Genomic DNA, 57,671 nt, shown 5'->3' with positions numbered 1-57,671 from the left:
AGCTCGAGATCGTCACGCCGAAGGGCAAGGCCCTCAGCGAGAGCGTGGACGAGGTCACCGCGCCGAGCGTCCAGGGCGAGTTCGGCGTCCTGCCGGGCCACCTCCCGATGGTCGCCGCGATCCGCGCCGGCCTCGTCTCGTACCGCGTCGGCAACGAGACCAAGAAGGTCGCCGTCGGCGCCGGCTTCGCGGAGGCGGGGCCGAACAAGTGCCTCATCCTCGCGGACGAGTTCGCCGCGCGCGAAGGCATGGATCCGGTCCCGGTCCGCAAGGAGCTCGCCGAGATCCAGCCGAAGCTCGAGAAGATCCTCAGCGCGACGGAGATGACGCCGAAGCTCGAGGCCGAGAAGAAGGCGCTCGTCGACCAGGAGAACTGGCTCGCCGCGCAGCTCGAGCTCTACGGCGATCCGCCCGCCGCGACGATGCGCCCGTTCGAAGAGTGGGGCCCGCCTCCGTCTCCGATCACGGAGGAGCAGGAGGGGACCCCCGGCGACGAGAAGGCGCACTGAACGTGGCGCCGCTCGATCACGGACATAGCCGCCCCGCCGACGGGCCGCAGAAGTGGGCGTCCGTGCTCGCGGCGCTCGCCGCGATCGGCGTCGCCGGCATGCTCACGTACGAGTCGATGGACGCGAAGCCCGCGGCCGCGGTCCTCGACGCCGGCGCCGCGCCGACGAGCTCGGCCGAGCCCGACGCCGGGACCGGCCCCACCATCGTCACGTCCACGACCGAGCTCGACGCCGGCCTCGCGCTCGCGCTGCCGCTCCTCGGCGACGGCGGGCTCACCCTGCCGGTCGGCGCGCCGCGCGCGGTGAAGATGGGCGTCGTGCTCGTCACGTTCGCCGGCGCGGAGGGCGCGCCCAACAACGCGCGGCCGAAGGCGCAGGCGAAGGAGCTCGCCGACGGCCTGCTCCCGATGGCGCAGGCCGACTTCCACGGCGCGGTCGGCAAGGGCGACTCCGGCTCCGCCGACGACATCGGTCGCATCCCGCGCGGCGTCCTCGACCCGGCGGTGGAGGCGGTCGTGTTCAGCCTCGCCGCGAACGGGGTCTCCGACGTGATCGAGACGCCGAAGGGCTACTGGATCGTGAAACGGCTCGACTAACGTTTTCGGCCTCGGTAGCTTCGCCCGCATGGCCACGATCGACATCAACAAGTCCCACTCCCTCCCCCTCGACGACGCCAAGAAGAAGGCGGAAGAGCTCGCCAACGGCATGGCGCAGAAGTTCGGCATCGAGTGGAAGTGGGACGGGAACACGATCAAGTTCGACGCGAAGAGCGGCGCCGCCAAGGGCACGAAGGGCGAGGTCGCGGTGACCGAGAAGGACGTCCGCGTCGCGATCGACCTCCCGTTCATGCTCAAGATGATGAAGGGCACGATCGAAGAGAAGGTCAACGAGAAGCTCGCTGCCATTCTCTGAGGATCCGCGTATCGTTGTCGCGGCTGAATGCCCGAGGATCCGACGGAGAACCCCGAGGAGACGCCGTCGCCTGAAGAAGGCGAAGACGACTCGCCCGAGGTCGTGACGATGGAGGTCACGGAGGAGGACGAGAGTCCCTCTCCGCGCGTCTCCGTGCCTCCGCCGCTCCCGCCGCCGCGCCGTCCTTCGTTCGTCGACGGCGCCGAGATCAACAAACCGCCGCCGCCACCGCCGCTCCCGCCGCGGCGGGCGTCGGTGGTCGATCCCGCCGAGCTCGCGCCCACCGTCTTCCACGAAGACCCGCACCCGACCATCGTCGACAAGCAGCCGCTGCCGCTCCCGGAGCCGGCGAAGCTCGTCCCGATCATCGCGAAGCCGAAGCCGAAGGACGAGCCGGAGGAGCTCGCGAGCGCGGGCGCCTCGCAGCTCCCGCCCGCGCCGGTGGAGAAGATCGAGGCGATCGCATCCGCGGTGGCGCGCCTCCGCGCCGAGGTCGACGCGACGATCGACAAGGCGCGCAAGGCGCGGCTCCTCGTCGAGGCGGCCGAGATCCAGGAAGGCGGCGGCGACGAGTCGGGCGCGGCGCGCGACTACCTCGCCTCGTACAACTCGGACACGAGCTTCCGCGAGCCGCTCGAGGGCCTCGTTCGTTTGCTCGAACGACGGCGCTCGCTCTCCAACGTCGGGAAGCTGATCGAGGCGCTCGTCGCGGCGGCGTCGACGCCGGAGGAGCGCGCGCGGGCGCTCACCCAGCGCGCGGTGTTCTTCGAGGACGTGCAGAAGGACCTCGAGGGCGCGCGCGGCCTCGCGCGCGAGGCGACCGAGACCGGCGCGATCCCGGCCGAGCTCGGGCCCGCGTGGCTCGCGCTCGAGATGGTGGCGGCGAAGCTCGGCGACGTGGCGCAGCGCGAGGAGGCGCTGACCGGCCGCGCCGAGCTGAGCGAGAACCCGACCTGGCACGGGCTCCTCCTCATCGACGTCGCGCGCATCGTGGCCGCGAGCGGCGACGTCGATCGCGCGGTCGAGATCCTGAAGCGGGCGCGCGAAGAGGGAGGGCGCGCCGCCTTCCTCGCCGCGGCGACGAGCGCGCGCGTCCTCCGCGCCGACCCCGGGCTGCCGGGCACGCCCGACGCGCACGCGCGGAGCCGCCTCCTCGCCGACGCGCTCGAGACGCTCGCCGAGATGATCCACGAGACGATGGGTCGCCCCGCGGAGCGCCCGTCGCTCGAAGGTGTCCCGCTCTGGTGCCGGACGACGCCGCACGTCGTCGACCTGCTCCTCGCCGCCGCCGACGCGCGGACCTCGGCGAACGAGCTCAATCGCGCGGCCCAGCTCCTCGATCGCGCGCTCGCGGTCCTCGCCGAGGCCGCGCCGCGCCACGAAGAGAACACCGCGAGCAGCGAGGTGAGCCGCGAGACCTCCGCCGCGATCGAGCGCATCGTGCTCGCCGAGCGCATGCGCCTCGCCGAGCGCGCGGGCAACACCCAGCTCGCGGCCGAGCTCGCGGAGCGACGCATGGTCGGCGAGACCGACGGCGGGTTCGCGGCCGCGCTCTCGATGCGCATCGCCGAGCACGCCGCGAGCGAGGGCGACGTGCCGCGCGCGCTCGCGGCGCTCACCCGCGCGACCGAGCGCGACCCCGCGTCGGCGCCGGCGCGCGCGCTCGCGATCGACCTCCTCGAGGCGAGCGAGGACGGCGCCGGCTTCGCTGAGGAGCTCGAGGCGCTCTCGCGACACTGCGCGGCGGGCGAGGCGCAGGGCCGCGCGCTCCTCCTCGCCGCCTACGCCTGGGCGACGCGCGCGGAGGACGGGGCGCGCGCGCGCGAGGCGCTCGGCCAGGCGGCGGCGTGCGGCGTCGCGAAGGAGACGATCGCGCGCATGGGGCGGAGCCTCGCGAGCCTCCGCGGCGATCGCGCGTGGTACGCGGACGCGACGCAGGCGCTGCTCGATCACCTCGCGAGCGATCCGACGAGCCCGGAGCTGCCGCCGCTCTGGATCGAGCTCGCGCGCATGCGCCTCGCGCAGGGCGACGAGGCCGGCGCGGCGAAGGCGACCGCCGCGCTCCGCGATCTGCCGGAGGGCGCCTGGATCGGACGCGCGCTCGACGCGCTCGGCTCCTCCGATCTCGATCCCGCCCGCGCGCGCGCCGCGCTCGAGGAGCTCACCGCGGAGATCGAGGACCCCGCCCAGCGCCGCAGCCTCACGCTCGTGTGCGCGCTCCGCGCGCGCGCGGCGGGAGACGAGGCCGCCGCGATCGCGCACCTCGAGAGCCTCGCGAAGGACGACGCGACCGATCCGCTCGTCGGCGCCTACCTCGCCGACATCTTCCGGCTCGCCGGCGATCGCGCCGCGGCTGCGCGTGTCGCGGCCGCGGCCGCGGAGGCGACGGCGGAGGACCCCGAGGCGTCGGCCGCGCGCCACCTCGAGGCCGGCCTCGAGAAGTGGCGCCTCGGCGATCGCGCCGCCGCCGCGCAGCACTTCGAGTCCGCCGCCGCGCTCGAGCCCGACGCGGCGAAGGCGCCGCTCGCGTGGGCCGCGCGCGGCGTCGAGATCGACACGGTGGAGGGGCGGCGCCGCGCGATCGAGCTCGCAGGGAGCGACGGCGGCGCGGCGCTCGAGCGCTTCGGCCTCGAGGCGTGCCTCGGCGATCCGGACGAGGCCGGGACCGCCCTCGCCGCCGCGTTCGGCGAGACGCACGCGCCGATCCGGCTCGCCGCCGCGCTCGGGTGGATCGCGTGGCCGAAGGGGAGCACCGATCCGGAGGCGGTCGGCGCCGCGCTCGATCTCGTCGCCGCCGCGAGCGACAAGACGAAGGCCGCCGCCGCGGCGGAGCGGCTCCGCATCGCGCGCGAGAGCGGGGGCGACGCGCTCGCGGCCGCGCAGGGATGGCTCGAGGCCGGCGGCGGCGCGACGGCGGCGATCGAGTGGCTCGCCGCCGCGATGGCGAGCGGCGAGCTCGCGAGCGAGGTCCCCGCGCGCCGCGCGCTCGCGGAGGTCTCGAGCGACGAGGCGAAGGAGGCGCTCCACGCGAGCGCGGCGCTCCTCGCGTGGGCGATCGCGCCGGACGATCACCACGCGCTCGTGGCGGGCTCGTCGCCGGCGGTGCTGCTCGCGAACCTCGAGCTCTCGCCGCCGGGCTCCGATCCGCGCCGGCGCGCGGCCGCGCTCTCCGATCTCGACGGCGCGCTCGGCGACGAGACCGAGACCGACGCGATGGGCCTCGCGGGCTGGTCCGCCCTCGCCGCGGGCGAGCCCGCCGCCGCGCTCGACGTGTTCCGCGCCGTCACCTCGGTGCGCCCCGACGAGCTGCACGCGTGGGAGGGCGTCCGCGCGGCGGCGGAGGAGCTCGGCGACAAGGAGTCGTACGCGAGCGCCTCGGAGGAGCTCGGCAAGCGCTGCCTCGATCCCGGGCGCGGCGCCGCGTTCTGGGAGCAGGCCGCGATCGCGTGGAGCGATCTCGGCGCGGCGTACGACGCGAAGGTCGAGCCCGCGCTCGACGCGAGCTTCCTCCGCGATCCGACGCGCCCGATCGCGTTCGATCGGTTGTTCCGCCGCGTGCGCGATCGCAAGGACAGCGAGAAGCTCCTCGAGCTCATCGAGCGGCGCCTCGCGGTGACGGACGACCCGCAGGAGATCGCGAAGCTCTACTGGGAGCAAGCGCGCGCGCTCCGCGAGAAGGGCGATCCCGACGCCGCGCTCGACGCGCTCGAGCACGTCACGACCCTCGACGAGAGTCACGTCGGCGCGCTCGCGCTCACGGGCGAGATCTTCATCAAGCGCGGCATGTTCGCGGAGGCGGCAGAGAAGCTGGCGAAGCTCGCGACGGTCGAGGCCGCGCCGGCGAAGAACCGCGTCACCGCCGGCGTCGCCGCGGTCGACCTCTACGAGAACAAGCTCGCGCGCCACGAGGACGCGCTCGAGGTGCTGGTCGAGCTGCATCGCGCGGGGCTCACCACCCTCCCCGTCCGCGAGCGCCTCGCGCGCTCCGCGGCCCGCACTGGCGCGTGGGCGAAGGCGACCGGCATCCTCGAGGAGCTGATGATGGAGCGGCCGGAGAAGGAGGGCCGCGTCGAGGCCGCGCGCCTCGCGATGGCGATCCACCGCGACCGCTTGATGACGCCGGCGAGCGCGATCAAGGCCGCGGCGAAGATCCTCGAGGAGTCGCCGGCCGACACCGAGGCGCTCGACCTCGTCATCGGCCTCGACGCGAGCGTCCGCGAGCGGCGCGCGCTGCTCGAGCGGAGCCGCGACGCGATCCTGCTCTCGCTCCACACCCAGCCCGCCGTCGCCGACTCCGAGAAGCGCCTCGCGCGCATCGCCCGCGCGCTCGGCGACAACGCGCTCGAGCAAGCCGCGCTCTCGAGCGCGATCGCGATCGCGGGGCCCGACGGCTCGAGCGAGCAGCTCGTCGCCAACTACTCGAGCCGCAAGCCGCGCCTCCCGCAGGTGTCGCTCTCGGAGCCGATGATCCGCCAGGTCCTCGCCCCCGGCGACGAAGGCGCGATCTCGGAGCTGTTCGTCGCGCTCGGCCCCACGATCGGCGAGGCGCTCGGGCCTTCGCGCGAGTCGGTCGGGGTGACGAAGAAGGACCGCGTCGATCCGCGCTCCGGCCTCTCGCTCCGCACCGAGATCGCGCAGTGGGCGGGCGCGTTCGGGATCAGCCAGTTCGATCTCTACATCGGCGGCAAGGACGCGAGCGGGGTGCAGGGGATCGCGGGAGACCCTCCCGCGATCGTGATCGGCCCTTCCGTGAGCGCGCCGCTCTCGACCACGACGCGCGCGCGCCTCGCCCGCGAGCTGATGGGGCTCGCGCGCGGGACCACGATCACGCGCTGGCGCGACGACGCGACGGTGGGCGCGATCGTCACCGCGGCGTGCAACATCACGAAGGTCCGCTACGACGGTCCGCCGTACGCGATGCAGGCGGACGTCGAGCGCGCGATCGGCAAGGCGATCGCGCGGCGGACGCGGAACCAGATCGAGCCGATCTGCCGCTCGTTCGTGGCCTCCGGCGCGGATCCGCGGCAGTGGGCGGCCCGCGCGCGGAGCTCGCAGGCGCGCTCGGCGACGCTCGCCTCCGGCGACATCGTGCTCGTCCTCGTCGACCTGTTCAACGAGGGCGTCGATCGCCTCCCCGCGCTCGTCCGCGACGACGCGCGCGCGCACGAGCTCCTCCGCTTCATTCACTCGCGCCCGTACTTCGAGCTGCGACGCGCCCTCGGGCTGGAGGCGCAAGGATGAGCGGCGAAGACCCCAAGGACGTGCTCGGCGGGCTCGGCGACGACGACTGGGACAGCGCGCTCGACGACTGGGAGAAGAACTCGTTCACGCCCTCGATCGCGCCGGCGGTGGAGTCGACCTCGGCCGAAGTGGCGCCCGACGCGGCGATCCCGCCGCCGCCGAAGAGCATCCCGCCGCCGCCGCAGAGCGCGCCGAAGAGCCTGCCGCCTCCGCCGAAGAGCGTGCGGCCCGTCGCGTTCGGCGCCGAGCCCGCGACGCGGCCGCGGCACGAGACCGGCTCGCTGCCGCCCGATCTCCCGCTCCCGCCGGAGGGCGAGGACGAGACGCTGCTCTTTCAGCGCCGGGACCCCGCTCCCGTCGGAGCCCCGTCCGAGAGCGTCGACGTGCCAGTCGACGTGCCGGGGACGTCGACGCCGGATGCGATCGCGACGCCGCCGCCTCCTCCGTCTCCGCCGTCCTCGGCGCGCGGTGGCCTCGAGCAGCTCTTCTCGCGCCAGGCGTCGAGCCCGCGCCTCGACGTGCCGCCCGCGGCGTCGACCGAGCTCGGCCCCTTCCTCGACGACAGCGACGAGACGCTCATCCGCCCGTCGGCGGCTCCCCCCGCCGCGCCGCCGCCGGTGGCGGAGGCGGCGCCGCTGCCGATCCCGGAGCCCGACGAAGACGCGACGATCGCGCTCGACGACGTGCCCGACGACGACACGAACGAGCTGCCCGCGATGCGCGCGCTCCCGCGCGCGGAGACCGAGGTCGCCGCGCCGACGCTGCTCGCCGGCCCCGCGGCGGTGGACCACGGCGACACCGGCGAGAGCCCGTCGTTCCGGATCGAGCCGGAGTCCGAGGGCGCGACGCTCGTCCGGACGTCGCTCGCGCCGCTCGCGCCGGAGACCACGCCCGACGCGCCGATCGTCGGCTCGTCGTCGCCTTGGCTCGACGCCGCGCGCCTCGACAAGTGGAACGCGCGGATCCTCTGGCTCGAGGAGGAGGCGCGCTCGCTCGAAGACGACGCCGCGCGCGGCCGCGCGCTCCTCGCCGTGAGCGAGCTCGCCGCGATCGCGGGCGATCGCGAGCGCGCGCTCGCCTACGCGAACGAGGCGAAGGCGGTCGCGCCGAACCTCCCGCTCGCGAGCCGCCAGGCGCGCCAGCTCCTCCCGCGCGATCCGGACCTCCTCGTCGACGCGCTCGACGCCGAGGCGAGCGAGTCGCCCACCTCCGCCTCGCGCGCGCACGCGACGCTGCTCGCGGCGGACATACTCCGCGCGAACGGCGACGGCGACGCCGCGATCGAGCGCTGGGACAGCGCGTGCAAGCTCGAGCCCGCCGATCCGCGCGCCCCCGTCGCGCGGGCCGCGATCGCGCTCGCGCAGGAGAGCCACGCCTCGGGCGCGCTGAACCTCGCCGACAACTCGGAGCTCGTCGCGTTCGACAAGGCGGTCGCGACCGCGCTGCGCCTCCGCGGCGTCGTGCGCCCCGGAGCGGAGGTCGAGGAGCTGCCGATCAACGACGGCCTCCGCACCGCGCGGAACGCGCTCACCGACGGCGACGTCGTCGGCGCGGCGGCGGCGATCGGCGAGATCGCGGCGATCCCCGAGCTCGCGCACGGCGCGCTCTGGCTCTCGGCCGCGATCGGCTCGGTGCACATCGCGGCGCGGCGCGCGGCGGCGCGCTCGCTCAAGACGCTCGCGGCCGACGACGATCCGCGCGCGCGGCGGCAGCTCGCGGCGCGCGGGATCGAGCTCGGCGATCCGGAGCTCGTGACGGCGGCGCTCGGCGGGACCGCGGAGGCGTTCTCGCCCGCGGAGCACGCGACGGTGGCGCTCCTCGCGGCGTCGAAGAGCGAGCCGAAGGTCGACGTGGACACGGTCGCGAAGCTCGCCGCCGAGCCCTCGCTCACGGCGCTCGCCGACGCGGTCACCGCGCTCGCGCCGATGCTCACGGAGGACACCGGACGCGAGGCGATCGGGCGCTCGCGGCGCGTGTCCGGCAAGCAGGAGACGCGCGCGCTCGCCGCGCTCGGCCGCCTCCTCGCGGCGAAGGAGCCCGACCTCGGCATCGACGAGGCGCTCGAGTCGATCGCGACGCCGAACGCGTCGGCGACGGGTGTGATGCTCGAGTCGGCGGTGCACGGCAAGCGCTGGAGCGAGGTCTCGGAGACGCTCTCCGAGCTCGGGAGCGACGCGAGCGGGATCGCCGCCGCGATCGTCGCGGAGCGCGCCGGCGATCGCGATCGCGCGCGCGCCGCGTGGCGAGCGGCGGCGAAGGGCGAGCGGCCCGGCGAGGGCGTCGTCCGCATCGCGGCGGAGCTGGATCCGGAGGTCGACCTCGGCGCCGAGCTGCTCCGCATCGCGGACGATCAGCCCGACGGGCTCGGACCGGCCGTCCTCCGCCTCGAGGCGCTCGCGCGCGGAGCGGTCGCCGACGACGCGCGCGCGCCGTTGCTCGAGCGCGTGCACCGCGCCGCGCCGCAGCTCGGCATCGGCGCGTTCCTCGCGGAGCGCGTCGCGCGGCGGAAGGGCGACCTCGACGAGGTCCTCCGCTGGATCCAGGAGCGCCGCGCGATCGCGACCGATCCGTTCGAGAACGCGCTCGACGCCGTGCGCGAGGCGCTCCTCGTCGCCGATCGCGATCCCGAGATCGCGAGCCGCCGCCTCGAGGAGGCGCAGCGCGATCGCCCCGACGACGTCGCGTTGCGCGAGCTCCACGAGCGCCTCGCGATCGAGGAGCTCGACGACCGCGGCGCCTGGCGCGAGCGCCGCGCGGCGAAGGCGGCGGCGACCCCGGCCGCGGCCGCGCAGCTCTGGGTCGAGGCCGCGCGCGAGCACGGGCGCGCCGGCAAGTTCGAGGAGATGCGGACGGCGGCGAAGAACGCGATCGAGGCCGGAGACCGCGGTCTCGGCGGACCGCTCCTCGAGCGCGCGGAGCTCGAGACCGGCGACACGACGCGGCAGACCGAGGAGCTCATCGAGGTCACGAAGACGTCCGAGAGCGAGGACGTCCGGCGCGAGGCGTTCGAGCGCCTCGCCGACCTCGACGCGTTCGCGAAGAAGGACGCCGCCGCGGCGCTGCTCTGGCACCAGTCGATCCTCGAGACGTCGCCGCGTCACCTCCCGAGCCTCCGCTGGGTCGAGCAGACGCTGATGACGGAGGGCCGCGACGACGAGCTCGCGCCCGTCTTCGAGCAGATCGCGCTCGCGCTCGACGGCACCGCCGGCGGCGAGGTCACCGGCCACGCGCAGCACTGCGCGCGGCTCCGCGCCCGCGAAGGCGCGGGCCAGCCCACCGCCTACGGCGAGCCGACGCCGTGGGAGAAGACGCACGACATGGCGCGCCTCGCCGCGACGCAGCCGGAGGCCTCGCTCTGGTCGCTCCGCGCGCTCAACGCGCACGCGCGCCTCCGCCAGGACCACGACGCCCTCCTGATGACGACGAACGCGCTCCTCGAGCGCACGCAGCGTCCGGCCGAGCGCGGCACCCTCCTCCTCCGCGCGAGCGAGGCGGCGGCGCGGCTCGGTCGCGTGCAAGATGCACGCAATTACCTCGAGCAGGCCGCGTCGGAGGACCCCGGCGACGTCGTGACGTGGGGCTTCCTCGCCGAGGTCCGCGCGACGGCGGGCGAGCCGCGCGAAGCGGCGGAGGCGTGCGAGAGCCTCGCGCGCACGAGCGTGGTCCGCGAGCACCAGCTCCTCGCCTGGCACGACGCGGCGAAGCTGTGGGGCGACGAGGTGAAGGACGCGGAGCGCGCGATGAGCGCGCTCGAGGCGGCGGCGGAGATCGATCCCACCTACGCCGACGTCTTCCCGCGCCTCACCGCGCTCTACGCCGAGCGCCGGCTCGACGCCGAGCTCGCGCACCTCCTCGAGCGCCGCCTCGAGGGCGCGAACGACGACGACGAGCGGGTCGCGCTCGAGGTCGAGCTCGCGCGCGCGTTCGCGGAGATGGGCGAGCTCGGCAAGGCGAAGTCGGCGCTCGAGAGCGCGCTCGAGAAGCGGCCCGATCACACGACCGCCCTCTCGGCGATGGCGGAGGTCGCCGGCCGCGAGGGCGACTGGGCCGCGGCCGAGTCCGCGTACGTGCGGCTCGCGCGGCTCTTGCCCGACGCCGACGAGCAGCGCCAGATCTACGAGCGCCTCGGCGAGATCTACGCCGTGCACGCGCCGAACCTCTCGCGCGCGGAGGTCGCGTACAAGGAGGTGCGCAAGCGCGCGCCCGACGACCAGGGAGTGATCGCGAAGCTCGTCGACGTCTACAAGCGGATGGGCGACGTGACGAAGGCGGTCGAGGCACAACAGGAGATCATCTCCGCCGCGACCGACCCCGACGCGCGGCTCGCGGCGCTGGTGGAGCTCGCGAAGATCCACGAGCAGGTCGGGCGCGATCCGCGCAAGAGCGAGCAGGTCCTCGACTCCGCGCGCAAGGAGTTCCCGACCTCCGTCGTCGCCCTCCGCGCGATGGCGGAGTTCTACGCGCGGCAGCGGCAGATGCCGGCGATGCAGATCCTGCTCGACCGCGCCGCCGGCGACGCGCGCCGCTCCTTCGCCCAGGGCCGCTTCGTCCCGTCCCTCTTCCAGGTGCTCCACGCCGCCTTCGAGCTCCGCGGCAAGCGCGACGCGGCGAAGGTCGTCGCCGCCACCCTCGCCGCGGTGGAGGGCAACCCCTCCGAGCTCCTCGGCGCGGAGGCGCGCGCGGTCGATCCGCGCCTCGACGACCTCCTCGCGCCGGAGCTCATGAGCCCCGCGCTGCGCGTGCTCTTCCAGCGCGCCGGGAGCGCGGTCGACGCGGTCGCGGCGGTGGACCTGAAGGCGCTCAAGGCCGCCCCGCTCCAGCCGGGCACGCCGATCGGCGCCACCGTCGGCTCGGTCGCGACCGTGGTCGGCCTCGGCGCTTTGCAAATTCTGGTCTCGCCGAACCTCGGCAAGGTCGCGGTCCCGCTCGCGACGAACCCGCCGACGCTCCTCGTCGGCGAGCCGCTCGCGCGCGCGCGGAACGAGGCGGCGCGCATGTTCGTCGTCGTCCGCGCGCTCAAGATGATCCTGAGCCACGCGTCCGCGCTCGTGCGCGCGAACGAGCAGGACATCCCGGTCCTCGTCGCGGCCCTCTTCACCGCGTTCAACCCCACCTACGTGCCGCAGGGGCTCGACCCGAAGCGCCACGCCGAGCTGGCGCGCCGCATCGGCGCCGCGCTGCCGCGCAACGTCGATCCCACCGTCGGCGTCATCGCGCTCGAGGCGGCGGGCATGGTCGGCGCGCAGTGGCAGGCGCTCGCGACGGCGGGCTCGTCGTGGGCGAACCGCGCCGCGCTCCTCGCGATCGGCGATCCGAACGGCGCGCTGGAGGGGATCGCGTGGACGCTGGGCCAGGAGGGCGCCCCCACCGCGCCGGAGGAGCGCGCGGCGTGGATCGCGCGCCACGTCGAGGCGCGCGACCTCATGACCTTCAGCGTCACCGACGCCTACTCCGAAGCGCGCGCCCAGCTCGGCGTCGACCGCTGACGCACATCGTCACCTGCGCGAAGCGTGACGGCTTCTGCAGCTTTTCGCGCGCGGTCTCGCTATCCTCGAGCGCATGAAGCGCTTCGGTGTCGGCGTGGGGCTTTTCCTGTTTGCGATCGCGGCCTGCGGTCATGACCTCCGCGGGAGCGAGCGCGAGGAGACGATCGGGAGCGCGGCGCAGCCGCTCATCGCGGAGCCGGAGGCGATCACGGGCGCCGATCTGAAGGAGAAGGAGATCGTCCTCACCTTCGACGACGGGCCCGGACCGCTCGACGTCACCGGCGAGCTCGCGGAGTGGCTCTCGAAGCGGCCGAAGCCGATCGTCGCGACGTTCTTCGTCAACGGCGCGTGCATCAAGGCGACGACGCTCGAGAACCACAGCTGCTCGCAGCCCGTCGCGGACGCGGAGAAGTCGCTCGAGAAGATCCGCGCGACGGGGCACTGGGTCGCGAACCACTCCACGACCCACCGCGCGATGCCGAGCATCGGCGCCGAGATCACGAAGGACATCGAGGAGACGGACACCTCGATCGCGAAGTACACCGTCTACAACCGCCTCTTCTTCCGCGCCCCCTACGGCGCGTGGAACGACGCCGCGTTCAACGCGGTGAAGGACTCGCCGATGAACAAGTACGCGGGTCCCGTGTACTGGACGGCCGGCGGCGGCCCGACCGACACCAACCGCGCCGCGGACTGGGAGTGCTGGCAGAAGAACATGACGACGAAGGCGTGCGGCGATCTCTACATCAAGGAGATCCTGGCGCTGAAGAACGGCATCGTCCTCTTCCACGACGCAGTCGGCAACACCGGCAATCACAACGAAACCAGCGGTACCGGCAATACCGTCGACATGGTGAAATACATCGTGCCGAAGCTCGAGGCGGAGGGCTTCACGTTCAAGACGCTGGGCGACGTGCCTTCGCTCGCGAACGTGCTACCGAAGTGCGACGCGTCGTGCGGCTCCGAGTGCAAGGGCCCAGGCGCGAGCGACTGCATCACGTGCCCCGACGGCAAGGCGGCGACGGACGGCAAGTGCGCGAGCGGCAACGCGTCGTCGACGTCGGGCGACAGCAGCAACGGCGGCAGCAGCAACACGTCGTCGACGTCGGGCGACACGAGCAACGGCGGCATCCGGCAGACGCCGAACGAGGCCGCGCCGGCGGACGAAGGCTGCAACGCCTCCCCCGCCTCGAGCGGCTCGCGCGGCGGCTGGCTCGCGGCCGCGCTCGCGCTCGGCCTCGCGCTCTCCCTCCGCCGCCGCCGCGCCTGACGCGCGCTCGCGGCTACGGCTGCGCGAGCCGCTGCGACGACACCGCGTAGCCGTGCACCTGCGTGCAGAACTCGTGGTAGACGAGCGCGCTCACGTAGGTCTGGCGCTCTTCGTAGCGGAGGAGCGTGTCGGTGCCGGGGGCTTGCGCGAGGGCGTCCTCGACCGCGCTGTTCACGGTCGCGACGCCGATCGGGATGATGAAGAGGATCGAGCGCGAGCAGCTCTCGCCGGTGACCTCTTTGCCTTCCGCGGCGACGGCCGGGCGCGCCGCCTCCGGCAGCGGCTTGGTCGTCACGGTGACGGGCGCGTCGATCGTGCTGATCGTGCAGCCGGAGAGCGCGAGCGCGGCGGCGAGCAAGCGGAGCGTCGTCTTCACGCGCCACCTGCTCTCCGCACGACGGTGCCGCGAACGCGGGCGCAGCGCTGGTTGTAGACGAGGGCGGGGATGGAGAAGAAGGTCAGCTCCGCGTTGGCGATCGCGTCGCCCTTGTGCTGCTGGAGGAGATCGGTGACGAGCGCTTCGTGGTTCGCGTCGTCGCCCCAGCCGACGAAGAGGACGACGTGCGAGCAGCGCTTCTCGTCGACGTCGGCGACCTTCTCGTACCCCGCGAGCGGCGCCTTCGAGAGGACGGGAAAGCTCGCGAGCCCCCCGACATGCGGCGAGCACGCGCCCAACGCGAGCGCGCCCACGCAGACCAGCATTTGCGTCGTTCGCATCGCAGCCGCTACTTGCCCGCGATCGAGGTGCCGTCGAACATCAGGGACGGGGACCGCCACGAGGACCAGCGGTACGGGTCGTCGCCGGCAGCGACGAGCTTGGACCAGAAGTCGACGTGCTTCCCCGAGAGGTTCATCTCCGAGACCGCCTCCTTCTTCTCGCCGTTCGCGACGCGGTAGCCCGCGAGGCCGAGGGAGAATACGCCCGTCGTCGAGTTCGAGTTGCCGCCGAGGAAGGACGTCACGAGGATGCCGTTCTTCATGTCCTTGAGCAGCGTCGCGAGCGACTTCGTGCCCGGCGCCACGACCAGGTTCGAGACGCGGCCGGTGGTGGGCGAGAGGCCGAGCTTCGACGCGTAGTACGTGTCGAGGAGGTACGACTTCAGCACGCCCTTCTCGATGAGCGCGCGCGGCTTCGCCGTGATGCCCTCGGAGTCGAAGGCGCGCGAGGCGAGGCCGCGCTTGACGAGCGGCTCGTCCGTGAGCGTGAAGGCCTTGCTCGCCACCTGCTTGCCGATCCGGCCCTCGTAGAACGACTGCTTCTGCTGCAGCGCGCCGCCGCTCATCGGGCCCATCAGGTGCCCGAGGAGGCCGCGCGCCGCGCGCGCCTCGACGATGATCGGCATCGTGCCCGAGCCCATCTTCTTCGCGCCGAGCTTCGCGAGCGCGCGCAGCGTCGCGTCCTTGCCGATCTCCGCGTCCGACGGCAGGTCCTTCGCGAACCGCACCGCCGCCGCGGAGTAGTCCTCGGGCCGGCGGCCGTCGTCGTCCTTCACCGCCGTCTCCGCGTCGACCCAGATCGACGTCGCGCGATAGCCCCCCTCGAAGCCGTTCGTCGTGACGCGGAACGAGTGGTAGGTCGAGTCGCCGACGTTCGTGGTGACGGAGACGATCTTGTCGCTCCCCGGCACCGAGCGCGCCGCCTCCTCGAGCGAGCGGGCGCGCGCGACCCGCATCTCCGACGTCAGGCCCGCGACGTCGGGATCGAAGATCTCGAGGTCGCCCTCGTGCCGGCCCGCGTAGAGCGACGGATCCGGCAGCTTGCGGTGCGGGTCCTTCGCGAGCGCGCGCACGAGCGACACCGCGTCGGCGACGAACTTGTCGAGCGCGGCGGGGCGGAGGTCGTTCGTAGTCATCGAGCCGTACTTGCCGTCGACGTAGACGCCGAGCGACACCGACTTGCTCGTGGCGTCGGAGACCTTCTCGATCTTGCCGTCGCGCCACTGCGTGTTCACCTCGCGCTCCATCGACGCGTTCGCCGACGCGTCGGAGCAGCCGTGCTTCTTCGCGAGCTGGAGCGCGGTCTTCGCCGACTCCGCGAGCGCCTTCGTCTCTGCGCTCATCTCAGGCCTTCCTTCCGCCGACGGTGATGCTCGCGACGCGCACGGCGGGCATGCCGAGCGAGACCGGGACCGACTGCCCCGCCTTCCCGCACGTCCAGCCGCCCTCGTCGAACTCGAGCTTGTTCGCGACCATGTCGACCTGCTCGAGGACCTTGGGCCCGTTGCCGATCAGGTTCACGTCGGTGACGGGTTTGGTGAGCTTCCCGTCTTCGATGAGGAAGCCGTTCTTCACGTAAAAGGTGAAATCGCCGGCGCCGATCTGGACCTGGCCGTTCGTGAACTTCGAGCAGTAGACGCCCTTCTTCACGGACTTGATGATCTCCTCCTCGGTGTGGGGCCCCGGGAGCATGTAGGTCGCGCGCATGCGCGGCAGCGGCGCGTGGCGGAAGCTCTCCCGCCGCCCCGACCCCGTCGACTTCACGCCGTAGTGCTTCGCCGAGATCGAGTCGTGGAGGTACGTCGCGAGCGTGCCCTTGTCGACGAGCACCGTCTTCTCGGCGGGGTTGCCCTCGTCGTCGACGTTGATCGCGCCGCGCGCGAAGTCGATCGTGCCGTCGTCGACGATGCTGACGATCGGCTTCGCGATCGGCTTGTTGATCCGGTCGGCGTAGATCGACGCGTTCTTGCGGTTGAAGTCGGCCTCCATGCCGTGGCCGATCGCCTCGTGGAGGAGGATGCCGGACGCGCCCGGCGCGAGGACGACCTGCATCTCGCCGAGCGGCGCCGGGGTCGAGTCGAAGAGGACGATCGTCGATCGTGCCGCCTCCTTGATGAGGCGCGCCATCCGATCGTCGGTGTAGAACTCGAGCCCCGCTCGCGCGGCGACGTTGTGTCCGTTCGTCTCGCGGCGGCCCTTGTCCTCCGCCGTGCAGTTCACGTAGAGCGACGTGTTGGGGATGACGTCCTCGAACACGCGGCCCTCGTGGTCGACCACCAGGATCGCGCCGTAGTCGTCCGCCATCGAGGCGCGGACCTTCTTGATCCGCGCGTCCGCCGCGCGCGTCTCGGCGTCGATGCGCGCGAGGAGCGGCAGCCGCTGGTCGGCCTTCACCGTGTCCCACGGCACCTTCGCGGTGTAGCGCTTCGGGAGCGGCCCGACGTCGAACGCCGCCGGCGCCGAGCGCGCGGGGCCGCTCGCGACCGACGCCGCGGTCTGACCGGCGCGCCGGATCGCGTCGACCGTGAGCTCCTCGGTGTAGCCATAACCGGTCTGGTCGCCCTTCACCGCGCGCACCCCGACGCCGAGATCGACCGCCGTATAGGCGCGGTTCACCTCCCCGTCCTCGAGCGTGAGGTACGTCGTCACCTTGTGCTCGAAGTAGAGGTCCGCGCGATCGGCGCCCTTCGCGAGCGCGGCGGCGAGGCCTTCGCGCATCAGGTTCTCGTCGACCCCGAACTGCCCGAAGTACGCCAGCACGAGCCCCGGCTTCACCGCGGGCGGAGGCGTGACGGTCGCGGCGTTCTTCGCCGTCGCCGGCGTGTCGGCCGGCTTGCCGGCGCAGCCTACGAGCTGCGCGAGCGTGAAGCCGCCTGCTCCAAGAAGGACGTCGCGACGGCGCACGTGAAGAAGACTCATGGAAACCTCGAAAAAGGCGAGCGGGTTGGGACAGCGGTATGGATCGCGGGCATCTGACACGCAAGGTCGCGCTCTTCTTCCACGGCGATCCGAGGTTAATCCCAACAGCTCCGCTTGCTTCGGCTCGGCCCTGCGACTACGAACCACGGCCCATCATGCAGCTTCGTAACGTGGCGATCGTCGCTCACGTCGACCACGGCAAGACCACGCTCGTCGACCATATGCTCAAACAAGCCGGCACGTTCCGCGAGAACGAGGCCGTCGCCGACCGCGTGATGGACTCGAACGACCTCGAGCGCGAACGCGGCATCACGATCCTCGCGAAGAACACGAGCGTCCGCTGGAAGGCGCCGTCCGGCGAGGTCGTGAAGATCAACGTCGTCGACACGCCAGGCCACTCCGACTTCGGCGGCGAGGTCGAGCGCACGCTGATGATGGCCGACGCCGCCATCCTCCTCGTCGACGCGGCGGAGGGGCCGCTCCCCCAGACGCGCTTCGTCCTCACGAAGGCGCTCGCGCTGGGCTTCCCCGTCATCGTCGTCATCAACAAGATCGACCGCGGCGACGCGCGCCCCGACGACGTGTTGAACGAGGTCTTCGATCTCTTCGTCGACCTCGAGGCCTCCGACGCCCAGACCGACTTCCCCGTCCTCTACGCGGTCGGCCGTGACGGCCACGCGATGCGCAAGCTCGACGACCCGAAGGTCAACCTCCAGCCGCTCTTCGAGACGATCCTCGAGAAGGTGCCGGCACCGAAGGGCGACGCGAGCGCGCCGCTCCAGATCGTCATCAACAACATCGATCACGACGACTACATCGGTCGCCTCGCGATCGGCCGCGTCTCGCAGGGCACGATCAAGGCGAACCAGCAGGTCGGCGTCCTCAAGGAGAACGCGAAGAACCGGGCCGCGATCAAGGTCCTGAACACGTTCGAGGGGCTGAAGCGCACCGTCACGCAGGAGGCGCAGGCGGGCGAGATCATCGCCATCGCCGGGATCGAGGACATCGACGTCGGCGACACGATCACGGACCTCTCCGAAGGCTGGGAGGGCCGCGCGCTCCCGCGCATCACGGTCGAGCAGCCCACGATCAAGATGCGCGTCGGCGTCAACACGTCGCCGTTCGCCGGCAAGTGCAAGGCGTCGAAGTTCCTCACGAGCCGGCAGCTCCGCGAGCGCCTCGTCCGCGAGACGCGCAAGAACCTCGCGATCAAGTTCGAGGACACGGAGTCGCCCGACACGTTCACCGTCCTCGGCCGCGGCGAGCTCCAGCTCGGCGTCCTCGTCGAGACGATGCGCCGTGAAGGCTACGAGGTGCAGCTCGGCAACCCCGAGGTCGTCACGAAGGAGATCGACGGCCAGCCGCACGAGCCCTACGAGATGGCCGTCATCGACGTGCCGGACCAGTACATCGGCACCGTCACCGAGCGCCTCTCGAACCGGCGCGGCCGCATGATGAAGATGAACGGCCACGGCCACGGCCGCACGCGCCTCGAGTTCCGCATCCCGTCGCGCGGTCTCATCGGCTTCCGCGGCGAGTTCCTGACCTCCACGCGCGGCACCGGCCTCCTCACGACGTTCTTCGACGGCTGGGAGCCGTGGGGCGGCATGATGGCGAAGCGCCAGCTCGGCGCGCTCGTCTCCGACGGACAGGGCGTCGCGACCCCGTACGCGATGAACCACCTCCAGGCGCGCGGCGAGTTCTTCCTCCACCCCGGCGCCGAGGTCTACGAGGGCATGATCGTGGGCGAGCACAACCGCCCCGCCGACGCCGACGTGAACTTCCGCAAAGAGAAGAAGCAGACCAACGTCAGAAACCACGGCAAGGACGAGAACGTCATGCTCGCGGTCCCGCGCATCCTCACGATCGAGACCGCGATGGAGTGGATCGACGCCGACGAGCTCGTCGAGGTCACGCCCGACGCGGTCCGCGTCCGCAAGCAGATCCTCCAGTGCAGCCGCCGCCCGCGCCGCTCCGAGGCGATCGAGGAGGCCGGCTCCCGCACCCTCCAGTCGAACGCCCCGCCGCCGATGGCCGACTAGAACGTGAAGCGACCCGGGGCCCAGCCCGCCTTCTTGGACTGCCACTCGGGAGAGAAGACGTAGAGGCCGATCCCCGCGCCGAGGAACGCGACCGCGGCGATGAAGGCGACGGTGGAGGCCGTCGCCGCGCTCGACGCTTGGTCGTACTTCTCGTCGATCTGAGCTTTGCGCGCCGGGGCGCAGCCGGTGGGGTAGCTCGCGCAGAGGCCTTCGAGGTCGTCCTGGCGGCTCGACGCGACGATCCCCATCGCGACGCCGATGCCGAGCGACAAGACCGCGGCGCCTCCCATCACGTACGAGAAGAACCGCGGCCTGCTCATCCCCTCCCGCGACGGAGGCTGGCTCGCGCACGAAGGATCGGGGTCGAGCGTCGCCGGATCGATCGCGACGGTCTGGGTGTCCGACTTCATCGCGACGGTGACCGGGATGTCCTTCGGCCGCTTGCAGCTCAGCTCGACGTGCACGACGTGGAGGCCGCCGTCGACCGAGAACGCCTGCCCGAGCGTCGCGGGCGCGCCGTCGACCGTCACCTTCGCGTCCTTCACCGCCGACGTCACGGTGATGCTCGAGACCATCGGCTGGAGCTTGCCCGCGCGGTCGGACGCCTCCTTCTCGCGATCGGGCTGGTTGTTGTCCGCCGCGAGCTCGAGCGCCTTCTCGAACGCCTCCATCGCGGACGCGTAGCGACCGAGGTGCTCGTAGCAGTCGCCGAGGTTCAAGTACGTGCCCGACGCGGGCTTCAGCGCGACGCTCTCCTTGAACTTGTCGACCGCCTCCGCGTAGTTGTTCGCCTTCACGAGCGCGCGGCCTTCGTTGAACTTCGCGATGTAGGGCTCGGCGGGCGGCGGCTCCTGCGCGGCGGCGACGGACGTCCAGAGGAGCGCGGCGAGCGCGACGCTAAGGCGTTTCATAGAGGACCTTCTTCTTCGGCGGCGGCTTCTTCGGCTGAACGGGAGCGGCCTCGGTCGCCGGCACCGGATCGACCGCGGGCGGAGGAGGCGGCGGCTCCGGAGGCGGCGGCTCCGGGGGCGGCGGCTCCGGGGGCGGGGCGACCGCGACGCTCTCGGCCGGCGGAGGCTCGGGCTCCGGCGGCGCGGTGACCGTCTCGACCGGCGCCGGCGGAGGCGGAGGCGGAGGAGGTGGTGGAGGCGCGGGCGCCGGCAAAGGCGGCGGCGTCTGCGCGGCGAGGTCGTTCTCGCGATGGGCCTCCGTCGCGCTTCGCCGCCACCAGACCGCGGTGATGAGGAAGAGCACCGCCGAGGTCAGCGCGATCCCGCTCCACAAGAGCATCAAGCGCGAACGACGATCGAGCCGGCCGAGGCCTTGCTCCGACGTCGTGAACGCCGCCGTCGTGTCGACGGACTGGGCCGCGAGCCGGCTCGGGTTCACGACGATCGTGGCCGTCTCGTCGTCGCGCCGCACGAACGCCGCGGCCGAGCGCGGCGCCCCGCGCGTGAGCGACGCGGACGACCGGCTCTCGGGCACCGGATCGACGCCGAACGCGGCGAGGAGCGCGTCGCCGAGCGCGCGCGCGTCCGGGTAGCGCTCCTCCGGCATCTTCCGGAGGCACCGCGCGATCACGGCCTCGATCGCCGGCGGGACGTCGGGGCGGAAGAGCGAGGTCGGGCGGAAGTCGGCGGTGAGCGCGGCGACCGAGAGCTCGACCGCGTTCTTCCCCGCGAAGGGGTGCTTGCCGGTGAGCAGGCGGTAGAGCGTCACGCCGAGCGCCCACACGTCCGAGCGCGGCGTCGCCTCCCCGTTCATCTGCTCCGGCGCCATGTAGCCGCCGGTCCCGACGATCTCCCCCTGCAGCGTCGCCTTCGCGTAGAGGCCGTGGCCGTTGCCCTGGGTGATGCTCTTCGCGAGCCCGAAATCCACGACTTTGACGATCGCGTCGCCGGCGGTCGACTTCCGCGCGAGGAAGAGGTTCTGCGGCTTCAGGTCTCGATGCACGATCCCGAGCGCGTGCGCCTCCGCGAGCCCCTCGCACGCCTCGAGGATCGCGCCGACCGCCTCGTCGATCGCGAGCGGGCCGCGCGCCGCGAGGAGCGCGCCGAGGTCCTGCCCGTCGAGGTGCTCCATCACGATGTACGGCAGCCCGTTGGCCATCTGCCCCACGTCGTGCACGCGGACGACATGGTCGTTCCTCAGATGCGCGACCGCCTGGGCCTCGCGCATGAAGCGGACCGCGACGGCGTGGTCCTCGGACGGGCGGAGGACCTTGATCGCGAACAGGTTCCCGAGCTCGACGTGGCGCGCCGCGACGACCTGACCCATCCCACCCGCGCCGATCACGCGCTCGACCCGATAGCGACCCGCGACGAGGTCCCCTTTCGAGAGCAGCGGCTGGTGCAACTCGGGCTGCATTCAGGCCTTTGGAAACGATATCGACCACGCGCGGGTTCGGGTAGTCTTTGAGGACATGCGGCGGAGGGCCTTCGGCTTTCTGGGGATCCTGGTCCTCGCGGGTTGCAGCGTGGTCCTGGGCCTCGATCCGCCCGGCTACGACGAGCCCGCGCCGAGCAGCGACAGCGGGCCGGAGGCCGAGGCGCCCGACGCCGCGGAGCCGAACCTGCCCGGCCGCCTCGACGACCCCACGCGCTGGTCGACCTACGCCGGCAACGGCGGCAGCTACCTCGCCGGCCCCTTCGACGGGCGCTTCGTCTATTTCCTCCGCGCCGCCGACTTCGACGGCCCCGACGCCGGGCTGACGGGCTCCCGCATCCTCCGCTACGACACGACCGCCGCGACGTTCGACGAGCCGAGCGCGTGGCTCGCGTTCGATCCCGAGACCGCGATCGGCGGCACCGCCGGCCCGCACCTCGCCGCGATCATGGACGGGCCCTGGCTCGTCGTCGCGGGGTACCAGGACGGCGTCTTCCTCCGCTACGACACGCGCCTCAACCCGAACGACTTCAGCTTCGGGAGCTCGTGGCAGACCTTCAACGCGACCACGCTCAACGCCGGCGCGGTCAACTACAACACCGCGCTCCCACTCAACGGCGGCGGCACCGTCTACACGAACAGCACCGCCCTCGTCCCGCTCACGCACAAGGACGAGTCGTTCGACGCCGGCTGGACGGTGGGGACGCCCGACGCCGCCGCCTTCGAGTGCGCGGCGACGGCCGAGGGCGCCTGCATCGGCACGCAGACGTACCTCGGCCCGTCCGCGAGCGCGGCGACGGCGTGCCTCGCGCGCTGGGATCAGACGAAGCCGATCGGGGCGGAGACCTCGTGGGAGGCCTTCGACGTCGCGGCGCTCGGCGAGGAGTTCGCGTACGTCCACGGGACGATCGCGACCGCGCAGCACCTCTACTTCACGCAGTACAACACCAAGGACGCGTCCGCGCCGGTGAAGCTCCTCCGCCGCCCGCACACGGGCGCGCTCGACGCGGGGTGGGAGTCGCAGCCGACGAACGTGAAGAACCCGCTCACGCGCGGCTTCATCGGCGGCGCCTACGACGGCCGCTTCCTCTACCTCGCGCCGTACCCGGTCGGCACCCAGAACACGATCTTCACGCGCTTCGACACGCAGGGCGGCCTCGCCGACCCCGCGTCGTGGGACATCGTCGTCGGCGCCGCGCTCGCGATCCCCTCGACCCGCTACTGGGGCGCGGTGTTCGACGGGCAATACGTCTACTACCCGGCCTACGCCGCGCTCGGCGCCGAGCAGCAGCCCACGTTCGTCCGCTTCAAGGCCTACGACCAGAAGATCCCGGTCCCGCCCGCCGGCTGCCGTTAGGCCCGCGCGCGCGCGCGCCACACGTGGAGGATGCTCGGCAGCACGAAGAGCGCCGCGCCGATCGCGAGGACCTCGCCGCTCATCGCGAGGTGACCGAACGACTGGAGCGCCTGGTTGTCGGCGAAGACGAGCGAGCCGTAGCCGATCGTCGTCGTGAAGCTGCAGAGCGCGACCGCGCCGCCGCTCCGCTTCAGCGCGAGCGTGATGTCGCCCTTCAGGAGGCGCGATCGATCGAAGATGTTGAACGGGTACTCGCAGCCGATGCCGAAGGTGATCGGCAGCGCGATGAAGTTCAGGAAGTTGAGCCGCCACCCCAACCACGCCGCGAGGCCGACCATCCACACGACCGCGAGGACGAGCGAGATCATGACGGAGGCGAAGCCGCGGAGGCTCGAGGTCGCGAGGAGGACGACGATCGACACCGCGATGAGCGACGCGCCGGTCGCGAGCGGGCCGTCGCGCTCCATCGAGCGGATCATCTCCGCGAACACGGTCGAGCGGCTCGCGGTGTGCACGATCGTGCCGTCCGGGAGCTGCACGTTGTCCGTCGTCTTCGCGAGGCGGAGCATGTTCTTGCCGTTCGAGCGCGAGACGTCGCTCCCCGTCTTCACGTAGAGGACGGTGCCGAGCGTGCCGTCGCGCTCCTCGAAGCGGCGCCGGATGAGGGAGGGGAGGTCCTTCGCCTCCAGCACCTTCAGGTCCTCCGGCGGCTTCAGCTCGTCGAGCGTCTTCCGCTCGTCCTCCTTCATCTCGTGCATCACGCGCGGGGTGAGGCGGTCGCGGATGCGCTCGAGCACCTCGAGCTTCTTCTGCTGCTCCTCCGGCGGTCCGGGGAGCAGATCGTACACCGTCGCGATGTCGGCGATGAGCCTGCCTTCCTCGTCGGCGGCGTCGTTCGCGAGCATCTGCTTCTTCACCGCCGGCGTCTGCTCGGGCTTGTCGGCGAGCATCAGCGCGCCGGCGACGTTCATCTTGCCGCCGAAGACGCTCTCCGCCTTCACCGACCACTCCCCCGCCCCGCCCGTCTTCGACGCCTTCGAGCCGAGGTGCGCGAAGTTGTACTCCCACGGATCGGCGAGGAAGCCCGGGATCTTCACGAGCGCCGCGAGCGTGACGAGCGCGGCCCCGGCGAGGATGACGCGCGGGTAGCGCTCCGTGATCCGCGCGATGGTGTTGACGACCTCTCCGCGCGAGCCGTCGCTCTTCACCTCCGGGAAGAGGTGCCGGATGACGGGGGCGCCGAAGATCGCCTCGCGGAGGCGCGCGACGGGCCGGTACCACGGCTTCGCGCGGAGGCGCTCGAAGACCGTCACCGTCGCGGGGACGAGCGGGATGATCGAGAGCCAGACGAGGAGCATCCCGACGAAGCCGATCATGCCGAACTGGCTGAAGCCGCGGAACCGCGTGATGACGAGCGAGCCGTAGGCGATGCCGGCGACGCTCGCGCCGACGAGCTCCGCGCGGAACGCGTTCCACACCGCCGCCTTCTTCGCGACGTCGGGCGTCATCCCGCGCGCGGTGAACTCGCGGTAGCGGTTCAAGAGGACGATCGGGTAGTTGATGCCGTTGCCGAAGATGATCGCGCCGAGGAACGCGCCCGACGTGTTCACGTAGCCGAACGTCGCGGTCGCGAACGAATACGCGCACGCGACGCCGAGCGCGGCGGGCAGGAGCATCACGAACACCGCCGAGAACGAGCGGAAGAACGTGAAGATGCCGATCAGGATCACGATCGTCGCGATCGCGGTCGCGGTCGCGGCCTCCGTCACGATCGACTGCTTCTCCGCGATCGCGTTCGGGATGTCGCCGGCGTAGCCGACCTTCATCTCGGGATGCCGCGCGGGGAGGTCGAGGTCCTCGACGATCGCCTTCACCCGCTCGAGGAGCACGTCGCCGCCGCGATCGCCGGTGCCGGTCGACGGCGAGACGATGCGGATGCCGAGCATGCGGCCGTCCTTCGTCGCGAAGTAGCCGGTCGGGAAGTCGTCGTGTTTGTTCGCCTGCTGGTCCCAGCGCGCCTTGTAGTCGTCCATCCCGAGCGCGCGCTCGGCGCCCGCGTCGGACGCCTTCGGTTGGATTTCATCGCCTTCGAGATTTTCAACCATTCCGCTCTTTATGGCGATCTGGTTGTCGAGCTTCTGGTCGGCCTTCTCGAGGTCGGCGAGATCGGCGTAGAGCCACTTGTTGGCCTGGAAATAGGCGCGGACCTCCTTCGAGCCGTCCTCGACGTAGGAGACCAGGTCGGGCTCGATCTTCTTCACCTCGGCGGCGAGGTCGTCGATGAATTTTTCGTTCGCCGCGCGGTCGGGCGACTCCACGATGACGTAGAGCGTGGCCGCGCCGCCGACGCGGTGGAGCTGCTGCTCGAACGAGACGAAGCCGGGAGAGTCGCGCGGCAAGAGCTCGAGGAAGTCGGACCTGAGCTCGAGGCGGGAGCGGATGTAGAGCTGCGCGCAGCCGATCGCGACGAGGGAGAGGACGATCACGAGCCACGGCCGCGCGACGGCCAACGCGACGAGGGCCTCGACCGCGCGACGGAGCGGGCCGCGCGGGCCCGAGACCTCCGGGTGCTCGCTCATGCCATCGCTCCCGCCGCCTCCAGGATCTGCGCCTGGATGCGCTTCGCCTGCTTCGCCCCGTCGAAGTGCTCTTCGACGCGCGCCCGCGCGGCGCGACCTTGCGCGAGGCGGAGGTCCGGATCGCGGAGGTAGCGGAGCATCTGCTCCGCGAGCGCGCGCACGTCGCCGGGCGGGACGAGCGCGCCGGTGACGCCGTCCGCGAGCATCTCCGACACGCCGCCGACGTCGAACGCGACGACGGGCTTGCCGAGCGCGCTCGCCTCGATGACGGCGCGCGGCAGCGGATCGGCGTAGACGCTCGGGACGACGGCGACGTCGAAGTCCGCGGCGATGGGCTTCACGTTCGCGACGAAGCCGAGGAACTTGAACTTGTGCTCGAGCCTGAGCTCGCGGACGAGCGCGCGGCACTCCGCGAGGTGGTCGGGACGGATGTCCTCCGGCGTGTCGCCGAGCACGGTGAAGAACGCGCGCCGCTCTTCGTCCTCGTTCATCGCGTCGAGCGCCGTCCGCGCCGCGCGGATCATCTCCACGTAGCCCTTCCGCGGGAGGATGCGGCCCACGCTCCCGAAGATCACGGCGTCGGGCGGGAGGCCGAGCTCGCGCCGCAGCGTCGGCGTGATGCCGCGGACGTCGAACTCCTCGGTGTCGAGCGCGTTGTGGATGACCCGCACCTTCTCCGCGCAGTGCGGGAAGAGCTGCGCCGACGCGTTGGACACGCAGACGATGCGGCGCACGCCGCGGCTCACCGCGAGGCGATCGTGGAGCCCGCGCACCGCGCCGGGGAGCGACGTGTACCGGACGTGCCAGAGCGCGGGGACGCCGCTCGCCTTGGCGAGGAGGCCGCCCGCGAAGTCGGCGTTCGTCCCGTTGCAGTAGACGAGGTCGTAGCGGCCCTCGCCGCGCGGCCCCTGCCGGAGGAGCTTGGTCAGCCGCGCGAGCGCGCGTCCGGCGCGGACGACGTTGACCCCCGCCCGCATCGCGCGCGTCGCGACCGGCGCGTCGAAGTCGTCGCGCGCCATCGGCCGATCGGCGGGCTCGATCGGGTTCTCGACCAGGTCCGGCTCGAAGAGCAGCTCCTCCGTGACGCGGTGGGTCTCGTAGAGCTCGCTGATGACGCCGGCGCGCGGGAGCACCACCGAGCGGTGGACGACCTCCGGGTCGAGGAAGCGAAGGATGTAGAAGAGGCTGCGCCCCGGCCCGCCGTTCCGCGCGGTGTCGTTGATGAACAGGACGCGCACCTTGCGGGGCATGGGACAACGCGACCCGTTACAGCACCTGGCCGCGGGCCGCAAACACGCCAAATCGCACCGGGTCTCGCGGACCCCGTGCTAAAGACGGCCGGATGAGCCGGGCCTACCTCTGCGTGTCGATCGACACGGAGTGTGACAAGGGCCCGCAATGGCGGTCGCAACGACCGATGGCCTTCGAGGGCGTGCACGTCGGCATCGTCGAGCGCCTGCAGCCGCTGTTCGCGTCGTACGGCGCGAAGCCGACGTACCTCGTGTCGCCGGAGGTCATCCGCGACGCGCGCTCGGCGGAGGAGCTCACGAACATCGGCGCGGGCTGCGAGCTCGGCGCGCACCTCCACGGCGAGTACGCGGAGCCGGGCGCGTGGGAGCCGGAGGTCACGCGCGACTTCCAGCGCGACTACGAAGGCGACATCGAGAAGCGGAAGCTCACCTACCTCACCGATCAGTTCATCCGCACGTTCCAGCACCAGCCGGTGTCGTTCCGCGCGGGCCGCTTCGGCATCGGGCCGCGCACGATCCGCATCCTCGAGGACCTCGGCTACAGCGTCGAGTCGAGCGTCACGCCCAACGTCGACTGGTCGAAGGCCGGCTCCCCCGGCCTCACCTTCGCCGACGCGCCGACGCAGCCGTACCGTCCCGATCCCGACGATCCGACGCGCCCCGGCTCGTCGACCATCCTCGAGATCCCGATCACGATCCGGCCGCGCTTCCTCAACTTGCTCCCCGGCATCGGCAAGAAGCTCGGACCGCGCTGGCTCCGCCCGACGTGGACGAGCGGCGAGGCGCTCGTCCGCCTCGCGGAGGACGAGATCGGCGAGGCGCGCCGGGCGACGCCGGGCCGGCCGGTCGTGCTCAACGCGATGCTCCACAACACGGAGGTCATCCCGGACGCCAGCCCGTACGCGGACGCGGAGCACGACGCCCGCGCGATCCTCGATCGGCTCCGTGTCCTCCTCGCTTTCGCGCAGCGTGAGTCGATCTCGGTCATCGGCCTCGGCGATGTGCCGGAGATCCTGGGGGCGTGAGCGGCGCAGGTACGAAGCGGCCCTCGATCGCGAAGACGGCGCTCCTCGTCCTGCCGGCGCAGGTCATCTTCCGCGCGCTCGAGGCGAGCCTGCCGCTCCTCTACGCGTTCTGGTTCGGGCGCAACGACGCGAGCGACGTCTACTACTTCGCCTGGGCGGTGTTCGGCTTCGCGGGCTCGCTCATCTTCTCGCTCCACCAGGACTCCGCGCTCGTCCCGATCCTCGCGGAGGAGAAGGTCACGCGCCCGGAGGGGCTCCCCCGCCTCCGCGGCTCGCTCCTCGCGCACACCTGGCTCTTCGGCGGCGCGCTCGCGCTCGTCATCGGCGGCGCGGCGCTCACGTGGTTCCGCGTCCGCTACGAGGACGCGTCGTTCGCGATCGCGGCGCGGATGGTCGGGCCGTTCTGCCTCTACCTCGTGACGATGAGCACGCGCACGTTCTTCAGCACCCTCGCGGTGGTGGAGCGGCAGTTCTTCGTCCAGCCGATCGCGAGCTTCGTCGGGATGCTCCTCAACGTCGGCATCCTCGCCGCCACCCACGGGACGATGGGGATCGCGTTCGTGCCGGTCGCGTCGCTCGCGGGCGAGCTCGTGTGCGCGACCTTGCTCGCGTGGTTCGCGATCCGCGCGCTCGGCCTCAAGGTCGAGCTCTGCTTCGAGCGGCCGCCCGCGTTCCGGACGTTCATGAAGCTCGCGTCCTCGGAGGTCGGCGGCGGCGCGGTCACGCGCGTGAACCCGGTCGTCGACCAGCTCATGGCCGGCATCACCGGCGTCATCGGCGGCGGCACGATGCTCCGCTACTCCGGCGACGTCGCGCTCCTCCCGACCTCGCTCCTCCAGGCCGCGCTGCTCCCGGTGCTGATGAGCCACCTCGCGGAGGACTTCGCGCGCAAGGACCTCACCACGATCCGGCGCACGGTGGTGCGGGCGCTCGTGAGCGTCTGCGCGATCCTGCTCAGCGCCGCGGCGCTCCTCTATTTCGTGCGCGAGCCGCTCCTCCGCGCCATCTTCCTGCACGGCCGCATGGATGAGGCCGGCGTCTTACGGATGGCGCACATCCTCCCGTACCACCTCGTCGGGCTCGCGTCGTTCGGCGCGCTCCTCGTCCTGGCGCGCGCGCACGTCGCGACGAAGAACGGGTCGATCATGATCTCGATGGGCATCTTCAACGCGACCACGAACGCGCTGTGCAACGTCGTGCTCTCGCGCTTCCTCGGCCTCGAGGGCCTCGCGCTCTCGACGTCGTGCGTGCACACCGCGGTCGCGATCGTCTTCTGGTTCCGCTTCGAGGCGCGGCTGGCGGAGCTCCGCGCTGCGCCGGAGGCCACGGTGAGCGAGGCGGCGTGAGCGCGCACGTCGTCCACGTCGTCGCGGCGGGGGAGGTCGGCGGCGCGGAGCGGATGCTCGTGGACCTGATGACGGGTCCGTCGCGACGGACGAGCTCGATCGCGCTCTTCACGCCGAACGACGAGCTGCGGCGGCTCTTCCGCGAGGCGGACCTCGTCGTCGACGACCGCGGGCCGGTGCGCGAGGACCCGCTCTCCTTCTTGAAGCGCGCGCTCGGTCCCGGCGACGTCGACTGGCTCACGAACGTGATCGAGCGCCGGAACGCGGGCGTCGTGCACCTCCACACGTTCGCGTCGCAGGTCCTCGGGACGCGCGCGGCCGACCGCGCCGGGGTGCGCGTCGTCCGGACGGAGCACTCCACGCGCGTCTACGACGATCCGTCGTGCCGGCCGTTCGCGCGCTGGTCGCTCCCGCGCGCGGGGGCGATCGTGTTCATCAGCGAGCACGTCCGCCGCGTCGCGATCGCGCGGATGCCGTGGCTCGCGAAGGCGCGGACGTTCGTGGTCCACAACGGGGTCGATCCGGCGCGCTTCGAGGCGCGCCCGTTCACGCCGACCGACCGGCTCAAGCTGGTCGCGGTGGGCCGCCTCGATCCGCGGAAGGGCCTCGAGCTCGCGATCGAGGCGGTCGCGCGGGTGCCGGAGGTGGAGCTCGACATCGTCGGAGAGGGCTCGGAGCGCGCGCGGCTCGAGGCGCTGGCCGCGTCGAAGCGCTCGCTCCTCGAGGGCCCGGCCGGGCCGCGGGTCCGGATCCGAGGCTACGCCGCGGACGTCCGCGGCGACGTCGCGCGCGCGGACGCGGTGCTGTCGAGCGCAAGAGAGGAGGGGCTCGGCATCGCGCTGCTCGAGGGGATGGCGATGGGGCGGCCGGTCATCGCGGTCCCGGTGGGAGGGATCCCGGAGATCGTCCGCGAGGGCGAGACCGGCTGGCTGGCGGACGCGCGGACGCCGAGCGCGCTCGCGCGGGTCCTTTTGCGCGCGGCCGCGGATCGAGCGGAGGTGGAGCGCCGGGGAGCGCGGGCGCGCGAGCGGGTGCTGGCGAGCTTCACGGTGGACGCGATGCGCGCGCGATACGAGACGATTTACGCGCAAATCGCAGCATGAACGCCTGAGGCGAGGCTGCCGCGTGGGGCAGATCGCCACGAGTTATCCTCAGTTTTCCCCAGGGTTGGGAAAGCCTGTGGAGCGGAGCATGCCGCCGGCGATGGCGTCCATCAGGCGGCCGAACTGGTCGAGGTCGAAGTTCGAGCCGCTGGTGAGCCAGTCGACGTGGACCTGATCGGGGCGCTTCGCGAAGACGCGGCGCCAGAACGGCGCGGGGTCGACGGGCGCGAGGTGCCGGAAGTGCCCGAGGATGTCGAGGTGGTCGCCCGCCCCCGCCCACACGATCTTCCCCCAGATCTGCGATCGGGTCGGGACGACGCCGTCGTTGGCGCCGGCGGTCGGGAGGCGGCGAAACAGCGGCTCGAGCAGCGCGTCCGCGTCGGCGGCGGCGCAGGGGTAGTGGACCTCGTCGATGCGCGAGGTGATGCCGTAGAGGGTGGTGAAGAGCGCCGACGAGATGGCGCGCCACGGGGTCAGCATGGTGCGGGCGAGGCGCCGCGCCGACGGCGACGGCGCGGCGGCGACGGTGCATTGATAGTGGACGCCGGGCCGGTCCTCGACGCCGGACTGGAAGAGGTCCATCGCCTCCGGCGTGAGCTGGATCATCGCGCCTTGGTCCTTGGTGATCGCCCCGAGGAAGTCGCGGACCTCGCGGCTCGTCGCGGGCTCGAGGACTTTGAGGAGGGCCTCGGTCGTCCGGTCGAGGACCGCGATCTCCATCCCGAGGACGGCGCGATCGAGCTGCCCGAGCGCGACGACGAGCGCGCTCGCGGCGGCGAGCGGCGGAGCCCCCACCGAGAGGGCGATGAACGTGAGGGCGCTGACGGCGTAGAGCATCCGCTGCCCGCTGACGGTCGCGAAGAAGCTGGCGAGCGGCGTCCCGTAGTGGGGAGTGCTCATCGTGGTGACGCTCGCGAGCCGAGGCAGCCACGCGAGCTTCTCGGGAGCGACGGGGAGCCGGGCCGACGGCGACGCGACGAGCCGCGCGTCGAGCCCACCGGTCGAGTGCCCGACGATGTGCAGGTGGTCCTCGCCGTTTCCGGCCGTGGCGTGCACGAGCTCCGCGAGCCGCGCCGCCCGCCGCCGGATCGACGCGGTCGGCGCGACGTCGACGACGTGGGTCTCGAGCTCCAGCCCCGCCGCTTCGAACCGCGCCTTCAGCGCCCCCGCGACATGCGCGAAGTAGTCGTAAGTCCCAAGCTTCCCGAACCCAAACATCCCAGGCGTAAGGTAGAGCCGATGCCGCACCCCCCGGATCGCTACCGGATCCGCCCCAACCCACGCAACCCCGACCCCACCCCGCCGCAAAACACCTCGCCCACCCGCGCCCGCCTCGAACGCACCATCACATCGCGCCACGCCTCAACGCACCAGCGCCCTCGAACCGCATCGGCGCCCACGCGTCGTCGCATCCCGCCCCCGCACGCGCCACGCACCGCCGCAACGCACGCTCGAACGCGTCACCGCCACCGCGTCGCGCCCTCTACCGCGCTAGCCGCCGCGCGCCGCGCAGGCCACGGCCACCGCATCTACGTCAGACCTGCGCAGCTACGCGACGTGTCGCGCGCATCGCCCTCGCGCGCCAACCCCACCATATCGGAGCGCGCCCCCTCGAATGCGCCACTGCCACCGACTCTTCCGCGATCCAGCTCGCGACAACCTCCTGCGCGCGTACGTGCGCGAATTGCGCAAACACACGCGTACGCCGCATCCCGCGGCCCAGCGCGCGAGCATTTGCGCGACGCTTGCGCGAGTTGCGCAGGAGTCGCTCGTCTTGAGCTGCGAAGGGGACTTCTCTGGCGTCGATTTGCGACAGGGCGAGGCGCGGGAGCGCACGGACGTGCAGGCGGAGGCTATTTTTCCCGCTCGGCGCCATGTTTCTCTCACCTTTAACTACAGGACGTTAAACCTTTGAACTCCAACGAGTTTCGCCGTGTGGCAGCTCTGCAAACCAGGGGTAAGTAGCGGCGCCGTCTCACATTTTTTGGGGGGTCATGTCGATTTTTGGTCGACGACCCCCCCTGGGGTGGCGTATTCCCATGGTCACGCGTAGCTCGGTACGCGGCCCCCAGGAGGTCGTCCCCTGGGGTTCCTCTCGCCGGAAGGGTTTCCAACGTGACGCAGAACAACCACCCGGCTTGGCTTATCGGCGGTTTCGTAGCGGGCATTGCCGCGTTCTTCGCAGTGGCTGGTTGTTCGCGCTCGGAGGTCATCCGCAGCGAGCTCTCTCCCCTCGCCGCCCGGGTCCTTTCGTCCACGGCTTCCGCCCAGGACAACGTCGGGAAACGCCCGGCGGCGACCGACGATTCCATCCTCGTCAACGCGCCGGCCCCGCTCCTCGCGTTCGCGGCGATCGACACCGTGGCCGACGAGCTCAAGGAAGAGGACCGCCCCGCCCCGATGAACGGCCTCTGCCCGGCCGACATGGCGAGCATCGACGACCGGTTCTGCGTCGACAAGTACGAAGCCTCCCTCGTCGAGATGCTCCCGGGCGGCGAAGAGCGCCCCTACCCGTTCTACATGCGCGTCGAGGGACACAAGGTCCGCGCCGTCAGCCAGAAGGGCGTCTACCCGCAGGGCTACATCTCCGGCACCCAGGCCGCCAACGCCTGCAAGGCGTCGGGCAAGCGCCTCTGCAAGCCGCAGGAGTGGCGGACTGCCTGCAAGGGCCCCGAGAAGCAGACGTACGGCTACGGCAAGGAGCGCAAGCCCGGCACCTGCAACGACAACGGCCGGAGCCCGATCGGCTTCTACTGGGCCGCGAACATCGCCGACGGCACCGCCTTCTCGTCGAACAAGATCATGAACGACCCGCAGCTCAACCAGCTGCCGGGCACGCTCGCCGAGACCGGCTCCCACGAGGGCTGCACCAACGGCTACGGCGTCCACGACATGGTCGGCAACATCCACGAGTGGGTCGACGATCCCGCGGGCACCTTCCAGGGCGGCTACTACCTCGACGTCGAGAAGAACGGCGACGGCTGCGGCTACCGCACCGACGCGCACGAGGTCTGGTACCACGACTACTCGACCGGCTTCCGCTGCTGCGCGGACGTCGCTCAGTAACGCAGGGGCTGCGCCCCTGCACCCCGCTCGCGCGATGCAGAAAAACGTAAGAACGTTTTTCTGCCGCGCGCTCGCTCTCGCTGCGAGCACATGGGGGCGGCGTGGGCGGGGGCGTGTTGTATAAGGGCCGGCGCGGATGCGTCGGTCCTTTGTCATTTTTGCAGCGATCGTCGCGGCAGGCTGCACGCATCGGGACAAGAAGGCGGGCACCGATGCGGATGCCGGCACCGATGCTGCGAGCGTCGAGCTCGATGCGGGGCTGGTTCAGGACGCCGCGCTCGAAGCGGAAGCCGCCGCGCCGAAGCCGGCGCGATCGCTGAAAGGCAAGAAGGTCCTCCACGCGGGCGACTCGATGGTCGGCGGCACCTTCGGGCTCACGCGCGCGCTCGAGAAGAAGCTCACGCCCGAAGGCGCGAAGCTCGTCCGTCGCACCACCGTGAGCGAGTCGCTCAACAGCTTCGACCGAGGCGCGACCCTGCGCGACGCCCTCCGCGACGAGAAGCCGGACATCGTCATCATCACCCTCGGCGCGAACGACGTGCTCTCCCCGCACCCCGAGGGCTACGGCGGCAGCGTCGAGCGCATCGTGAAGCGCATCGGCGATCGCGAGTGCTGGTGGATCGGGCCGCCGCGCATCAAGACCTCGGTGACGACGCCGTCGGGGAAGACCTCGGACATCCTCCTCTCCGAGGTCATCAAGGGCCACGCGGGGACGTGTCACTTCGTCGACTCCACCACCCTGAAGATCGAGCGCGCGAGCGACGGCGTCCATCCGTCGAACGTCGGCGGCGAGACCTGGCTCGACGCCTGGTGGCCCGACTTCGTGTCGCTCCCCGAGAAGGAAAAAGACGCGAACTGAACGACGGACTACTTCACGTCGCCGACGACGATCTCCCCGCCGCACGGCACGTCGACGTCCTGCGCCTTGCCCGTGCTGCCGAGCCGAACCGCGTGCGCCCCGCACTTCACCGTGATGCTCTCCGGCGTCTGCCCCGCGACCTTCTCGTCGACGAAGATGCGCCGCCCCGGCGCCGCCCCCGTCGTGCGCACGATCCCCATCCCCTCCGGCACCCCCTCCACCGCAGCGGCGTCCACCTCCGCCGTCGCCGGAACCACCGGAGCCGCGTCGGCCACGACCACACCCGCATCGACGGGCGGCATCACGTCCGGCACCGCCGACACGGACGCCGAGGACGCCGAGGACGCCGACGGCACGACCTCCGACGCCGACGGCGGAACATCCGCCTCGACCGCCTTCGTCGCCTGGTAACGCACGAGCGCGACCGTTCCGGCGACGCCCGCCGCGACGACCAGCACGAGCAGGATCGCGACGGTGCCGACGCCCATCCCCTTCTTCTCCGCGCGCTCCGAAGGCGGATCCGTCGTCATCCGAAGCTGCGCCGGGCGCGGAGGGTTCTGCGAATTCGCAGGCTGCGAGAGGATCGCGCCGCTCGAGGGCGGCGACGCCGTCGCGGCCGGCAGCGGCGTGGTCTGCCCGAAGCCCTGCGGCGGCGGCGTGTACCTCGGCATCGCGCCGGTCGTCGTCTTCGCGTCCGACGACGCCGCGGCCGGAGACGCCGCCGCCGCCGGAGACGACGGCATCGGGCGCGACTCCATCGCGACCGTGCTCGAGAGGTTCACCGGAAGCATCCGCGGCGTCGGCGGCGGCGGCTCCTGCACCACCGTGTCGACCGGCTCGTCGTCCCCGTCGTGCGCGTTCGGGTAGTCCGCCTGCATCGGCGGCGGCGCCGGCGGGATGTTCCCGATGTCGCGTCCGTCGGAGAACCCCTGCACGAGGTCCTGCGCGACGTTCGGCGGCACGCGCGTCGTCTCGCGGAGGACGGCGGTCGGCTCCTGCGCGTCGTCCGCCGCCGGCGGCGGCCGGGTCACCGCCTTCGCCGCCGCCATCGAGGCCGACGCGGGGACGCCCTTCATGATCTCGTCGATCGCGTCGCGCAGCCCGAGCCCGCCGGTGAGGTCCTTCAGCGGCGCCCCCGCCCGCGGCGAGTCCGGCGGATGACTGAGACGCCCCGGCGGGAACGAGTCCCCGAGCCCCTCGAACATCGCGAGCGGCCGCGTCGGCGGGACGCTCTCGATCTTCGGATCAGCATCGGGGATGGAGCTCGCGAGCCGCGCCGCGGCGCTCGGCCGGCGCGGCGGCTCCGAGGGCGCGGGCAACCCGCGCCCGACGGCCGGCATCGCGGGCCGGCTGCCGGCGCGGTTCGGCTGCGGCGGCGGCCCCACGAGCGGCGCGCCCCCACCCGCCGCCGGCGGAACGACGGCCGGCATCGCAGGCCGGGTCGGGAGCGAGAGCAGCTCGCGGACGCCCGGCTCGTTCGGCGGCGCCGCGAGCGCGGCCGACGCGAGCGCGGGCGACGCGGCCGCGGCCGGCATGCGCTGGCTCGAGGACCGCGTCGCCGGCAGCGCCGCGTTCGACGGCGTCGGCGGCGCGGGCGGCGCGGACGGGAACATCCGCTGGCTCGAGGGGCGCGCCGCGGCCTTCGGCATCGTGCGGCTCGGCGTCTGCCCGCCGCCGAGGCCGATCCCCTGCACGGCCGGCGGCGGCGCGACGCCGTGCATCGTGTGGGTCGCGAGCGCGGGGGCCTTCGGCGCGGTCGGGATCACGAGCTCGGACCCCGGCACCGCGCCCGCCACGCCGGCCGCCGGCATCGGCGGCGGCGCGATCGACGCCTGCGCGTTCGCGGCGCGCGCGTCGTTCCGCACGAGACCGAGCAGCGACATGAGCCGCTCGCGCCCGACGTCGAGCGGCACCACCGCGGAGAGGATCGAGGCCATCTCCTCGGCCGTGATCTTCCGCTTCTCCGCGCGGGGCTCGAGCGCGCGCCGCAGCGCGTCGCGGACGGTGCGATCGACGTCCGACCGGATCGACTCGAGCGCGGGCAGCCGCGGCTCCGCCATCGCGCGGAGCGCCTCGATCTCCGGCAGCGCGCCGCGCTGGAACGCGCGCCGCCGCGTGAGGAGCTCCCACAGAATGATCCCCGCCGCGTACACGTCGGAGCGCGGCGTGACCGCCTCCTGCCCCGTCACCTGCTCCGGGGCCATGTACCCGTAGGTCCCCTTGACCATCCCGACGACGCTGTGGTGCCCGAGCCCGGTCACCTTCGCGATGCCGAAGTCCGCGAGCTTCGGGTACCCGTCCCACGGCACGAGCACGTTCGACGGATTGACGTCGCGATGGATGACCGGCGCCGGGATCTGGTTGTCGTCCGTCGCCGAGTGCGCCGCGGCGAGCGCCGAGAAGATGCAGGCCGCGACGTAGACCGCCGCCTTGTCGTCGAGCTCCTTCCCGATCGCCTTCACCATCGACTTGAGCCGCGCGAGCGGCGGCCCGTCGACGTGCTCGAGCACCATGACGAGCTGCCCGCCGCCCTTCGCCTTCCCCTCCGCCGCCGGCACCGCGAAGAAGTCGAACAGCCGCACGATCGCGGGGTGCGAGAGGCGCGCGTACGCCGCCGCCTCGCGCGCGAACATGCGCGCGACCTCGTCGTCCTTACCGAAGTGCGAGAGCAGGACCTTGAGGACGACCGTGCGCTCGAACCCGTGCGGCCCCTCCGCCTTCGCGAGGAGCACGTCGCTGGTCCCCCCGGTCGCCAGCCTCCGGACGACGCGATACGCGCCGATCCGTTCGCCCGCCTCGGGGCCTGGGTCGACCTTGGTCGTCACGCCCGAGGAATCGTAGCGAACCCGCGCCGAACTTAGGAATTTGCTTCGCCGCGGCACGCCCCCTCATCGAGCCTCCGAGCGAGCCCCGAGCGATCCGGGCAGAGCGAGCATTATTTCTTGGCGTTGCACCGGCGCCTTCTCACCGGAAAGGTCATCGCGTGCGGCGTCGCGAGCGTCTTCTCACCGGGAAGGCATCGCCGCCGCTCCGCGCCCCACCTCCCCCACCCGCACGGCCCCAACCCCCCGCCGGGGCGTTCGAGGCGCTCAACCCGAGGGCGGCTGTTCCTTCCCCATGTCCGCCTCGACCTCGTCGAGGAGCTGGTTCGCCCTCGCCTCGTCGATGCCGAGGCCCTCCGCGAACGTGTTGAGGGTCTCGTTCTCCTCGTCCGCGATCGCGTTGTCGGCGAACGCGATCGCGGCGGCGAGCACGAACGCGACCTCCGCGCGCGGCTTGTCCTCGTGGAGGTCGGCGACGATCGCCTGCATGCGCGCGTCGCGCCCCTGATCGGCGACCGCCTTGCCCGCGTCCTCCAGCATCTTGTCCATGTGCGCGGTGCGGATCGTGTCGCCGGAGAGGTTGCGGAGCGCGCCCTTCAGGACCTCGCGCTCCTCCTCGCCCACCGCGCCGTCGGCGCTCATCATGAGGTACATCGCTTCGCAGAGCGGACCGTACTCGCCGACGATGTTCTGGAGCTCGATGTTCTCCGGCGACATCGACGGATCGGCCGCGACGATCGAGGGCCGACGGCCGCGCTGCTGGAGTTGATCGCGAAGTCGAACGAGGGTGGAGCTCGAGAGCCAGATCATGCCCGGCAGGCTATCCGGCGAGGCGGAGCAGCGCCACGATCAACGCCACCACGACGAACGCCGCGACGAGGTAGAGCGTCCGCTTCGACGGCGGCTCCGGCCCCGCGTCCCGCGCCGGGAGATCGCCGCGCGACATCGCCGCCCCCGTCGTCTCCTCACGCGCCGCAGCCTCCGTCGCCTCCTCCTTCGCCGCCCCAACCTTGGGCACCGCGCCCTCGACCGGCGGGAACGCGAACGCGACCGGCGTCTCGATCGCAGACGACGGCTCCTCCGAGGGCGGCGGCGGCTTGACCGAGTCGATCTTCGGCGGCGGAGCGTTCGAGTAGAGCGTCGGGATCGGGCCCGGCACCGTCTCGCGCGCCTCTTCGGGCGGCGTGGACGGCGTGGACGGCGGCGGGTTCGGCCGCTTGTCGAGCGAGGTCGAGGGACGATGCGGCGCCGTCTCGCGATCGCCCGTCGCCTCCTCGGGCAAGAGCCCCTCCGCGCGGAGCTTCTCCATGATGTCGGCCGGCATCGCGCCGACCTTCGTCGTGGCGGAATAGGCGTCGTCCTCACCGACCGGCGGCGGGACGGTCGCGGGCTGATCGTCCCGTTCCGACATTGAGCCGAGCGATGATACTGCGCAGCGAGCACGCGGCGGAAAAACGTTCTGACGTTTTTCTGCATCGTGCGAGCGGGGTGCAGGGGCGAAGCCCCTGCGTTGAAAAAACTCAGTCGAACTTAAAGAGCTCTTCGAGGTCGCCCTTCGTCAGCTTCTTCGCGCCGCCGACGTCCTCGGAGAGGACCGCGCTCGTGAGCTCGCGCTTCTTGCCGCCGAGCTCGAGGATCTTCTCCTCGATCGTGCCCTTCGCGATGAGGCGGTACGTCGTGACGACCTTGGTCTGACCGATGCGGTGCGCGCGATCGGTCGCCTGGTCCTCGACCGCGGGGTTCCACCACGGATCGAAGTGGATGACCGTGTCCGCGGCGGTGAGGTTGAGCCCGGAGCCGCCGGCCTTGAGCGAGATGAGGAACACCGGCGGACCGTCGTCCTTCTGGAAGCTCTGCACGCGCGCCTCGCGGTCCTTCGTCGAGCCGTCGAGGTACTCGTACGCGACGCCGTCCTCCTCCATCGCGCGCCGGATGAGCGTGAGCATGCTCACGAACTGGCTGAACACGAGGACGCGGTGCCCGCCCGCGATCGAGGTCTGGATGAGCTCGCGCAGCGCGACGAGCTTGCCCGAGTCGTCGTCCTTGAACTCGCGCGGGAGCCCGAGGAGGCGCGGATCGCAGGCCGCCTGACGGAGGCGCGTGAGGCCGGCGAGGATCTGGATGTGGCTCTTCGCGAGCCCCTGGCGCTCGACCTCGCCCATGACCTGCGCGCGGACCTCCTTGAGCACCGCGCCGTAGAGCGCGGACTGCTCGCCGGTGAGCTCGCAGATCTGATCGGTCTCGATCTTCTCGGGGAGGTCCTTCGCGACCTCGCTCTTGGTGCGGCGGAGGATGAAGGGATGGATCGTGGCGCGGAGGCGCGCCGCCGCCTTCGCGTCGCCGTTGTCGATCGGGCGCGCGTAGCGCTCCTCGAACTTCTCGAGCGGGCCGAGGAGGCCCGGCGAGACGAAGTCGAAGATGGACCAGATCTCGGAGAGGCGGTTCTCGATCGGCGTGCCGGTGAGCGCGAGGCGGCGCTTCGCCTTCAGCCGCTTCGCCGCGCGCGCGGTCGCGCTGAGCGGGTTCTTGATGTTCTGCGCCTCGTCGAGGATCGCGTACGTGAGGTCGAGCTTGGCGAGGAGCTCCTCGTCGCGGCGGAGGAGCGCGTAGCTCGTGATGACGATGTCCGCGTCCTCGAGCTCGTCCTGCCGCTCCTTGCGCTCGGCGCCGTGCCAGATGATGTGCGAGAGCGACGGCGCGAACTTGTCGAGCTCGCGCATCCAGTTCGTGACGACGGAGGTCGGCGCGACGATGAGCGCCTTGAACGCCTTTTTCCCGTCGTCCTTGCCTTCCGCCTTTGCCTCTTTTTCGACGAGTGACTTGATCGCGAGCAACAGCGCGATCGTCTGCACCGTCTTACCGAGACCCATGTCGTCGGCGAGGATGCCGCCCGACGCGATGTCGTGGAGGAAGTGGAGCCACTGGAAGCCCTGCTCCTGGTAGGGGCGGAGCTGCGCCTTCAGGTTGCGCGGCTTCTTGACGACCTTGATCTCGTCGACGTCCTGGAGCTTCTTGAAGAGCTCCTTCGTCTCCGCGCTGACGTTCGCCTTGCCGACCTGCTCGAGGAGCTCCTGGATGCGCCCCGCCTGCGAGAGCGGGAACTTGCCGCCCGTCGCGCCGCTCGTCGCGAGGATCTCGGCCTGCCGCGCGAGGACCGCCTTCACCTTCTCCGGATCGAGCTTCGCGAACGAGCCGTCGGAGAGGCGCACGTAGCGGCGCCCCTCCGCGAGGCAGCGCGCGAGCTCGTCCTGCGTCACCGCGATGCCCTCGGCCTCGAAGGTGAGGCGGAGCGAGAGCCAGTCGACGCCGCTCGACACGCGCGCGTTCGCCTGGAGCGACGTGCCGCGGACCTGGACGTCGACGAGGTCGTCGGGGATGAAGAGGTCCCAGTCCTCCGGAAGCGCGCCCACCGCCTCGGTCCAGAACTGGAGCGCGTCGTCGCCGCGCGCGATGAAGCTCTGGCCGTCCTCGTCCGCCTTCAGGCCGAGCGCCTTCAGCTTGTTCGTCGCCTCCTGCTGCGCGGCGATGTCACAACGGATCACGAGCGCGCGCTTGTCGGCGCGGACGCGACGCGGGCCGCGACCGCCGACGTCGTCCTCGTCGTCGCTCGTCGCCTTCGGCGGCTTCACGATCACGGGCGGCGTCATGCCGTCGGCGCGGACGTCGATCTCCGTGTCCTCGTAGGCGGCGCGGAGCGAGACCTGCGCCTCGGTCAGCGAGCCGCCCGCGCGGAGGCGGAAGGTCGGCGGGATGTCGACGACGTCGGCGACCTGCGACAGGTCCGGCAGGTCCGCCCCGACCTCGAGCGCGACGCGGGGGAGGCCCTGCGCGATGAGGACGGGGAGCGCGTCGATCGACTCGCTGATGACGGGGAGCCGCGCGAGCCGGCGGATCGCGGCGGGCGACACGCGGCGGTCGAGCGGGCGCGCCCACCCCTCCTGCGCGTCGACGTGCCAGCCGGGGCTGCCCTCGAACCAGCCGCCCTGGTTGGTGGTGAACTTGCGCGGGTCGCCGGCGCGCTGGAACGACGCCTTCACGAGGACCTGCTGCCCGTCCTGCGACAGCTCGAGATCGAAGCGCGGGCGGAGCGGATCGTCGCCGAAGCGCAGCTCCATCATCTGCGGCTCGAGGATGACGCGGCGGCCCTTCAGGTGCGGGAGGAGATCGGCCGCGTCCTCGCCGCGCACCTCGATGCCGACGCGGCGCTGGCCGCCTTCTTCGTGCCGCGCGAGGATGCGGAGCGCGTCGCGATCCGCGGTCGGCCGCTGCGCCTGGAACGCGAGGAGCGCGGTCGCCGAGAGCGGCATGCGCGCGTCGGGGTCCAGGATCGACACCGTGAGCATCGAGGGGCGGACCTGCATCCGGTACTCGATCTGCTTCGGCGCCGGCGGCATCGCCTCCGCGATCCACGCGTCGACACCGTTCGAGAAGCGACCGCCTCCCCCGCCCTCGACCGAGTAGCCGGGCCGACCGCCGCCACCACCGCCGCCGTGGCTCGGCGGTCCGGGGACGAGGCCGGCGCGCTGGGCGGCGAGCTTGCGCGCGCGCCGCCGCGCGCGACGGCTCCCGCCGCCGCCGCTGCCGACCAGCGCGTCGTCGCCGCCGCCGTGGAGGCCCGGGCTGGAGAGCGGGGGCAGCGCGGGGGCGGAGCCGTTCGGCGCGCCGGCGCCGCCGGGCTGGGACTCGGCCGGCGGGCGCGGCTGCTTCGGGCGCACCTGATCGCGGAGCGCGATGAGCAGCGCGGCGACGTGCTTGCAGTGGCCGTTGATCTTCCCGAACGCCGGGCAGGTGCACTCCGACGAGAAGCCGCTCGGGGTGACCTGGAGCTTCACCGCGTAGGGGTCGGGCTCGGTCCCCCGGACGTGGCCGGTGGCGGAGAGCTCCTCCATCTCCACGTCCTCCACCGCGTTGCGGCGCACGTAGTCGTAGCCACGCAGGAATGCGCGCGCGCCGAGGAGCCGCCGCAGGGCGCGGTCGTTGAGCTGGCTCAGCGCTTCCGTGAACGGGGTGGACAATGCGCGGGTCGCGCCACGAAGGCGCGCCTTTCTCGGCGGGCGGGACGGCTCGGCGGCGCGCGCGGCCTCGCTGACCGAGAGCGCACCGGACCTGTCCTCTACCGATGTTCAGCGCCGATTAGCATCGTCGCTCCGAGAGGGCAACAGCTCTCGTCAGTCACATTTGTACGAGGGCGCGGTGGGCTGTCCGGGCGAGCACGGGCCCGGCGGCTTCGGGTCGTCGTACGGCTCCGAGATCGGGACCTGCGCGCCCACGCCTTCCAGCGCGATGCTCGACGAGATCGAGTCGCACGCCTTCCCCTGGAAGTCCTCGCTCTTCGCGCTGTTGATGTCGACGGCGTCGCAGATGGACGGCTTCACGACGGTGTTGAAGACGAGCGCGTTCTCGCAGGCGGACTCGTCGCCGCCGACGTTGATCTGGCCGGCGGCGGCGAGGAGCTCCGCGTCGGGCACGCGCCCGCCGACGATGCCGACGAAGCGCGGCAAGCCCTCCGCGATCGTCAGGTCGCCGTAGACGATCGCCTCGTTGAAGACGAGGCCGGCGCGCCCGAAGAGGATCGTCACGTTGTTGGCGCCTTTGACGACGAGCCTGTTGTTCGCGACATACCCGTTCACGGAGCCGGGGAACTTGAAGGTGCCCGTCTCCGAGAGCGACTTCGGGTGCGTCCAGACGTCGTTGCCGTCCCAGTTGAGCGTCCCCTTCGCTCCCTGCGAGACGAAGAGCGCGACCTCGACGTTCGCGTCGTTCGGCTTCCCGTTCCACTTCCGCACGTGGAGGATGATCGTCCGGGCGCCCTTCGCGATGTCCTCGTTGAGGTCGTCGTCGAGCGAGAACGTCGGGTCGACCAGCTTCACCGAGCTCTCGAGCCCCGCGAAGAGGGTCGCGCCCTGGTTGTCGGCCCCGCCGTCGGGATCGCAGACGATGCCCTTCCGCGCGGTGCAGGACGGCCCGGCGTCGTGCGTTCCGCCGGGCCGGGTGTCGCACGTGCACGAGTCATCGAGGTCGAGCCCGCCGATCCCGTTGGGGGCGGGCTTGACCAGGCTGAGCTTCTGCACCGCGATGAAGAACGGCTCGAGGTCCTCGCCGCCGTCGTCGCCCGCGACCTTCGGCGCGACGGTGTGCTGACACGGATCGTTCTCGTCGATCCCCGAGCTGCCGGAGGAGGTGGTGGTGCTCCCGCTGCTGCTGCTGCCGTCCTCGCCGACCGAGCCCTGCGGGACCTTCTCGACCTGCTCGATGCCGACGATGACCTGGCACGCGGCGAGCGCGAGCGCCGTGATCCCGAGGCCGAACGCGACGCGCCGATTCACCATTTCAAGCCTAGCGCGGCGCCGCCCGGAAGCGGAGCGATGGTTGCGGTCTTCGCCGGCTCGCTCGTGGGGCCGGAGGTGAGCGCGATGTACCCGCCGAGGAGCGCGACGACGAGGCCGACCGGGATCGCGACGTTGGCGACGTTCGCGAAGAGGAGCGCGCGGTTGGTCGCCTCGTCGGCGGCCCGCGCCGCGTCGCTGCCCTGCGCGCAGGGCGACGGGCAGGCCGCGAGCGCGTCGCTGTCCTTCGAGATCGCGAGCACGCCGAAGACGCCGCCGGCCGCCGCGATCGCGACGCCCGCGCCGCCGATGATGAAGCCCTTGGTCCGGCGCGACTTGTTCGCCGCGAACGTCGCCTCGCGCTCGCGCTGCGCCTTCTCCGCCGCCGCCGGATCGACGCCCGTCTCCGGCGGCGTCACCGGCGCGTCCTCGAGCTTCGGGACGGTGAACGTCGTCGTCGACCCCTCGCCCTCGATCTTCACCTGCGCCGTCTGCGTCGTCTTCCCCGGCGCGCTCGTCTCGATCGTGCTCGTCCCGGGATCGACCGCGACGCCGCTCCAGAGCGACTCGGCTTTCACCTCTCCGTCGACTTTCACGACGATGCCGTCAACCTTGTTTTCGGCGAGGAGCACGATTTTGAGGCGCGGCAGCCGCGGCTCGAGCTTCGCCGCCCGATCGCGCGCGTATTTGATGCGCTCCTCGCGCCCGGCGACCTTCGCCATCTGCTCGACCGCGCGGTACTCGCCCCACGCCGACGCGACGCGGCCGATGTTCTCGTGGCAGGTCGCGAGGTTGAGGAGCGTGCCCATCTGCGGGTCGAGCTTCTGGCTCTCCTCGAGGAGCGGGCACGCCTCCTTGTCCTTCTTCTCCGTCATCAGCTGCTTCGCGCGGCGGAAGAGCTCCTCCGCGTCGGTCATCTTGTCGGCGCGCGCGACCCCGGACGCGCAGAGCGCGACGGCGACGATCGACAGGGCGCAGACACGCGCGCGCAGCACGGCCGGGATGCTACCAGGCTTCGCCCGCTAGAAGCGGTCGTTCAGCGGATCGACCGGCTTGTCGGGCTTCGACGCGGGGCCGGCCGGCTTCGACGCGGGGCCGGTCGGGTGCCGGGGACCGCGCTTCCCGCTCGTCGTCGCGGCGGACGGCTTCGCGCTCGTCTCCACCGACGGCGGCGGCGCGGGCGCAGGCGCGGGCGGCGGCGTCACCTCCGGCGGCGTCACCGCCGGCGGCGCCTCCGCGATCGCGGCCGACGTCACCGCCGGAGCGACCGCGACCGGCGTGTCCTGCGACGTCGCCGCGGGCGTGTCGGCGGCGCCGAACACGGCCGGCTTCTTGTAGTACACGGCGCCGCCCACGCCGATCGCGACGACGAGCACCGCGAGGAGGATGCCGATCGTGGTGCCGACCTTCTTCCCGATCGGCTTCGGCAGCGCGTGGAGATCGCTCCCGGTCGAGCCGAACACGACGCCGGACGTGCGCTGGTCCTCCGGCGCGGCCTGCATTCCCGGCCAGCTCGGCGCCGACGGCATGCCGAGGTGCGGGTTCGAGTGGACGTTCGGCGACGACGACGCCCCGACCGGCGGCCCCGTGATCTGCGCGTGGTTGCCGAAGAGCGGGTTCGACGGCGAAGGCAGCCGCGGCCCCGTCTCGCCGGGGAACGGCTGATGCGTCGGCGGCGAGAGCGTCGTGATCGAGCGGACGAGGCGCTCGGTGTCCGGCCCCGGCGTCGCGAACGGCGCGAGCGCGAGCCCGAGGTCGCCGCACGTCTGCACGCGCTGCTTCGCGTCCTTGTGGAGGCACGCGAGGACGAGCTCCTCGAACACGGGCGGCATGTCGGGGACGAAGCCGCGCGGGTAGTACGGCGGGTCGGCGACGATCGACGCGAGGAGGCCGGCCACGTTGTCGGCCGCGAACGGCAGGCGGCCGGTCGTGACCTCGTAGAGCCCGACGCCGAGAGACCAGATGTCGCTGCGATGATCGACGTGCTTCGCGCTCCGGATCTGCTCCGGGGACATGTACGTCGGCGACCCGAACACCGCCTGCGTCTCGGTGAGGTTCGGATCGACGACGCCGTCGGTGCCGATCGCCTTCGCGATGCCGAAGTCGAGCACCTTCACGTGCGGGCGCCCGTCCGGTCGCGTCGTGACGAAGAAGTTCGAGGGCTTCAGGTCGCGATGGATGACGCCGACCGCGTGCGCGCTCGCGACCGCGTCGCAGACCTGCAGCATGACGTCGGCCGCGTCGCGGAGCCGGAGCGGACCGTCCTCGCGGATCATCTGCGAGAGGTCGCGGCCGACGAGGTACTCCATCACGATGAACGGCGCGGCGCTGTCGAGGGTGCCGGCGTCGAGCACCTTCACGACGTGGTCGCTCGTGATCTTCGCGATCGCGCGGGCCTCGCGCGCGAACCGCTCGGCGTGGATCTTGTCGCCGGCCGCCTTCGGCCGCAGGAGCTTGATCGCGACCGCGTCGCCGGTCTGCGCGTGCTTCGCGGCGACGACGACGCCCATGCCGCCGGAGCCGATCAGCTTGTCGACGATGTAGCTGCCGACGCGATCGCCCGCCGTCGGCACCGCGTGCACCGACGACGGCGGCGTGGTCTCGCTCGGGTTCTCCTTCGGCGCCGCGCCCTTCCCCGCGATGATGTCGGTCGCCGCGGTCTGTCCCGCCGCGGGCAACGGCGTCGGCGGCCGCGACTGCGATTGCGAGACTCCCGGTGGAGGTCGCGAGTGAGCGCGGAACGAGGGCGGCGCCGCAGGCGTCGTCGGCGGCTCGTCGACGACCACCCGCGCGGGCGCACCCGCAGCAGGCCGCGGCGCCTTCGGTGGCACCGCCCTCTTCAACGACTCAGCCACGTGGGGATCTTAGCGCCGGCACCTGCTCACGCGTCCACCGTTCTCGCCCTGCGCGCGGCACGTACGATCTCCTACGTCGACTCCAGCGACGCGATCTCCGCCTCGATCGCCTCCCACTCGGCGTAGAGCTGCTCGATCTTCGGGCCGAGCGCGCGCTCCTCCTCTTCGAGCGTCGCGATCTCCGCGGCGGGTGTCTGCTCGTAGTACCCCGGCTCGCACCAGCGGGCGTGGATCGCGGCCTTGCGGGCCTCGGCGGCCTCGATCGCGGCGAGAGCGGCGTCGCGCTTGGCGGGGAGCTGCTTCTTGCGGTTCGCGATCTTCTTCTGCTCCTCCCAGCTCTTCTGGTTCGCGCTCTCCTCCTTCGGCGCGGCGTCGCGCTTGGCGCGCAGGACCACCGCGTCGGCGTCGAGGTGATCGTCGCCGCAGCGCGCGAGGTATTCTTCGTAGGTACCGGGGAAATCGCGGAAGCCGCTCGGTGTGACCTCGAGGATGCGGGTCGCGAGCGCGGAGACGAACGCGCGGTCGTGGGAGACGAACACGATCGTGCCGTCCTCGAACTGCTTCAGCGCCTCCGAGAGGCCTTCGATCGCCTCGAGGTCGAGGTGGTTCGTCGGCTCGTCGAGCACGAGCACGTTCGGCCTCTCCACCATGATGCGGCAGAACACGAGCCGCGCGGCCTCACCGCCGGAGAGCGCGCCGACCTTCTTCTTCACGTCGTCGCCCGAGAACATGACGCGGCCGAGCGCGCCGCGCACGAACGCGGTCTCCGCCTTCGGCACCGCGTCCCAGACGAAGTCGATCGGCGTCTGATCGGGGTTCGTCAGCGCCTCGTGGTGGTCCTGCGCGAAGTACCCGACCCGCGTCTCGTGCCCCCACTTCACCGCGCCCGCGTCGGCGTCGAGCTTGCCGGTGGCGATCTTGAGGAGCGTCGACTTGCCGAGGCCGTTCGGGCCGATGATCGCGACGCGCTCGCCGCGGCGGACGACGACGGAGACGTCGACGAGCACCTTCTTCTCGCCGTACGCCTTCGACACGTGCGCGATCTCGAGGACGTCGCGCCCGCTCTTGCGCTCCGACTCGAAGTGGAACTTGGGCGCGCGGCGCGAGCTCGAGGCGAGGTCCTCGAGCGACTCCTCGAGCTTCTCGATCTGCTTCACACGGCTCTGCGCCTGCGTCGCCTTCGTCGCCTTCGCGCCGAAGCGCTCGACCCACGCCCGCTTCTCCGCGATGGTCTCCTTCTTCCGCTCGAGGTCCGCCTCCTTGCGCTCGCGGATCGCGACCTTGTCGCGCGAGAAGGCGGAGTAGTTCCCGGGGTAGAGCGTGATCGTGCCGTAGTCGACGTCGAGGATGTCGGTCGCGACGTTGTCGAGGAACCGCTGGTCGTGGCTGATGACGACGGCGCAGCCCTTGTACGCGGTGAGGAACTTCTCGAGCCACCGGATCGACAGGATGTCGAGGTGGTTCGTCGGCTCGTCGAGGAGGAGGACGTCGGGACCGCCGAGGAGCACCTGCGCGAGGAGCACGCGGAGCTTGAACCCGCCCGAGAGCGTGCGGAGCGGGAGCCGGTGCTGCGCGGTGGGGATGCCGAGGCCCTCCAGGATCGCGCTCGCGCGCGCCTCGAGCGTGTAGCCGTCGTGCGCGCGGACGAGGTCCTCGAGCTCGACGAGCCGCTCGGGATCGCCCTCGCGCTTCAGGTCCGCGAGCGCCTTCGTCACGAGCTCGTCGCCCGCCATCGCGACGTCGAGGATCGGCTCCTCGTCGTTCATGAAGCGGTCCTGCCGGAGGACGCCGACGCGCGCGCCCTTGTCGATCGCGACGCTCCCCTCCGAGGCCTCCTCGTCGCCGGCGACGATCTCGAGGAACGTCGTCTTGCCGGAGCCGTTCGCGCCGACGAGCCCGTAGCGCGACCCGGTCACGAGCTTGAGCGTCACGTCCTCGAAGAGCGTTCGCGCGCCATAGGCCTTCGCGAGCTGGTTCACGCCGATCATGGCTCGTTTCGCGACACGTTAGCACGCGCGAGGTGCTCGAGCGCGCCCGCGGCCGTCGTCGCGAGCGCGCAGCGATCGCCGAGCACGAGCCAGTCGCGCGCGATGACGTCGAAGGCGTCGAGGTGCCGGACGTGACGGAGCACGCCCTCGTTCGTCTCGAGCCGCGCGACCTCGAAGACGCGCGCGCCCGGGTCGAGCTCGCGCCCGAGCCGCCGCATCACCGCCGCGAGCGCGCCGTTCGGGAGCGCGAGGCGCTTCCCTCCCTTCACGAGCACGAGCGCGTCGTCATCCTGCTCGAGCGCGATCGGCGCGAGCGAGCCGTCGTCCTCCGTCGTCTCGTGGATCTTCAGCGCCATCCGAGGAACGCCCTGCCGCGCGGCGAGATCTCGTAGCCGACCTCGAAGCTCTGCGTGAGCCCGAGCTTCTTGAGGCGACGCACGTCGACCTTGAACGGCGCCGTCTCGCGCCCCGCCATCGCCGCGAGCTTCGACGCCGCGACGCGCGGGTGCTTCGCGATGAGCGCGAGGGTCGCCTTCGTCCACGGGCCCTTCGCGTCCATCTTCGCGAGCTTGCCGCGGAGCGCCGTCACGTCCTCCGCCGTGAGCGCGTCGTCGAGCGCGATCTCGACGCGGTCCCCGTCGCCGCCGTGACGGAGCGTGACCTTGTAGACGAGCGTCGCGGGCGTGAGCTTCGCCTCTTCACGCTTGGGCGCCGCCGCCATGAACGCGAGGAGCTCCGCGCGCGTCGCGAACCCGGCGCGCCGCGCGTCGTCGGCGGCGATCGCCCGCACCTTCACCTGCTCGATCGCCTCGACCTCGAGCACGCCGATCGGATGGCAGCGGTAGCGCCCGCCGACCTTCACGTGCGGCTTGTCCCAGCGGCGAAACGTGACCGTGACGCTCCCGTCGACGAGACCGGCGTGAAAGCGCTTCGTGAAGAGCAGCAAGCGCCGCGAGGTTAGCGTCAGCGCTGCCGGATCGCGACGTACTTGCCGGTGAGCGACGCCTTGATGACGCTCGAGACGCGCGTGTCGCCGGGATCGGTGAGCTCCCAGAAGCAGGAGAAGCCGGCGTAGTCGGTGCCCGCGTAGAGCATCACGTGCCCGGGCGAATCGCTGATGTACGAGTCGCCGCGCGCGATCGCGTCGCCGACCTCGAGCTCGTCCCACTCGATCACGCGCGCGATGCTCGAATTCGGATTGCGCGGCGGGATCTGCGCGGTCGTGAAGTCGGAGCGCCCCCACGCCATCGACACGTAGCCGGAGCAGTCGGTGCGGTGTCCGTCCTTCCACGTCGTCTGGCTGTACTTCGTCCCCTCGCGCAGCCACTTCGCCGCGCGCTCGAGGATCGGCCGCTTGTTCGGCGGCGCGTTCGCGATGAGCCGATCGGGCCCGCACCCACCCACGAGCGCGTCCTCCCCCGTCGCCGCCACCTCCGGCTCTTCCTCCGCCGCCGCGCAGGCGACGAGCGTCATGGTCAAAATCACCGAAACCGTCCGCGCTAGCATCATCGTAGGAGGATGTGGGTGCACCCTCCGTACCAGGAACGATTCCAAGGACTTGGCCGCGGATCACCCCATGCGGTGGATCGCCGGCGCGCCCGCTCGTCTCCGGCGCGTGACGCGATCAGCTCGTGATGCTCGAGAGGGCGTGCGCGAGCTCGCTCGCCTCGACCGCGCCGAGCTCCTTCACGACCGTCGCGTCGATCGCGTCCGCGCCGCGGCCGAGCCGGAGCGGTCCGATCGTCTGCTCCGGGCTCTCGCCGATCGCGCCGGCGATGAAGCCGTCCTCGAGGTGGAGGTAGAGCGTCCCGATCGACGTGTCGCGCGTCATCCAGCCGACGTGCCCCGAGTCCTGCGGCTCCCCGCGCCTCCACCCGTAGTCGGCGAGCTTCAGCACCTTCCCGGTGGGGACCTTCTTGCCCTTCACGCCGTCGATCGCCGCGATCACGTCGGCGCCGGCGAAGCGACCGCGCTGGAGCTGCGCGAACGGCTGGATCAACATGTAGTCGCCGAAGCGATCGCCCCACGCGCGCAGCTCCGCGTCCGAGAGCGAGAGCGGATGAACGATCCCGACGGCGTGCCCGGCGGCCTCCTTCAACGTGAACGCGGCGTCCTTCACGTCCGCGAGCGTGCCGTCCTCGGCGACGCGGAAGGTGGTGACGAGCGCGTTCTTCGCGTCGAAGACGCCCCACACGAGGGCGCGCACGATCTCGCCGACGGCCGGCGGTCGGACGACGTACGCCTCGAAGTCCGCCCGCGACCAGCGCCGCTCGGCGATCATCGAGCGCTCGAAGCGACGGAGCTGGCTCTTCTTCGTCACCTTGTCGAGCACGGGCGGGACGAGACGGTCGTCGAGCTCGTCGAGCGTGAGCCCGCGCGCGGCAGCGACCGCGTCGATGTGCTTCTTCGCGAGCTCCTGCAGCGCGTCGAACTTGCCGTGCTCGGCGATGGCATGAACGCCGGTCAACGCGACGTCGCTGCCGATCGCGCGGAGGACGTCGAGCCCGACGACCGCGCGCGCGTGACCGCCGTCGCCCGGCCACGCCGCGACGAGCGGCGCGAGCTTCCGCGCCGTGTCGTCGTCGCCGAGGACACCGAGCGCGACGAGCGCCCACCGCTCCGCCGCCGGCGATCCCGCGCGCTGCCAGGCCTCGAACAGCTCCCACCCGAACGCCGCGAGCGAGCCGCGATCGCACGCGGCGAGGACCTCGGCGAGGCCGGGGTACGGGTCGTCGAGCTCGTTCAGCGCGAGCATCACGCGCAGGTTCTCGAGCGCCTCCGCCGGCAGCGGCGCGCCGCCGACGAGGATCGGCGGGAGCGTCCCCGGCGACCAGAACGACGGCGCCTTCGGCTCCTTCGTGAGCCGTGGATCGGCGCCGACGATCGCCTCGAGCGCGCTCGACACCTCGGCGCCGTACTGCGCCGCGACCTCGCGGACGACGCCGGCGTGTCCGCTCCGCGCGAGGAGCTGCAGCGTCGCGGTCGCGGCCTTCTTCTCCGCGCCGGCCTTGCCCACCGCGTCGGGGATGAGCCCGACCGCCGCCGCGCGCGGATGGCGCGTGAGCCATCCCTCGGTCGCCGCCTTCAGCTTCTTGACGTGCGCGAGGCGCGCGACGATCGGCGCGAGGACCGGCGCGTCGTACGGCGCGAACCACGGGACGACGTCCGCCGCGCGCGTGCTCGCCTGAAGCACGAGGGAGTCGAGGATGTCGAGCTCCTGCTGCGCGATCGCCTCGGCGAGGTAGCTGATGATCGCCTTCCGCGGCGCGGCCTCCGCGATGGCCTTCCGGATGGAGTCGACGCAGAGCTCCTTCGGCCCGTACATGTACGCGAGCGCCGAGTCGTAGCCGCTGCCGTCGACGAGCCCCTTCCACTCGGCCTCGGAGGCCGTCGCCGCCTTCGCCTTCCACTTCGCCGCGTCCTCCTCGAAGACGTCCCACTTGGAGCTGCGGAGGAAGCTCTCGCGGAAGCGCTCTCGCTCCCCGGGCTCCCACGTCATCGACGGCGCGTACGCGAGCGGCCGCGTCTCGATCGCGGCCGGCGCCTTCGCCTTCCCCTTCTTCTGCGCCCACGGCGGGCTCGCGAGGCCGGCCGGGACCTCGGCCGCGGACGTCTCCGGGGCCGCCGCGCCCGTCGGGATCATCGGCTTCACGAGCGCGTGGTTCTTCCCTTTGCTCGCGACCCGCTCGCCGAGGACGCGCGCCGCGCGCACGGGGAACGCCGCCACCGCGTCGGTGAGACCGGCCATCCCGTGTTTGTCGTCCGCGCGATCGACGAGCAACGTCATCGCCTCGTCGGTCGGGATCGCCGCGATCGCGCGCGCGACGTCCGCGATCGACGAGTAGTCGAAGTAGTAGCGGAGCAGCGGGAGGAGCCCGGCGCCGATCCCGTCGAGGAGCGTGGCGAGGTAGTTCGTGCTCCAGCGCCCGAGGAAGACGTCGTGCCGCGAGACGGCGAGCACGTCGGGAGGCCCCGCCAGCGTCGTTTTCCCCACCAGCGCGAGGAAGTCCTCGAACGACGCGAGGCTCGCGAGGAGGAGCAGGCGCTGGTTGCTCCGCCAGATGCCGCCCGGCCCGCCGCCGTCCTTCTTCTTCGCCTCCGCCGCGAAGTCGGCGACGTCGGCCTCGACCCACGCGCGCTCGCTCGGGAAGAGGAAGGAGCACGCGACGCGCGTGAAGTACGGCTCGCTCCGGAACGCGGCGGCGGCGTCGCGGGCGGCGGCGTGCTCGGCGTCGGGCGCCTCGGCGAGGCGCTTCCGCAGCGCGGTGAGCTCGGGACGAAGGTCGACCTCGGGTGTCATCTCGCGCGACAGGACCTCCTTAACGCGCGCGGCGAGCGGCTCTTTGTCCTTGCTCCGCTTGATCGCGACGTTCGGACCTCGCCGCACGATGACGCGCTTCGGCCAGGGGTTCACGAGGGTGGTCTCGTCGCTCGCGCTCGTCGTCTTCGGCATCCTGCGGCCTGTAGCGCGCGAACGTGCTTCCGGGGTATACCAGCCGCCCGTGGCGCAGCGATTTCAGGCTCTTCGGCTGGTGCTCCTCGCCGCGCTCGCGAGCGGGTGCGCGGTCCCCGTCGCCGCCGCGCTCGACGAGCCCGACGCGAACCGCGTCATCGTCGCGCTCGATCAGTCGGGCATCGACGCGGCGAAGGAAGCGGACCCCACCACCGAGGGGAAGTTCCGCGTCACCGTCTCGCGCGACGACGTGGGCCGCGCGCTCTCGGTGATGCGCGAAGAGGAGCTGCCGCGGCCGAAGAGCAAGGGCGTGCTCGAGGCCGCGGACAAGGGCCAGCTCGTGCCGAGCCAGCAGGCGGAGCACGCGCAGATCGTCGCCGGCCTCGCGGGCGAGCTCGAGAAGACGCTCGGATCGGTCGACGGCGTCCTCGCCGCGCGCGTCCACCTCGTCGTCCCGCCGCGCGAGCCGCTCCGCGACGGCCCGCCGCCGAAGGCGACCGCGAGCGTCCTCGTCGAGCACCGCGGATCGACGCCGCCGCTCGCGCCGGAGTCGATCCAGCGCCTCGTCGCCGGCGGCGCGCCGGGCGTGGTCCCCGCCGACGTCGCGGTCGTGTTCGTCGCGCGCCCCGCCCGCGGCGCCGCGGGCCGCACCGACCTCGCGCACGTCGGACCGATCACGGTCGCGCGCGGATCGATGACGACGCTGAAGATCGCGTTCGCGGGCCTCGTCGCGATCGTCCTCGCCCTCGCCGCCGCCACGCTCGTCCTCTGGACGAAGATGGCGCAGCTCCGCCGCGATCAGGAGCAGAAGCCCGCCGCACCGCCGCGATGATCTCGATCCAGGGCGTCTCGAAGTCGTTCCGCCCGGCCGGCGGCGGTCCCCCGCACCACGTGCTCCGCGACGTGTCGCTGAACGTGCCCGCGTCGTGCCTCTACGGCCTCATCGGGCCCGGCGCGTCGGGCAAGAGCGTCCTCCTCAAGATGATCGTCGGCCTCATGAAGCCGGACGCGGGCGCGATCGTGGTCGAGGGCGTCGACGTCGTCTCGGCGAGCGAGCTCGCGCTCCAGAAGATGCGGCTGAAGTTCGGGATGCTCTTCCAGAACAACGCGCTCTTCGATCACCTCACCGTGAACGAGAACATCGCGTTCCCGCTCCGGCGCCTCACGAACCTGTCGAACGAGGAGATCGCGAAGCGCGTGGCGGAGCGGCTCTCCGTCGTCTCGATGTCGGCCTTCGGCGAGCGCTTCCCCGCCGGCCTCTCCGGCGGGCAGAAGAAGCGCGTCGGCGTCGCGCGCGCGTCGATCACGCAGTCGCCGATCGTCCTCTACGACGAGCCCGCGGCCGGCCTCGATCCGGTGACGTCGCAGAAGATCTTCGAGCTCCTCCTCGCCGAGCAGCGCGCGGCGAACGCCACCGTCATCGTCGTCTCGAGCGATCTCGATCGCCTCCTCACGGTGACGGATCGCGTCGGCATGATGTACCGCGGCGAGCTCATCTTCGACGGCACGACGAAGGAGGCGAAGACGAGCGAGGAGCCGCGCGTGAAGCAGTTCGTCCACGGCCTCACCGAAGGCCCGCTCTGAGCGCGCGCGATGCCGCACGTCGTCGAGCTCGTCGCGTCGTGGATCGTGACGACCACGCTCACGTTCCTCGTCATCATCGTCGACGAGCGCCGTGTCCTCAGCGAGTCGCAGCTCGAACGCGCGTGGCCGCCTTCCTCCCGCGACGCGGCCGTGATCGCGTTCGGCCCGCTCGCGATCCCGTTCCACTTCATGCGGACGCGCGGGGGCTTCCGCGGTCTCCGCGACGTCCTCGGCATCTTCCTCGGCCTCGCCCTCGGCGTCGTCGCGCTCGTCCTCGTCGTGGTGGTGACGAGCTTCGTCCTCACGGCGCTCTTCTGGGCGCTCGGGCTCCCGGAGCCGCCCGAGTAGGGCCGAGCGGCCCCTGCGCCTGCGTCGAAGAGAGCCGCGCGAGGCCGGCGCGCGAGTCGACCCCGAGCTTCGCGTAGATGCGCGTGAGCTGCTTCGCGATCGTGCGTTCGCTCACGCCGCGGGCCGCGGCGATCCGCGCGTTGCGTTCGCCGCGCGCGACGCGCTGGGCGACGTCGCGCTCGGCGTCGGTGAGGCGACCGAGGACGGGCTCCGGCATCGCGACCTCGGGCGCGGAGAACACGAGGATGTCGCCGCCGTCGGGGAGCGCGGCCGCTTCGACGTCGGTGGGGACGCGCAAGAGCTGGACGAGCTCTCCGCGCGAGCGGACGCCGAGCTTCCGGTAGGCTCGCGCGAGGAGGCCGCTCACGGTCCCGATCGCGACGCCGAGCTCGTAGGCGATGAGCTTCTCCGAGTGCCCGCGCGCGGCCCAGCCGGCGACGACGGCCTCGGCGTCGGTGAGCCCGCGCGGATCGACGACGCCCGGCTCGTTGACGTACGCGACGACGTAGCGACGCTGATCCGACTCGAAGCGGTCGACGAGCGAGTAGCGGCCGCTGAGCAGCGCCTCCCACGAGGAGAGCGCGCGCTCCGGATCGGCGCGACGCATCTCTCCGCGCGCCCGATCGATCTGCTGCACCCGGTCGCGCAAGGATGGAAGCGCGGTCTCGTGCTCGGTCGCGAGGTGAGCGACCTTGCCGCCGGCGTCGAAGATGGCGACGGGGGCGGGGGCCGCGCGCGTCAGCCCGAGGAGGATGCGAAGCGCCGCCGCTCCGTGCGCGGCGAGCATCGCGAGGCGACGATGCTCCCCCGGGACGAGCCGGTGGCGCGCGCGGAGGTTGATGACGAGGAGGAGGCCGCGGCCGTCCGGATTGGCGGCGTTGACGTAGATCTGGTCACGGACCTCGAGCCGGGCCGCGTCCGCGCCGCTCGAGGGGAGATCGGTGAGCTCGATCCCGGTGAGGGCGCTGAACGTCCCCGCCGGCCCGACGTCCCTGTAGCAGCGCTCGAGGAAATCGGGAGGCGAGCGCGCGAAGCTCTCCTCCGCGAGGCGGAGCGTCCAGCCCTCCACCACGCTCGCGAGCTCGGCCGGCGCGTCGTGGACGACGGGCCGCGAGATGTGCCAGCTCGAGACCGGCCCCGTCGCGTGGTACGCGTGACCGATCGCGCCGAGGCCGCCGCCGGCGTAGGCGGCGACGGCGGGAACGACGCGTTCGAGCCACAGATGGGGCGCCAACGTCTCGAGACCGGAGTAGATCGCCTCCACCGCGTCGATCGAACAACCGAGGGCCGTCCCCATAGGTCTCACGGACGACGATACCACGTGTATATTCAACGCCGTTCGAGCCATGGCTGCCGCGCCGACCACCACCACACCGAAGAGCGAGCCCGGCGCGTTCACGACGTTCTTCGGGGCCGTCGGCGCGGGTTTCCTCGGCGCGGCCCAGACCGCGGGGGGCATGACGATCCTGTTCGCGAAGTGCGTCGCGCGGATCGCGACCTTCCGGATCGACGGCGGAGAGCTCTGGAAGAACCTCTACAAGATGGCGGTGAAGTCGCTCCCGATCGTCGCCGTCACCGCGCTCTTCACCGGCGCGATCATGGTCATCCAGGCGGCGACGATCGTGAAGCGCTACGGCGCGGAGGGCCTCCTCGGCTGGGGCGCGGGCTTCGGCACGCTGCGCGAGATCGCGCCGCTCCTCACCGCGCTCATGATCTCGGGGCGCGTCGGCGCGAACAACACCGCCGAGATCGGGACGATGGTCGTCACCGAGCAGCTCGACGCGCTCCGCGTCCTCGCGATCGATCCGATCGGCTTCCTCGTCGCGCCGCGCTTCATCGCGATCGTCTCGACCCTCTTCATGATGACGCTCTTCGCCGACGCGCTCGCGCTCTTCGGCGCGGCGTACACGGGGCAGGCGCTCCTCGGCGTCTCCCCCGTCACCTTCTACAACGGCGTCACCGGCGGCCTCCTCGGCTTCGGCGACGTCGCGAACGGCCTCTTCAAGAGCATCGTCTACGGTCTCCTCATGGCGCTCGCGAGCTGCCACTTCGGCCTCGCGACGACGGGCGGCGCGCCGGGCGTCGGGCGCGCGGTCAACGCGACCGTCGTGACGAGCGCGGCGGGCGTCTTCGTCCTCGATTACCTCGTGAGCTTCGCGTCGGGCTGATGAGCTCGAATCAGGTAAAGCCGCCGGCGCACGGCTTCTCGACGACGACGGCGCGCGCCGGCGCGGCCGATCACGACGAGGGGCAGCCCGAGCTCGGGACGATCGGAGAGCTCGGCGCGGCGGCGATCGATCTGCTCATCGGCGGCCGCGAGCTCTACTCCGTCTTCGTCCGCACGCTCTACTACACGTTCAACGGCCGCCGCGAGAAGGGCGTGGTCGCCCGGCAGATGTACGAGATCGGCAACAAGTCGCTCTTCTTCCTCTGCACGACGATGGGCTTCATCGGGATGATCCTCGTCTACCAGGCGGGCCTCCAGGCGAAGCGCGTCGTCCCCGACTTCACGATGCTCGGGGCGATCTACCTCGAGCTCCTCGTCCGCGACTTCGCCGCGTCGATCGGCGCGCTCATGCTGGCGACCCGCGTCGGCGCCGGCATCGCGGCGGAGATCGGCTCGATGGTCGTCACCGAGCAGGTCGACGCGCTCCGCATGTGCGCGGCCGACCCGATCGACTTCCTCATCGTGCCGCGCTTCCTCGCGAGCATGCTGATGACGCTGTGCCTCATCGTCTTCGCCGGCACGGTCGCCTTCGTGTCGGGGGCGATCACGGCGAACATCGCCTACGAGGTCCCGTACCAGACCTTCTTCAGCATGCAGATGATCGACGTCGGCGACGTCTCGATCGGCCTCGCGAAGTGCCTCGCCTACGGCGCCGCGATCCCGGTCGTGAGCGGCTACTGCGGGCTCTCGACCTTCGGCGGCTCCGAGGGCGTCGGCTGGGCGACGACGCGCGCGGTCGTCAACACGTCGCTCGCGATCATCATTTTGAACTTCTTCATCTCTGGCGCCGGATTCCTTATCTTCCCCGGCTAAGGCGAAGACGGCGTTTCGCCGGCCTGGATCAAGCGAACGAGGTCGTCGTCGCTCGGCGCGGCGGCCGCCCCGGCGTCCTTCTTCGCAGCGGACGCGTGCGCCCTCTTCGGCGCGGCCTTCTTCGGCGGCGCCGGCCGCGGCGTGCTCATCGTCACCTCGGCGGGCGGCGGGGGCGGCGGCGGCTCGTGG

Annotated in this window: 41 protein-coding genes (1 of these 41 running past the window's edge); 18 read left to right on the top strand and 23 right to left on the bottom strand. The window is 71.8% G+C overall.

Features of this window, described 5'->3' with window-relative positions; translation table 11 throughout:
- From atpC to KF837_26565, 6 genes are all read left to right on the top strand, one after another.
- Positions 1 to 509, top strand: partial view of an ATP synthase F1 subunit epsilon gene (atpC, locus tag KF837_26590; GenBank protein MBX3230917.1) — the 3' portion only. Its footprint begins 16 nt before the window's first position; 509 of the gene's 525 nt are visible here — the last part of the coding sequence; its start codon lies beyond the left edge, outside the window; the stop codon is at positions 507 to 509.
- Between the two features lie 2 nt (positions 510 to 511).
- Positions 512 to 1,105, top strand: coding sequence for a peptidylprolyl isomerase (locus KF837_26585; GenBank protein ID MBX3230916.1), 594 nt, complete (start codon positions 512 to 514; stop codon positions 1,103 to 1,105).
- A gap of 28 nt (positions 1,106 to 1,133) precedes the next feature.
- Complete coding sequence (locus tag KF837_26580; GenBank protein MBX3230915.1) at positions 1,134 to 1,421, top strand: polyhydroxyalkanoic acid system family protein; 288 nt, start codon at positions 1,134 to 1,136, stop codon at positions 1,419 to 1,421.
- A 27-nt stretch (positions 1,422 to 1,448) separates the two neighbouring features.
- Positions 1,449 to 6,662, top strand: coding sequence for a hypothetical protein (locus KF837_26575; protein MBX3230914.1), 5,214 nt, complete (start codon positions 1,449 to 1,451; stop codon positions 6,660 to 6,662).
- Positions 6,659 to 12,148 carry a hypothetical protein gene (locus KF837_26570; protein ID MBX3230913.1) on the top strand — a complete coding sequence of 1,830 codons (5,490 nt, stop codon included), beginning with the start codon at positions 6,659 to 6,661 and terminating at the stop codon, positions 12,146 to 12,148. The genes KF837_26575 and KF837_26570 overlap by 4 nt, the downstream gene beginning before the upstream one ends.
- Positions 12,149 to 12,221: 73 nt before the next feature.
- The gene (locus KF837_26565) at positions 12,222 to 13,418 is read left to right on the top strand and encodes a polysaccharide deacetylase family protein (protein ID MBX3230912.1); all 1,197 of its coding nucleotides are present in this window, start codon (positions 12,222 to 12,224) and stop codon (positions 13,416 to 13,418) included.
- 13 nt (positions 13,419 to 13,431) lie between these two features.
- Here the strand turns inward: KF837_26565 and KF837_26560 are convergent, their stop codons facing one another.
- Genes KF837_26560 through KF837_26545 form a run of 4 tightly spaced genes read right to left on the bottom strand, consistent with a single transcriptional unit; the run spans position 13,432 to position 17,054 of the window.
- Entirely contained in the window at positions 13,432 to 13,794 is a 363-nt protein-coding gene (locus KF837_26560) for a hypothetical protein (protein MBX3230911.1), read from the bottom strand.
- Entirely contained in the window at positions 13,791 to 14,135 is a 345-nt protein-coding gene (locus KF837_26555; protein ID MBX3230910.1) for a hypothetical protein, read from the bottom strand. The genes KF837_26560 and KF837_26555 overlap by 4 nt, the downstream gene beginning before the upstream one ends.
- 8 nt (positions 14,136 to 14,143) lie before the next feature.
- Entirely contained in the window at positions 14,144 to 15,478 is a 1,335-nt protein-coding gene (locus KF837_26550) for a TldD/PmbA family protein (GenBank protein ID MBX3230909.1), read from the bottom strand.
- A 1-nt stretch (position 15,479) separates the two neighbouring features.
- Positions 15,480 to 17,054, bottom strand: coding sequence for a TldD/PmbA family protein (locus KF837_26545; GenBank protein ID MBX3230908.1), 1,575 nt, complete (start codon positions 17,052 to 17,054; stop codon positions 15,480 to 15,482).
- Between the two features lie 155 nt (positions 17,055 to 17,209).
- Between KF837_26545 and typA the strand changes: the two genes are divergently transcribed.
- Positions 17,210 to 19,096 (top strand): translational GTPase TypA, encoded by a 1,887-nt coding sequence (gene typA / locus KF837_26540; protein ID MBX3230907.1) that lies wholly within the window; start codon positions 17,210 to 17,212, stop codon positions 19,094 to 19,096.
- On the opposite strand, the gene KF837_26535 is transcribed toward typA, so the two are convergent.
- Positions 19,093 to 20,007: a tetratricopeptide repeat protein gene (locus KF837_26535; GenBank protein ID MBX3230906.1), complete on the bottom strand. Its 915-nt coding sequence runs from the start codon at positions 20,005 to 20,007 to the stop codon at positions 19,093 to 19,095. The two genes, typA and KF837_26535, sit on opposite strands and share 4 nt — an antisense overlap.
- Positions 19,994 to 21,463, bottom strand: a complete 1,470-nt coding sequence (locus KF837_26530) for a serine/threonine protein kinase (protein MBX3230905.1) — start codon at positions 21,461 to 21,463, stop codon at positions 19,994 to 19,996. The genes KF837_26535 and KF837_26530 overlap by 14 nt, the downstream gene beginning before the upstream one ends.
- Positions 21,464 to 21,518: 55 nt before the next feature.
- On the opposite strand from KF837_26530, the gene KF837_26525 reads away from it, so the two are divergent.
- Positions 21,519 to 22,838, top strand: a complete 1,320-nt coding sequence (locus KF837_26525) for a hypothetical protein (GenBank protein MBX3230904.1) — start codon at positions 21,519 to 21,521, stop codon at positions 22,836 to 22,838.
- Here KF837_26525 and KF837_26520 read toward each other — a convergent pair.
- The gene (locus tag KF837_26520) at positions 22,835 to 25,417 is read right to left on the bottom strand and encodes an MMPL family transporter (protein ID MBX3230903.1); all 2,583 of its coding nucleotides are present in this window, start codon (positions 25,415 to 25,417) and stop codon (positions 22,835 to 22,837) included. The genes KF837_26525 and KF837_26520 overlap by 4 nt on opposite strands.
- Positions 25,414 to 26,667 (bottom strand): glycosyltransferase, encoded by a 1,254-nt coding sequence (locus KF837_26515; protein ID MBX3230902.1) that lies wholly within the window; start codon positions 26,665 to 26,667, stop codon positions 25,414 to 25,416. The genes KF837_26520 and KF837_26515 overlap by 4 nt, the downstream gene beginning before the upstream one ends.
- A gap of 92 nt (positions 26,668 to 26,759) precedes the next feature.
- On the opposite strand from KF837_26515, the gene KF837_26510 reads away from it, so the two are divergent.
- The 3 genes from KF837_26510 to KF837_26500 are packed head-to-tail and all read left to right on the top strand — an operon-like array spanning position 26,760 to position 30,141.
- Positions 26,760 to 27,692: a hypothetical protein gene (locus tag KF837_26510; GenBank protein ID MBX3230901.1), complete on the top strand. Its 933-nt coding sequence runs from the start codon at positions 26,760 to 26,762 to the stop codon at positions 27,690 to 27,692.
- A complete protein-coding gene (locus KF837_26505) occupies positions 27,689 to 29,038 on the top strand; it encodes a hypothetical protein (protein MBX3230900.1) in 1,350 nt (449 codons plus the stop codon). Before KF837_26510 ends, KF837_26505 begins: the two co-directional genes overlap by 4 nt.
- The gene (locus KF837_26500) at positions 29,035 to 30,141 is read left to right on the top strand and encodes a glycosyltransferase (GenBank protein ID MBX3230899.1); all 1,107 of its coding nucleotides are present in this window, start codon (positions 29,035 to 29,037) and stop codon (positions 30,139 to 30,141) included. Before KF837_26505 ends, KF837_26500 begins: the two co-directional genes overlap by 4 nt.
- A 48-nt stretch (positions 30,142 to 30,189) precedes the next feature.
- Here the strand turns inward: KF837_26500 and KF837_26495 are convergent, their stop codons facing one another.
- Positions 30,190 to 31,359: a hypothetical protein gene (locus KF837_26495; protein ID MBX3230898.1), complete on the bottom strand. Its 1,170-nt coding sequence runs from the start codon at positions 31,357 to 31,359 to the stop codon at positions 30,190 to 30,192.
- 966 nt (positions 31,360 to 32,325) lie between these two features.
- Between KF837_26495 and KF837_26490 the strand changes: the two genes are divergently transcribed.
- Together KF837_26490 and KF837_26485 are read left to right on the top strand one after the other, a co-directional pair.
- The gene (locus tag KF837_26490) at positions 32,326 to 33,207 is read left to right on the top strand and encodes an SUMF1/EgtB/PvdO family nonheme iron enzyme (GenBank protein MBX3230897.1); all 882 of its coding nucleotides are present in this window, start codon (positions 32,326 to 32,328) and stop codon (positions 33,205 to 33,207) included.
- Between the two features lie 136 nt (positions 33,208 to 33,343).
- Complete coding sequence (locus KF837_26485) at positions 33,344 to 34,066, top strand: SGNH/GDSL hydrolase family protein (protein ID MBX3230896.1); 723 nt, start codon at positions 33,344 to 33,346, stop codon at positions 34,064 to 34,066.
- 8 nt (positions 34,067 to 34,074) lie between these two features.
- Here the strand turns inward: KF837_26485 and KF837_26480 are convergent, their stop codons facing one another.
- The 12 genes from KF837_26480 to KF837_26425 all read right to left on the bottom strand — a co-directional run bounded on the left by KF837_26480 (position 34,075) and on the right by KF837_26425 (position 52,510).
- Complete coding sequence (locus tag KF837_26480) at positions 34,075 to 36,891, bottom strand: protein kinase (GenBank protein ID MBX3230895.1); 2,817 nt, start codon at positions 36,889 to 36,891, stop codon at positions 34,075 to 34,077.
- A 264-nt stretch (positions 36,892 to 37,155) separates the two neighbouring features.
- The gene (locus tag KF837_26475) at positions 37,156 to 37,698 is read right to left on the bottom strand and encodes a TerB family tellurite resistance protein (protein MBX3230894.1); all 543 of its coding nucleotides are present in this window, start codon (positions 37,696 to 37,698) and stop codon (positions 37,156 to 37,158) included.
- 10 nt (positions 37,699 to 37,708) lie between these two features.
- Positions 37,709 to 38,299 carry a hypothetical protein gene (locus KF837_26470; protein MBX3230893.1) on the bottom strand — a complete coding sequence of 197 codons (591 nt, stop codon included), beginning with the start codon at positions 38,297 to 38,299 and terminating at the stop codon, positions 37,709 to 37,711.
- Positions 38,300 to 38,408: 109 nt separating this feature from the next.
- Positions 38,409 to 41,903, bottom strand: a complete 3,495-nt coding sequence (locus KF837_26465) for an SNF2 helicase associated domain-containing protein (protein MBX3230892.1) — start codon at positions 41,901 to 41,903, stop codon at positions 38,409 to 38,411.
- 153 nt (positions 41,904 to 42,056) lie between these two features.
- Entirely contained in the window at positions 42,057 to 43,217 is a 1,161-nt protein-coding gene (locus KF837_26460) for a hypothetical protein (GenBank protein ID MBX3230891.1), read from the bottom strand.
- On the bottom strand, positions 43,211 to 44,209 hold the full coding sequence (locus KF837_26455) for a hypothetical protein (protein ID MBX3230890.1): 999 nt from the start codon (positions 44,207 to 44,209) through the stop codon (positions 43,211 to 43,213). The genes KF837_26460 and KF837_26455 overlap by 7 nt, the downstream gene beginning before the upstream one ends.
- 27 nt (positions 44,210 to 44,236) lie before the next feature.
- A complete protein-coding gene (locus tag KF837_26450) occupies positions 44,237 to 46,069 on the bottom strand; it encodes a protein kinase (GenBank protein MBX3230889.1) in 1,833 nt (610 codons plus the stop codon).
- Between the two features lie 71 nt (positions 46,070 to 46,140).
- On the bottom strand, positions 46,141 to 48,057 hold the full coding sequence (locus tag KF837_26445; GenBank protein ID MBX3230888.1) for an ABC-F family ATP-binding cassette domain-containing protein: 1,917 nt from the start codon (positions 48,055 to 48,057) through the stop codon (positions 46,141 to 46,143).
- Positions 48,054 to 48,413, bottom strand: a complete 360-nt coding sequence (locus KF837_26440) for a hypothetical protein (GenBank protein MBX3230887.1) — start codon at positions 48,411 to 48,413, stop codon at positions 48,054 to 48,056. Before KF837_26440 ends, KF837_26445 begins: the two co-directional genes overlap by 4 nt.
- Complete coding sequence (locus KF837_26435; GenBank protein MBX3230886.1) at positions 48,404 to 49,003, bottom strand: hypothetical protein; 600 nt, start codon at positions 49,001 to 49,003, stop codon at positions 48,404 to 48,406. Before KF837_26435 ends, KF837_26440 begins: the two co-directional genes overlap by 10 nt.
- A 17-nt stretch (positions 49,004 to 49,020) precedes the next feature.
- The gene (locus tag KF837_26430; GenBank protein ID MBX3230885.1) at positions 49,021 to 49,530 is read right to left on the bottom strand and encodes a C40 family peptidase; all 510 of its coding nucleotides are present in this window, start codon (positions 49,528 to 49,530) and stop codon (positions 49,021 to 49,023) included.
- A gap of 151 nt (positions 49,531 to 49,681) precedes the next feature.
- A complete protein-coding gene (locus KF837_26425; protein MBX3230884.1) occupies positions 49,682 to 52,510 on the bottom strand; it encodes a DUF4132 domain-containing protein in 2,829 nt (942 codons plus the stop codon).
- Between the two features lie 49 nt (positions 52,511 to 52,559).
- Between KF837_26425 and KF837_26420 the strand changes: the two genes are divergently transcribed.
- The 3 genes from KF837_26420 to KF837_26410 are packed head-to-tail and all read left to right on the top strand — an operon-like array spanning position 52,560 to position 54,442.
- Positions 52,560 to 53,342, top strand: a complete 783-nt coding sequence (locus KF837_26420) for a hypothetical protein (GenBank protein ID MBX3230883.1) — start codon at positions 52,560 to 52,562, stop codon at positions 53,340 to 53,342.
- Positions 53,339 to 54,094, top strand: a complete 756-nt coding sequence (locus KF837_26415) for an ATP-binding cassette domain-containing protein (GenBank protein MBX3230882.1) — start codon at positions 53,339 to 53,341, stop codon at positions 54,092 to 54,094. Before KF837_26420 ends, KF837_26415 begins: the two co-directional genes overlap by 4 nt.
- 9 nt (positions 54,095 to 54,103) lie before the next feature.
- The gene (locus tag KF837_26410) at positions 54,104 to 54,442 is read left to right on the top strand and encodes a hypothetical protein (protein ID MBX3230881.1); all 339 of its coding nucleotides are present in this window, start codon (positions 54,104 to 54,106) and stop codon (positions 54,440 to 54,442) included.
- Here the strand turns inward: KF837_26410 and KF837_26405 are convergent.
- Positions 54,396 to 55,739 (bottom strand): helix-turn-helix transcriptional regulator, encoded by a 1,344-nt coding sequence (locus tag KF837_26405; GenBank protein ID MBX3230880.1) that lies wholly within the window; start codon positions 55,737 to 55,739, stop codon positions 54,396 to 54,398. The genes KF837_26410 and KF837_26405 overlap by 47 nt on opposite strands.
- Before the next feature lie 49 nt (positions 55,740 to 55,788).
- Here KF837_26405 and KF837_26400 point away from each other — a divergent pair, with 49 nt between their 5' ends.
- Positions 55,789 to 56,610: an ABC transporter permease gene (locus KF837_26400; GenBank protein MBX3230879.1), complete on the top strand. Its 822-nt coding sequence runs from the start codon at positions 55,789 to 55,791 to the stop codon at positions 56,608 to 56,610.
- Positions 56,610 to 57,482 (top strand): ABC transporter permease, encoded by an 873-nt coding sequence (locus tag KF837_26395; GenBank protein MBX3230878.1) that lies wholly within the window; start codon positions 56,610 to 56,612, stop codon positions 57,480 to 57,482. The genes KF837_26400 and KF837_26395 overlap by 1 nt, the downstream gene beginning before the upstream one ends.
- On the opposite strand, the gene KF837_26390 is transcribed toward KF837_26395, so the two are convergent.
- Positions 57,479 to 57,671 (bottom strand): hypothetical protein (locus KF837_26390; GenBank protein MBX3230877.1); only part of this gene is annotated, 193 nt, incomplete at its 5' end. The genes KF837_26395 and KF837_26390 overlap by 4 nt on opposite strands.

This window comes from Labilithrix sp., from assembly GCA_019637155.1.
Lineage (GTDB): Bacteria > Myxococcota_A > Polyangia > Polyangiales > Polyangiaceae > Labilithrix.
This window is presented reverse-complemented; position numbering and strand designations above follow the sequence as displayed.

Excerpts from the sequence above, each read along its gene's own strand:
- KF837_26405 (MBX3230880.1), bottom strand. The coding sequence starts at position 55,739 with ATGGGGACGGCCCTCGGTTGTTCGATCGACGCGGTGGAGGCGATCTAC.
- typA (MBX3230907.1), top strand. The coding sequence starts at position 17,210 with ATGCAGCTTCGTAACGTGGCGATCGTCGCTCACGTCGACCACGGCAAG.
- KF837_26530 (MBX3230905.1), bottom strand. The coding sequence starts at position 21,463 with ATGCAGCCCGAGTTGCACCAGCCGCTGCTCTCGAAAGGGGACCTCGTC.
- KF837_26415 (MBX3230882.1), top strand. The coding sequence starts at position 53,339 with ATGATCTCGATCCAGGGCGTCTCGAAGTCGTTCCGCCCGGCCGGCGGC.
- KF837_26470 (MBX3230893.1), bottom strand. The coding sequence starts at position 38,299 with ATGTCGGAACGGGACGATCAGCCCGCGACCGTCCCGCCGCCGGTCGGT.
- KF837_26570 (MBX3230913.1), top strand. The coding sequence starts at position 6,659 with ATGAGCGGCGAAGACCCCAAGGACGTGCTCGGCGGGCTCGGCGACGAC.
- KF837_26460 (MBX3230891.1), bottom strand. The coding sequence starts at position 43,217 with ATGGTGAATCGGCGCGTCGCGTTCGGCCTCGGGATCACGGCGCTCGCG.
- KF837_26510 (MBX3230901.1), top strand. The coding sequence starts at position 26,760 with ATGAGCCGGGCCTACCTCTGCGTGTCGATCGACACGGAGTGTGACAAG.
- KF837_26425 (MBX3230884.1), bottom strand. The coding sequence starts at position 52,510 with ATGCCGAAGACGACGAGCGCGAGCGACGAGACCACCCTCGTGAACCCC.
- KF837_26515 (MBX3230902.1), bottom strand. The coding sequence starts at position 26,667 with ATGCCCCGCAAGGTGCGCGTCCTGTTCATCAACGACACCGCGCGGAAC.
- KF837_26520 (MBX3230903.1), bottom strand. The coding sequence starts at position 25,417 with ATGAGCGAGCACCCGGAGGTCTCGGGCCCGCGCGGCCCGCTCCGTCGC.
- KF837_26580 (MBX3230915.1), top strand. The coding sequence starts at position 1,134 with ATGGCCACGATCGACATCAACAAGTCCCACTCCCTCCCCCTCGACGAC.
- KF837_26535 (MBX3230906.1), bottom strand. The coding sequence starts at position 20,007 with ATGAAACGCCTTAGCGTCGCGCTCGCCGCGCTCCTCTGGACGTCCGTC.
- KF837_26485 (MBX3230896.1), top strand. The coding sequence starts at position 33,344 with ATGCGTCGGTCCTTTGTCATTTTTGCAGCGATCGTCGCGGCAGGCTGC.
- KF837_26545 (MBX3230908.1), bottom strand. The coding sequence starts at position 17,054 with ATGAGTCTTCTTCACGTGCGCCGTCGCGACGTCCTTCTTGGAGCAGGC.
- KF837_26565 (MBX3230912.1), top strand. The coding sequence starts at position 12,222 with ATGAAGCGCTTCGGTGTCGGCGTGGGGCTTTTCCTGTTTGCGATCGCG.
- KF837_26430 (MBX3230885.1), bottom strand. The coding sequence starts at position 49,530 with ATGACGCTCGTCGCCTGCGCGGCGGCGGAGGAAGAGCCGGAGGTGGCG.
- KF837_26395 (MBX3230878.1), top strand. The coding sequence starts at position 56,610 with ATGAGCTCGAATCAGGTAAAGCCGCCGGCGCACGGCTTCTCGACGACG.
- KF837_26525 (MBX3230904.1), top strand. The coding sequence starts at position 21,519 with ATGCGGCGGAGGGCCTTCGGCTTTCTGGGGATCCTGGTCCTCGCGGGT.
- KF837_26555 (MBX3230910.1), bottom strand. The coding sequence starts at position 14,135 with ATGCGAACGACGCAAATGCTGGTCTGCGTGGGCGCGCTCGCGTTGGGC.
- KF837_26495 (MBX3230898.1), bottom strand. The coding sequence starts at position 31,359 with ATGTTTGGGTTCGGGAAGCTTGGGACTTACGACTACTTCGCGCATGTC.
- KF837_26475 (MBX3230894.1), bottom strand. The coding sequence starts at position 37,698 with ATGATCTGGCTCTCGAGCTCCACCCTCGTTCGACTTCGCGATCAACTC.
- KF837_26445 (MBX3230888.1), bottom strand. The coding sequence starts at position 48,057 with ATGATCGGCGTGAACCAGCTCGCGAAGGCCTATGGCGCGCGAACGCTC.
- KF837_26410 (MBX3230881.1), top strand. The coding sequence starts at position 54,104 with ATGCCGCACGTCGTCGAGCTCGTCGCGTCGTGGATCGTGACGACCACG.
- KF837_26550 (MBX3230909.1), bottom strand. The coding sequence starts at position 15,478 with ATGAGCGCAGAGACGAAGGCGCTCGCGGAGTCGGCGAAGACCGCGCTC.
- KF837_26440 (MBX3230887.1), bottom strand. The coding sequence starts at position 48,413 with ATGGCGCTGAAGATCCACGAGACGACGGAGGACGACGGCTCGCTCGCG.
- KF837_26400 (MBX3230879.1), top strand. The coding sequence starts at position 55,789 with ATGGCTGCCGCGCCGACCACCACCACACCGAAGAGCGAGCCCGGCGCG.
- KF837_26575 (MBX3230914.1), top strand. The coding sequence starts at position 1,449 with ATGCCCGAGGATCCGACGGAGAACCCCGAGGAGACGCCGTCGCCTGAA.